General features: G+C 63.7%; 42 protein-coding genes (1 of these 42 running past the window's edge). 26 read left to right on the top strand and 16 right to left on the bottom strand.

Features of this window, described 5'->3' with window-relative positions; all coding sequences use genetic code 11:
• Both QM672_RS23400 and QM672_RS23395 read right to left on the bottom strand, forming a co-directional pair.
• On the bottom strand, positions 1-40 hold the 5' portion of the coding sequence (locus tag QM672_RS23400; RefSeq protein ID WP_415085480.1) for a hypothetical protein. Its footprint begins 899 nt before the window's first position; 40 of the gene's 939 nt are visible here — the first part of the coding sequence; the start codon lies at positions 38-40; the stop codon falls past the left edge of the window.
• A gap of 126 nt (positions 41-166) precedes the next feature.
• Positions 167-5,782 (bottom strand): autotransporter domain-containing protein, encoded by a 5,616-nt coding sequence (locus tag QM672_RS23395; protein ID WP_415085478.1) that lies wholly within the window; start codon positions 5,780-5,782, stop codon positions 167-169.
• A 407-nt stretch (positions 5,783-6,189) separates the two neighbouring features.
• Here QM672_RS23395 and QM672_RS23390 point away from each other — a divergent pair, with 407 nt between their 5' ends.
• Both QM672_RS23390 and QM672_RS23385 read left to right on the top strand, forming a co-directional pair.
• Entirely contained in the window at positions 6,190-7,050 is an 861-nt protein-coding gene (locus QM672_RS23390) for a helix-turn-helix transcriptional regulator (RefSeq protein WP_415085476.1), read from the top strand.
• Between the two features lie 178 nt (positions 7,051-7,228).
• Positions 7,229-7,672, top strand: coding sequence for an SRPBCC family protein (locus QM672_RS23385; RefSeq protein WP_187829496.1), 444 nt, complete (start codon positions 7,229-7,231; stop codon positions 7,670-7,672).
• A 58-nt stretch (positions 7,673-7,730) separates the two neighbouring features.
• On the opposite strand, the gene QM672_RS23380 is transcribed toward QM672_RS23385, so the two are convergent.
• Both QM672_RS23380 and QM672_RS23375 read right to left on the bottom strand, forming a co-directional pair.
• Entirely contained in the window at positions 7,731-9,209 is a 1,479-nt protein-coding gene (locus tag QM672_RS23380) for an aldehyde dehydrogenase (protein WP_415085500.1), read from the bottom strand.
• Positions 9,210-9,481: 272 nt separating this feature from the next.
• Positions 9,482-10,972 carry an APC family permease gene (locus QM672_RS23375; RefSeq protein WP_311943994.1) on the bottom strand — a complete coding sequence of 497 codons (1,491 nt, stop codon included), beginning with the start codon at positions 10,970-10,972 and terminating at the stop codon, positions 9,482-9,484.
• Positions 10,973-11,258: 286 nt separating this feature from the next.
• Here QM672_RS23375 and QM672_RS23370 point away from each other — a divergent pair, with 286 nt between their 5' ends.
• The 11 genes from QM672_RS23370 to hpaH all read left to right on the top strand — a co-directional run bounded on the left by QM672_RS23370 (position 11,259) and on the right by hpaH (position 22,632).
• On the top strand, positions 11,259-12,059 hold the full coding sequence (locus QM672_RS23370) for an IclR family transcriptional regulator (RefSeq protein ID WP_415085473.1): 801 nt from the start codon (positions 11,259-11,261) through the stop codon (positions 12,057-12,059).
• Positions 12,059-13,312, top strand: coding sequence for a Tm-1-like ATP-binding domain-containing protein (locus QM672_RS23365; protein ID WP_415085471.1), 1,254 nt, complete (start codon positions 12,059-12,061; stop codon positions 13,310-13,312). Before QM672_RS23370 ends, QM672_RS23365 begins: the two co-directional genes overlap by 1 nt.
• Positions 13,309-13,959 carry an HAD-IA family hydrolase gene (locus QM672_RS23360; RefSeq protein ID WP_415085469.1) on the top strand — a complete coding sequence of 217 codons (651 nt, stop codon included), beginning with the start codon at positions 13,309-13,311 and terminating at the stop codon, positions 13,957-13,959. Before QM672_RS23365 ends, QM672_RS23360 begins: the two co-directional genes overlap by 4 nt.
• 12 nt (positions 13,960-13,971) lie before the next feature.
• Positions 13,972-15,330 carry an aspartate aminotransferase family protein gene (locus QM672_RS23355; RefSeq protein ID WP_415085467.1) on the top strand — a complete coding sequence of 453 codons (1,359 nt, stop codon included), beginning with the start codon at positions 13,972-13,974 and terminating at the stop codon, positions 15,328-15,330.
• 1 nt (position 15,331) lies between these two features.
• Entirely contained in the window at positions 15,332-16,615 is a 1,284-nt protein-coding gene (locus QM672_RS23350) for an aspartate aminotransferase family protein (RefSeq protein WP_415085465.1), read from the top strand.
• 162 nt (positions 16,616-16,777) lie between these two features.
• Positions 16,778-17,788, top strand: coding sequence for a phosphotransferase enzyme family protein (locus QM672_RS23345; RefSeq protein ID WP_415085463.1), 1,011 nt, complete (start codon positions 16,778-16,780; stop codon positions 17,786-17,788).
• 58 nt (positions 17,789-17,846) lie between these two features.
• Positions 17,847-18,233, top strand: coding sequence for a 5-carboxymethyl-2-hydroxymuconate Delta-isomerase (locus QM672_RS23340; protein ID WP_367626020.1), 387 nt, complete (start codon positions 17,847-17,849; stop codon positions 18,231-18,233).
• A 44-nt stretch (positions 18,234-18,277) separates the two neighbouring features.
• Positions 18,278-19,795: a 5-carboxymethyl-2-hydroxymuconate semialdehyde dehydrogenase gene (gene hpaE / locus QM672_RS23335; protein ID WP_415085461.1), complete on the top strand. Its 1,518-nt coding sequence runs from the start codon at positions 18,278-18,280 to the stop codon at positions 19,793-19,795.
• Positions 19,796-19,881: 86 nt separating this feature from the next.
• On the top strand, positions 19,882-20,862 hold the full coding sequence (hpaD, locus tag QM672_RS23330; RefSeq protein WP_415085459.1) for a 3,4-dihydroxyphenylacetate 2,3-dioxygenase: 981 nt from the start codon (positions 19,882-19,884) through the stop codon (positions 20,860-20,862).
• A gap of 92 nt (positions 20,863-20,954) precedes the next feature.
• Complete coding sequence (locus tag QM672_RS23325; protein WP_415085457.1) at positions 20,955-21,827, top strand: fumarylacetoacetate hydrolase family protein; 873 nt, start codon at positions 20,955-20,957, stop codon at positions 21,825-21,827.
• Position 21,828: 1 nt separating this feature from the next.
• Entirely contained in the window at positions 21,829-22,632 is an 804-nt protein-coding gene (hpaH, locus tag QM672_RS23320; protein ID WP_415085455.1) for a 2-oxo-hept-4-ene-1,7-dioate hydratase, read from the top strand.
• 185 nt (positions 22,633-22,817) lie between these two features.
• On the opposite strand, the gene QM672_RS23315 is transcribed toward hpaH, so the two are convergent.
• Positions 22,818-23,597 (bottom strand): HAD-IIA family hydrolase, encoded by a 780-nt coding sequence (locus QM672_RS23315; protein ID WP_311943977.1) that lies wholly within the window; start codon positions 23,595-23,597, stop codon positions 22,818-22,820.
• 307 nt (positions 23,598-23,904) lie between these two features.
• Here QM672_RS23315 and QM672_RS23310 point away from each other — a divergent pair, with 307 nt between their 5' ends.
• The 4 genes from QM672_RS23310 to QM672_RS23295 all read left to right on the top strand — a co-directional run bounded on the left by QM672_RS23310 (position 23,905) and on the right by QM672_RS23295 (position 29,263).
• Complete coding sequence (locus QM672_RS23310) at positions 23,905-25,467, top strand: ABC transporter substrate-binding protein (RefSeq protein ID WP_415085453.1); 1,563 nt, start codon at positions 23,905-23,907, stop codon at positions 25,465-25,467.
• A 79-nt stretch (positions 25,468-25,546) separates the two neighbouring features.
• Entirely contained in the window at positions 25,547-26,527 is a 981-nt protein-coding gene (locus QM672_RS23305; RefSeq protein ID WP_105860342.1) for an ABC transporter permease, read from the top strand.
• 2 nt (positions 26,528-26,529) lie between these two features.
• A complete protein-coding gene (locus tag QM672_RS23300) occupies positions 26,530-27,438 on the top strand; it encodes an ABC transporter permease (protein ID WP_311943972.1) in 909 nt (302 codons plus the stop codon).
• A 1-nt stretch (position 27,439) separates the two neighbouring features.
• The gene (locus QM672_RS23295; RefSeq protein WP_367626026.1) at positions 27,440-29,263 is read left to right on the top strand and encodes an ABC transporter ATP-binding protein; all 1,824 of its coding nucleotides are present in this window, start codon (positions 27,440-27,442) and stop codon (positions 29,261-29,263) included.
• 206 nt (positions 29,264-29,469) lie between these two features.
• Here the strand turns inward: QM672_RS23295 and QM672_RS23290 are convergent, their stop codons facing one another.
• Positions 29,470-30,696, bottom strand: a complete 1,227-nt coding sequence (locus QM672_RS23290; protein WP_367626027.1) for a Zn-dependent hydrolase — start codon at positions 30,694-30,696, stop codon at positions 29,470-29,472.
• 7 nt (positions 30,697-30,703) lie between these two features.
• Positions 30,704-32,104 (bottom strand): amidase, encoded by a 1,401-nt coding sequence (locus tag QM672_RS23285; protein WP_311943968.1) that lies wholly within the window; start codon positions 32,102-32,104, stop codon positions 30,704-30,706.
• A 321-nt stretch (positions 32,105-32,425) separates the two neighbouring features.
• Here QM672_RS23285 and QM672_RS23280 point away from each other — a divergent pair, with 321 nt between their 5' ends.
• From QM672_RS23280 to QM672_RS23260, 5 genes are all read left to right on the top strand, one after another.
• A complete protein-coding gene (locus QM672_RS23280; RefSeq protein WP_415085449.1) occupies positions 32,426-33,379 on the top strand; it encodes a phosphotransferase in 954 nt (317 codons plus the stop codon).
• Positions 33,379-34,338: a phosphotransferase gene (locus QM672_RS23275; RefSeq protein WP_415085447.1), complete on the top strand. Its 960-nt coding sequence runs from the start codon at positions 33,379-33,381 to the stop codon at positions 34,336-34,338. Before QM672_RS23280 ends, QM672_RS23275 begins: the two co-directional genes overlap by 1 nt.
• Before the next feature lie 85 nt (positions 34,339-34,423).
• Positions 34,424-34,714, top strand: coding sequence for a hypothetical protein (locus QM672_RS23270; RefSeq protein WP_415085445.1), 291 nt, complete (start codon positions 34,424-34,426; stop codon positions 34,712-34,714).
• Positions 34,715-35,783: 1,069 nt separating this feature from the next.
• Positions 35,784-36,905, top strand: a complete 1,122-nt coding sequence (locus tag QM672_RS23265) for an efflux RND transporter periplasmic adaptor subunit (RefSeq protein WP_415085443.1) — start codon at positions 35,784-35,786, stop codon at positions 36,903-36,905.
• 3 nt (positions 36,906-36,908) lie between these two features.
• The gene (locus tag QM672_RS23260; protein WP_415085441.1) at positions 36,909-40,073 is read left to right on the top strand and encodes an efflux RND transporter permease subunit; all 3,165 of its coding nucleotides are present in this window, start codon (positions 36,909-36,911) and stop codon (positions 40,071-40,073) included.
• Positions 40,074-40,332: 259 nt separating this feature from the next.
• Here the strand turns inward: QM672_RS23260 and QM672_RS23255 are convergent, their stop codons facing one another.
• Together QM672_RS23255 and QM672_RS23250 are read right to left on the bottom strand one after the other, a co-directional pair.
• Positions 40,333-41,283 (bottom strand): helix-turn-helix domain-containing protein, encoded by a 951-nt coding sequence (locus tag QM672_RS23255; RefSeq protein ID WP_311943962.1) that lies wholly within the window; start codon positions 41,281-41,283, stop codon positions 40,333-40,335.
• A 111-nt stretch (positions 41,284-41,394) separates the two neighbouring features.
• A complete protein-coding gene (locus QM672_RS23250) occupies positions 41,395-42,264 on the bottom strand; it encodes a DeoR/GlpR family DNA-binding transcription regulator (RefSeq protein ID WP_311943960.1) in 870 nt (289 codons plus the stop codon).
• 351 nt (positions 42,265-42,615) lie between these two features.
• Between QM672_RS23250 and QM672_RS23245 the strand changes: the two genes are divergently transcribed.
• The 3 genes from QM672_RS23245 (at position 42,616) to QM672_RS23235 (ending at position 44,988) form a co-directional block, all read left to right on the top strand.
• Entirely contained in the window at positions 42,616-43,956 is a 1,341-nt protein-coding gene (locus tag QM672_RS23245; protein WP_415085438.1) for an aspartate aminotransferase family protein, read from the top strand.
• Positions 43,957-44,096: 140 nt separating this feature from the next.
• The gene (locus QM672_RS23240; protein ID WP_367626034.1) at positions 44,097-44,621 is read left to right on the top strand and encodes a hypothetical protein; all 525 of its coding nucleotides are present in this window, start codon (positions 44,097-44,099) and stop codon (positions 44,619-44,621) included.
• A 67-nt stretch (positions 44,622-44,688) separates the two neighbouring features.
• Complete coding sequence (locus tag QM672_RS23235; protein WP_415085498.1) at positions 44,689-44,988, top strand: Hpt domain-containing protein; 300 nt, start codon at positions 44,689-44,691, stop codon at positions 44,986-44,988.
• Positions 44,989-45,003: 15 nt separating this feature from the next.
• Here QM672_RS23235 and QM672_RS23230 read toward each other — a convergent pair whose 3' ends face one another.
• The 7 genes from QM672_RS23230 to QM672_RS23200 all read right to left on the bottom strand — a co-directional run bounded on the left by QM672_RS23230 (position 45,004) and on the right by QM672_RS23200 (position 54,070).
• A complete protein-coding gene (locus QM672_RS23230) occupies positions 45,004-46,431 on the bottom strand; it encodes a glycosyltransferase (protein WP_311943955.1) in 1,428 nt (475 codons plus the stop codon).
• Positions 46,428-47,402 (bottom strand): HEAT repeat domain-containing protein, encoded by a 975-nt coding sequence (locus tag QM672_RS23225; protein WP_415085435.1) that lies wholly within the window; start codon positions 47,400-47,402, stop codon positions 46,428-46,430. The genes QM672_RS23230 and QM672_RS23225 overlap by 4 nt, the downstream gene beginning before the upstream one ends.
• 65 nt (positions 47,403-47,467) lie before the next feature.
• Entirely contained in the window at positions 47,468-49,204 is a 1,737-nt protein-coding gene (locus QM672_RS23220; protein ID WP_415085433.1) for a YaiO family outer membrane beta-barrel protein, read from the bottom strand.
• A gap of 23 nt (positions 49,205-49,227) precedes the next feature.
• Complete coding sequence (locus QM672_RS23215) at positions 49,228-49,623, bottom strand: response regulator transcription factor (protein WP_068281395.1); 396 nt, start codon at positions 49,621-49,623, stop codon at positions 49,228-49,230.
• A 22-nt stretch (positions 49,624-49,645) separates the two neighbouring features.
• The gene (locus tag QM672_RS23210) at positions 49,646-51,148 is read right to left on the bottom strand and encodes a hypothetical protein (RefSeq protein ID WP_415085431.1); all 1,503 of its coding nucleotides are present in this window, start codon (positions 51,146-51,148) and stop codon (positions 49,646-49,648) included.
• Between the two features lie 86 nt (positions 51,149-51,234).
• Positions 51,235-51,630, bottom strand: a complete 396-nt coding sequence (locus QM672_RS23205; RefSeq protein WP_311943947.1) for a response regulator — start codon at positions 51,628-51,630, stop codon at positions 51,235-51,237.
• Positions 51,631-51,634: 4 nt separating this feature from the next.
• On the bottom strand, positions 51,635-54,070 hold the full coding sequence (locus QM672_RS23200; protein WP_311943946.1) for an ATP-binding protein: 2,436 nt from the start codon (positions 54,068-54,070) through the stop codon (positions 51,635-51,637).
• Between the two features lie 308 nt (positions 54,071-54,378).
• Between QM672_RS23200 and QM672_RS23195 the strand changes: the two genes are divergently transcribed.
• A complete protein-coding gene (locus QM672_RS23195; protein WP_415085428.1) occupies positions 54,379-57,507 on the top strand; it encodes a LysM peptidoglycan-binding domain-containing protein in 3,129 nt (1,042 codons plus the stop codon).
• The last annotated feature ends 164 nt before the right edge of the window (positions 57,508-57,671 follow it).

The following is a 57,671-nucleotide window of genomic DNA, read 5'->3' as shown; positions in this document are numbered from 1 at the left end:
ACACACCGGAATATTGCAGGAACTGCACGAAACTCGCCATGACGTTCCCCAGCCTCGATCCGCGATGATGCCGCGCCCGGCATGACTATGAGCCATCATTGCTGTCGGGCCTGGTGAACAATATAACGGAAGTCAGCTTTGCGAGGCAATCGACTGGCGCCGGGCGTCAGAACCGCCAGTTGAAATTCGCCTTGAAGGCATGCTGCCGGGCTGAAGCGGCAAGCTGCCCATCATAGGAAAGACCGAGGGTTGCGGCGCGCGAAAGCGCCACGTCGATGCCGGCTTCCACCACTGCCGCATCCCGGGCAATCGGCACGGCCGCCACAGTGAAGGCGTTGCCGACGGAGAAGGCCTGGGTCGAGAGCGGCGTGGTGGTGCCGAAGGCGTGGCGCCAACCGAGCGAGCCGCGCAGCGTGGCGGTAGTGCCGCCGACATCGATATTCGTCGCGGCCCTGAAGCCGAGGGTCGAGTAATAGGTGTCGGTGGCCTGGCCATTGGCATGGAGCGCCGCCGCCCCGCCCTGCTCGGTGAAGGAGCCCGTGTCGAGGCTGACATAAGCGAGATTGGCGAACGGCTCCAGCGATGCATAGGATGTATCCACCCGATAGCCAAGATCGCCGAAGGCCTGGAAGGTGCCGGCGCGATAGTCGCCCTTCAGGCTGTCGACGAGGCCAGGAATGACGACCGAGCGGCTGGTGTCGATGTCGTGCCAAGTGTAAGCGAGGCCGGTGCGCAGGCCGAGCCGACCGCCCGGCACGTTCCAGCTCGTGCCGCCATAGAGGCCAAAATGGTAATTGTCGCTGGTGCCGGAAGAGGCACGATCCCGGGCCTTGAAGTCGCTGCGGCTGTAGCCGGCGAGCACGCCGAAGCGCCAGGCCTCGAAAACCGGCATGTCGGCGCCGACGAAGAAGCCGCCGGTCGAGGTCGAGAGCTTGGCGGCATTGCCGTCGCTGTCGATCCGGCCCCAGGCGCCGAAGCCCTGGCCCCAGACGGCAAGCCGATCGGCGGTGGGCGAAGCCGCCTGCGGACCGCCCGCGCCATAGACGGTGACTGGCAAGGACGAAGCGCCGACATCGCCGAAGGCGGCGCGGATACGGCCGGTGGCGGCATCGCGAATGAAGCGGCTGTCCTCGATCAGCACGCTCTTGGCGGAAGCATGGATCTCCCCGGAAAGCTGGTCGAAAGCCGCGCGGATCAGCGCCTTGTCGTCGGGCAGAAGGGCGATGGCATCGTAGACCGGGTGACCTGCGGCCAGCCCGATGCTCTCGATGCCGCCGGCCGTCGCCCGCTGGTTGCGGGTCTGGCCGACGCTGCTGAAGTCGATGAAATTGCGCTTGAGGTTGAGATCGACGGTGCCCGCCCCATAGTCATAGGCGAGCTCCGGGGTCAGGAAGGCGAAATCGGTGGTGACGCTGTCAAAGCTGCCCGACAAGGTGCCGTCGGCGGACAGGATCGTGTAGCTTGAGCGCAGTTTGTAGGCACCGTCAGCGCCGATATGGGCGACGGAGCCCCCCTTCAGCGTGGCATTGCCGGTGACATGGACGAGATCGGCATCCGTGCCAGCGGGATCGACCTCCACGGCAAGATGCGAGCCCGCGTCGAAGACGAGATTGCCGTTGACGGTGAAAGTACCGATGGAGTTGCCCGGCGCGAGCGTGCCGCCGGAAGCGATGGTGATGACGGAACCGACGCCGGAACCGACAGTGCCATGGCCGCCGAGCAAGGCGCCGTCCTCGACGTTGAGCGAACCGCCGAGCACGGCACTGGCATGGCCGGCGTCCGAGCCGACGATCAGCTCGCCGGCGGTGACGTCCGTCGTCCCGGCGAAGGCCGAACTGTCGCCGTCATAGAGGAGCGTGCCCGAGCCGGCCTTGATGAATTTGCCGTTGCCCAGGAGGGAGCCGCCATAGAAGGCGTTCGCCGTCTGGTCGAAGGTGAGGGAAGCGCCGGTGACGATCTGCGCCCTGCCGCCGAAGCGTTCGGCGGCGCTGGTGAGGTTGCCGGCCTCAATCGCCCAGTCGAGGCTGGAAACACCCGTGAGGGTGAGGCTGCCGGTTCCCCGCTTATCCATGACACCGGAGGTCCCATCGAGGCCGACGATATCGCCGGCAAAGCTGGCATCGGTGGTCTGGTCGAACACGACGATCCCCGCATTGCCGATATTGCCCGAAATCGAGGCGGCATTGCCGATCAGCCCGCCCTCGCGCACCAGGGTGTTGCCATAGGCATTGCCGGCATTGTCGAGACGCAGGATCCCGCCTCCGGTCTTGAGCAGGTCGCCCGGTCCCGAGACGGCGCCGGTCAGGCCCAGCACGGTATGGCCGCCGACATTGAACTCGCCGGCCTGCGCCAGCGTGATGGCGCGAGCCATGTCGAAGGTCTGCGTCGTCGCCAGCTTGCCACCGTTGAAAATCAGGCCGCCGGAAGTCGCGCCGAGATTGGCGTCGGCCGAGATCTGCAGCGTACCGTTTCCGATCTCGGTGCCGCCCGTATAGGTGTTGGTGCCGGCCAGGATGGTCGTACCGCTGCCGGCCTGCCAGAGCCCGCCCGAACCGGAGATCACGCCGGACAGGGTCAAGGTGTTGGAACGGTTGACGGCGAGCAGGCCGTCATTGGCGATATCGCCGAGAACCGAGCCGGTGGTGCCTCCATTGCCGAGTTGCAGCGTGCCGCCCTCGATCCGGGTCCCGCCGCTGTAGCTGTTGTCGGCAGCGAGGATCAACCGGCCATAATCGGTCTTTACCAGCTTGTTGGAGCCGGTGAGCTCGGAGGCGATGGTCGCCGTCATGGCACTCGCCGGATTGCCGTCGCCGACGCGGATGATGCTCTCGCCGCCGGAGGCCGCGAGGGCGATGGCATCGCCCTCGATACGATAGCCGTCCACGGCGAAATTCATGCCGGCGGACGCGATCGCGCCGGCGCTGGCGTCGACGCGGATAGTGCCGGCCGTGCCCTGGAAGACCGCAAAGGTCGGGTTGGGCTGATAGGGGCCATTGATGGAGCCGTCCTTGTCAGTCCAGTTGCGCCCGTCGGCGCGCCAGACGCCGCCGCCACCGTCCACGGCGCCATTGTCGCGCTGGCCGGCATTCTCGCCGTCCCAGAAACCGAGCGCCATACCGGCGGTGGAGATGAGGTTGACCTGACCGGCGACCGAGGTCTGGATGGTCAGGTTGTCCGGGACGACACCGGCCGGCAACGTGCCGATCTCCAGTCCATTATCGGTCAAGCTGCCGCCGTAACCGATGAAGGTGTAGACGCCAGGGCCGAAGCCGCCCTGGTCGGTGACGTTGAGCGTGCCGTCGAGCGTGAGGTTGCCGCCGACCTGGAAGAGCGGTGTCGCCGAGGCCGAACCCAGGGCAACATTGACGTTCGTGCTGGAGGCGAGGTCGAGATTGCCGTCGACGGTCAGAGTCTTGCCGGCCGCTCCCGTCAGAACGCCGCCGGAGAAAACGAGATCGCCTTCGATCGTGCCCCCGCCGGTCACCGTACCAGAGCCGTAGACATCGACCCGACCGCCGAGCACGCCGTCCACGGTGAGGGTCCCGCCCGTGACTGAAGTGGGCGCGCCGAGCTGGCCGGCGATCACGAGATTGCCGCCGACAACACTGGCGCGGCCTGTGAAAGCGCTGCTGTCGCCCGTCAGCCGCGTCGTGCCCTGGCCGCGCTGCAGGATCCCGCCGCTGCCCGACAGGGTGCCATCCAAGGTCAGGTTGTCGGATCGATTGAGAATGAGAGCGCCGTTGACCGCCACATTCCCGACGATCGAGCCACCCGTGCCGCCATTGCCGAGCTGGAGACTCGTGCCGACGGCGATCGTCGTACCGCCTGTGTAGGTGTTGGCACCGGTAAGGATCTGGATACCCTCCCCCTGCACGACGAGGCCGCCCTGGCCGGTGATCCCGCCGCCGAAATCGACCGATGTGGCGGTGTTCAGGATCAGGGAGTTGCTACCCAGGGATACCGCGGTGCCGGAGACACCTGCGAGCGCGCCGATGGCCTGATCACCAGATCCAAGGCTGATATCAAAGGCCGCGCCAGGGCCCGACAGTGTCACGGCGCCATTGGCAGCCAGCCTGCCCGCGCCCGTAAGGGCCAGGGTACCTCCGGCTACGGTGGTGCCGCCGCCATAGGTGTTCTGCCCGGACAGGGTCAGCGTGCCCGCCCCCTGCTTCACGAGCCCCCCGGTACCGGTGATGGCCCCTCCATAGGTCGTGTTGAAGGCAGTGCTCGAGGTCAATGTGTTCGAGCCGAGCATGATCGTGGTGCCCCCATTGCCGGCGAAGGCGCCGATGGTCTGGTTGCCGCCCGAAGTGCTGATATCGAAGCTGCCGCCCGCTCCGGTGATGAACACATTGCCGTTCGCCGCGAGGCTGCCTCCGGCGCCGAGCGCGAGCGTGCCTTTCTCGATGGTGGTCCCGCCGCTATAGGTATTCGCGCCGGTCAGGATGGTGGTGCCGGTGCCCCTCTGCACGAGCGCCCCGCTACCCGAGACGATACCGGACAGCGTCGAGGTGTCAGAACGATTGACGACCAATAGGCCGTTGTCCGTCACGTTCCCCACGATCGAGCCCGAGGTGCCGCCGACGCCGAGCTGCAATGTCCCGGCAGAGATGCTGGTGCCGCCCGTATAGCTGTTGTCGCCTGACAGCACGACCGTGCCGCCGCCTGTAGCCGTGACCTGCCCCGCGCCGGATATCACGCCTGAAATCGAAAGATCGCCGTCGGTCGTGTCGAACGTCACCGAGGAGCCGGTGCCGAGTGTGATCGCATTGCTCACCACCGGCACACCGGCCTCCTGTGCGGTTATTGTCGCAGCAGCGTTGGTGATCAGCTGGATGTCGCCCACCAGCATCGAGGTGGACCACAGTTTCAGCGTGTTGCCTGTCCCGCCGAAGCGAATGGAGGCACCATGGGTCAGGCCATTGGCCTCGAGCCCGCCACTGATCTTCCCATGATTTTGGATGGTGCTGTTGCCATTGGTCATCACACCGATGCCGGCTTCGGCGCCATTGGCAGCCCCACCGACAATATCCGCCCAGTTTATCAGGTTGACGCCGCTGCCGACTAGGTTGACCCCGGCGCCACTGTTGCCTCCGATCGATCCGCCCGTGCCGCTTCCGCCAACGCCCCCGACGATCGTTCCCAGGTTGGCGATGTTCGTACCGTTGCCGAACACCAGCAGACCGTCACCACCGCCACCGCCGCCGCCCGGGTTTCCGCCGCCACCACCATTGCCGCCATTGCCTCCCTGGATCAGCCCTTGGTTGCCGATGACGGTATTCGGCTGAATGGAGACCACGCCCGCACCACCGCCGCCACCGCCACCGCCATTGCTTGCCGAGCCCGACGTTCCGAAACCGCCGGTGCCGCCATTGCCGCCACGGAGAGCCCCAATGCCCGAAACGCTGAGATTCGTTCCGATAATATAGTTGCCGCCGCCGCCACCGCCGCCGGATGAAAAATTGAATCCATTCGATCCCGGCGAGCCGTCGTCGGCTTTGACAGGAGTAGCCACAACCACGCCGTAAATAACCTGGCGCCCGCCGCCGGTTCCTCCCGCGCCTTCCCCTGCCCCACCGGCCCCGCCCTCGCCAGCATCCCCGAGCGTGCCGGGGATTTGCACCGTGGCGCCGCCAGGCTCGAAGGCGGTGGCGTTGCCGCCGCCGCCATTACCGGCCCCGCCGATGCCGCCACGATCATAGCCCGCACCGCCGGCAGCGTCGCAGGCGGTGGAGTCGACTGTACAGGCTCCGGCCCGAGCGGGGGCCGCCAGGCCGGTCACACCGAGCATCATTGCGAGAGGAGAAACCGTGGCCAACGCCCATAGACGGCGTCTGCTCGATGCAATTTTGGAGCGACCGCCACGCCGGCCGCCAGATTGCCCTGCAGCGGAACCCGCCGCCGCGCCTTCCCATATCGTCACCGCAATGCCCCCGGCGGCCGTCGATAGAATATCGAAGGGTCAGGACCGATCACGGCAACGCCGGCCACTGACGAATCCAACGCGCTGCGCCACGGTGGATAGAACAGCAACATTCCCAATAAATCTTCGTCTGACTATTACCCGAAGGGGTATGATTGTGCTGATATGGGTGTCGATCGCGGAGCATTACTGCGGCAGGTAGGTTCTGCAATCGGTGAAACGACGCAAAAACTGAAATCGCACCCCAGATTTTTCCGCAGGATCCCATGGACAGGGACAACAAACTCGATACTGAGATCATTCGCCTCTACGAAGCGGAGCCGGATCTGCAGACGCTTCCCGCTCTTCTATTCGCCGCCATCGGCCGCCTGGTCGATGCGGAAGTGGTAAGCTTCACGGAATTTCACCATCCCAGCCGTGACTTTCGCGCTCTGGTATCCGTCGGCGACGATCCCGGCCGGCGGGCCAACGCCATGCAGGCCTTCGCGCGGCATATGCACTCCCATCCGTTCTGGCAGCATGATCCGTCCTTCTATGGCGATAAGGCCCTGCGCGAGTCGGACTTCTTCAGCGATGAGGAATTCATCGAACTCCCGATCGCAAGGGAGGCATTCCTGCCGTCCGGAGCCCGCCGGATGATCGGGATCGTGATGGAGCACTCAGGTTATGCCGTTTCGATCGTCGGCCATCGCATCGTGGGCCGGCCGGCTTTCAGCGATGATGATCGCGATCGGCTGCAGGCCTTCCGCACTCACATCCTGCGATGCTACCGCCAGGCTCAGGAACGTACCCTGGCCAAGCTCACGCCGGCCCACCGGCTGCGGCTGGCATTTCCCACGCTGACGCCGCGCCAGGTCGAGGTGGCATCCTGGATCGCCCAGGGCAAGTCGAACCAGGAGATCGCGGGTATCCTCGAGATCGGGCTCGACGCCATCAAGGCCCATGTCAAGGCGATCAACCTAAAGGTCGATTCCGACAGCCGGCGCGCGGCGATCGTGATCGCCCATACCACGCCTCCCTTCGCAAAATTGCCGCCGCTGTGGAAGCTCGATCTGGAAAGCTGGAGCGGCGGCGGCGAAGCCAGGCAGATCCGCTTGCCGGAGGGCCTGCCTTCCGGAGGGATGTGAACGCCGCCATCGACCGAGCTGTGCCTCGATGGAATCCCCGCGAGGCCTTGGCCGATGGAGGCGGGTGCCAAAAAATCTGTGCCGCCCTGTCGGACCGGTGGAGCGGTGTTCGTCCTCGGGGCATGGCAAATGCCTTCGCCCATGACTTTCCGCTCTCTCAGTCAAGAGGACAATGACCATGCCCAGCACCATCCGCCTGCACCGCGTTCTCGCCACCAGCCCCGAAAAGGTCTATCGGGCCTTCCTCGAAGCGGATGCCCTTGCAAAATGGCTGCCGCCGAACGGCTTCACCTGCACGGTGCATCATTCCGAGCCGACCGTCGGCGGCACGTTCAAGATGTCGTTCCGCAACTTCACCACGGGTCATAGCCATTCGTTCGGCGGCGAATATCTCGAACTCGTGCCAGGCGAGCGGCTGCGCTATACGGACAAGTTCGACGATCCCAATCTGGCAGGCGAGATCGTGGTGACCGTGGCGCTGAAGAAAGTGTCCTGCGGCACCGAGCTGAACATCGAGCAGGCCGGCATTCCCGACCTCATCCCACCCGAGGCCTGCTATCTCGGCTGGCAGGACTCGCTGCGCAACCTGGCGCGGCTGGTCGAGCCGGAGATCAATCAATAGTTTTGGCCCACCCACCAGGGCGCCAGGCCTGGCGCCCTGGTGATGACCACGCGTTCAGTCAAAGCTGGATCCAGGCCGTCTTGAGATCGCTGTATTTGTCCAAAGCGTGCAGCGACTTGTCATGGCCGTTGCCGGACTGCTTTACGCCGCCGAGAGGCACGGTATTGTCGGCACCACCATAGGTGTTGACATGCACCACACCGGCACGCAGGGCGCGAACCATGCGATGGGCGCGCGAGAGGTCGGCGGTCCAAACAGCGGAAGCGAGGCCGTAATCGCTAGCATTGGCGATAGCGATCGCCTCGGCCTCCGTCTCGAAGGGAATGATCGACAGGATCGGGCCGAAGACTTCCTCCCGCGCGAGCGTCATGCCGGGCGTGACATCGAAGATCGTCGGCTGCATGTAGAAGCCGCCGCTTTCCTGGAGAATCTGCCGGCCGCCCGTGCGCAGGCGCGCGCCCTCGCCGAGGGCCTGCTCGGCATAGGCCAGGTCCTTCTTCAGCTGCGCCTCGCTGGAGACGGCGCCGATCTCGGTTGAGAGCTCCAGCGGATCGCCGACTTTCATGGTGGAAGCGATGGCGGCGAGCTTTTCGGAAAAGGGCTCGTGAATGGAACGATGCACCAGCAGGCGCGAACCGGCGACGCAGACCTGGCCGGCATTGCGGAAGATGCCCTGGGCCGAGAGCTTTGCCGCCCGATCGAGATCGGGCGCGTCGGCGAACACGATGTTGGGGGACTTGCCGCCGAGCTCGAGATAGACACGCTTGAGATTGGAGCGGGCCGAATATTCGAGCAGCCTGCGCCCGACGACGCCCGAACCGGTGAAGGCTATGACGTCGATATCGCCATGCAAGCCGAGCGCCTCGCCTGTCACCGCCCCCCTGCCCGTGACAACGTTGAGTACGCCTTCCGGCAGGCCGGCCTCGGCGCACAGGGCAGCCAGTTTGAGAAGGCTCAGCGAAGCTCCCTCCGCCGGCTTCAGCACCACGCAATTGCCGGCCGCCAGCGCCGGTGCGATCTTCCAGGCCCCGATCATCATCGGGAAGTTCCACGGCACGATGGCGGCGACGACGCCGACCGGCTCGCGATGGATGAGCCCGAGCACGTCGCTGGCCGTGGGCGCGATCTCCCCGTAGACCTTGTCGATCGCTTCGGCGTAGTAGCGGAAGGTCGCCGCCGCACTGCCCGGCTCGGCCTTCAGCGCCATGGCCATTTCCGTACCGTTGTCGCGCACGCCCAGCACGGCAAGATCGAGGGCATCTCGCTCGATCAGTTCAGCGATGCGCAGCAGCACCTTCTTGCGCAGTGAGGGCGCCGCCTTCGACCAGGAGCCTTTCTCGAAAGCGAGGCGGGCGGCGCGCACGGCGCGGTCGACATCGCCAGCCCCGGCATCGCCGATTGTGGTCAGCTTCTGCCCATCGATCGGCGAGATGACGTCGAGGACGGCGCCATCCTGCGGCTCGCTCCAATTGCCGCCGATGAACAGCGATTGCGGGACGACGGGAAGAAGCCGGAGGCGGTCGATCTGGTCCTGCATTTCTGAACTCTCACGGATGGGGACGGTGGGCGTATGTCCACCGTCAGGATTGGAGCGATCGCCCATCTTCAACCCACGACCACAGTCGCTCATTGAGAAAAGCTCCGTTGTTGTCATGCTCGGGCTTTGTCCCGGGCATCCAGTCCTCGCTGTTTCAGGTCACGTTGCCCTCTGGATTGCCGGGACAAAGCCCGGCAATGACAAAGGTCGTGTTTCCCGATCCTTCAGGCAGCCTCTCGCGAAAGGCCAGATTTGCTCTTGCGGCTGTCAGGCTACACCTCCTGGCCGACGCCCAGCCTGGCAAAGGCAGTAGCGTCGGTGGATTTCAGCCGGGCAGCCGCAAGGAAGCCGATGATGCCAGCAATCGGCACCAGGCCCGGCAGCAACACGGCGAGCACGCCATTGGCGCCCGCCAGTGCCCCGAAATTCACCGCGATGAAATAGACCAGGGCCAGCAGGATCAGGCCGGTCACCACCGGCAGGATCTTGGTCACCAGCACATTGCCTTCGAGCCCTGGATTGCGGGTGAAGAAGGCAACGATCGCCAGCGCCGTGAAGGCCATCAGCAGGATGATCGCCAGGGTCGCGACATTGGTGAGCCAGGAGAACAGCGCCAGCACCGGATCCTGGCCGGTGGCGGCAAAGAGCGCGACCACCAGCACGGCGATGACGGTCTGGATCATCGAGCCGACATGGGGGCTCTGGAACAGGGGATGCGTCACGCCGATCGAGCGCGGCAGAAGCCCCTCGCGGCCGGCGACATAGATGTAGCGCGCCACGCCATTGTGGAAGGCGAGCACGCCCGCGAACAGGCTGGTGATGAACAGAAGGCTCATCACCACGGTGATCCAGTGTCCGACATAGCGTTCGGCGAGGCCGAAGAGGAAGGTCGTCGGATCGGCAAGGCCCTGCAGTTGCGGCACGAGCTTGTCGACGCCGGCACCGTTCACCATCAGCCATGAGGTCAGCATGTAGAACACGCCGATGATCAGCACGGAGATGTAGGTCGCCCGCGGCACGGTCCTGTGCGGTTCGCGGGCCTCCTCGCTGTAGATCGTGGTCGCCTCGAAGCCGATGAAAGCGGCGAAGCAGAACAGGATGCCGATGGCAGGCGTGCCGCTCCAGAACGCCGCCGGCGTGAAAGGCGTGAGGGAGAGGCCGGCATCGCCCCCCTTGAAGAAGATCGCCGCATCGATGACCAGCACGACCAGATATTCCAGGGCGACGAGCACAGTGAGGATCCTGGCCGACAGATCGACGCGGCGATAGCCGAAAACAGCCACCGCGGCGATGCCGACATAGGTCCACACCCACCAGGGCAGGTCCAGGCCGAACTGTTCGGCGAAGAAGCCCTTGGTCGCCGCGCCGAACATGCCGAACACGCCGATCTGCATGCAATTATAGGCAAGAATGGCGATGAGGGCCGCCGCGCCGCCCATCAGGCCGCCAAGCCCCTGGGCTGTATAGGCATAGAAGGCGCCGGCGTTGCGGATATGGCGGGCCATGGCGACATAGCCGACGGCAAAGAGCAGCAGGATCAGGGTGACCAGTACGAAGGTCAGCGGGATGCCGGGGCCATTGCCCAGCAACATGGACAGGGGCACACCGCCGGCGACCGCCGTCAGCGGCGCTGCAGCCGAGACCACCAGAAAGGTGATCGCCCCCACGCCGAGGCTGTTCTTGCGGAGCTGGTTGGATGGTTGGCTTTGCGAGTCGTGTCGCGTGTCTTGCCGCGAATCTTGCCGCGAATCTTGCACGGTCATGGGTGTTCGTTCCCCTGGTTGAAGGCGCCGGCATGCATGGGGAAGCCCGCCCGCCGTTTCGTCTGAAACGGCATGAACGATGCTGCCCCTTATTCTTGTTGGCCGTCTGTATTGATGCGCAAACTTCGGTTCAATATTTGAACCGTTACTTCAAATATAGACTTGCAAAGAACCGCGGCAGCTGTCAAGTTATTTCGCATGTTAATTATCTCGGGTCCCGGCAGAAGAACCCGCAAGGCTCCCGGTGCACCGGAAGCCGACACGAACCGACCCCGGTGGAGGAAGAATGAGCACGATCGGCAAGGCCCTTTCATTGCTGGACACCGTGTCGCGCCTTGAGGAGGAGGCGGGGCTGACCGACATCGCCCGGCTCTGCGCCCTCGATAAGGCCACCACACGGCGTTTCCTGGTGGAGCTCACCAAGCATGGCTTCGTCGAGCAGGACCCGGTGACACGCAAATACCGCATCGGGGCGGCGCCGGTGCGCCTCGCCCGCATTCGCGAGGCCCGCTATCCCTTCCTGCGCATCGCCCTGCCCCATATCAAGGCACTGGCGGAGGCCTCGGCCGAGACGGTGCATCTTTCTGAATTTTCGGGCGGCCAGCTCGCCACCATCCACGTCGAGGATTCACCACGGGCTCATCGGGTTATCGTCGATGTCGGGGGTAGCCTGCCCTTCCACGCGACGGCGTCGGGGCTCGCCTTCCTGGCCTTCCGCCCCGCGGCAGAGATCGCGGCTGCCCTGGCATCGCCGCTGGAACGCTTCACCGAGCATACGATCACCGACCCGGCCAGGATTGGCGAATTGCTCGGAGAAACCAGGGCTCGAGGCTTCTCGATCGGCCATCAGGGCTTCGAGATCGGCGTGGTCAGCGTGGCCGCCCCGATCCTTGCACCCAACGGGCAGCCGATCGGATGCATCGCCGTTGCCGCCCCGACGGTACGTGTCGGCAAGACGGCCCTGCAGGCCTTGGGTGCCCAGGCCGTCGCCACTGCCGAGGCCATTTCGGAAAAATATTACGGTCTGGAACGCCCCGCTGAAGCCAAGGCTCGTCTTGGTACCGCTCGTCTTGGGAGGACTGCCTGATGAGCACGGTGGTCTCGGTGCCCAGAATACTCGTCATCGGAACGGGCGACACCAAATCGGACGAATTGCAGTTCATGGCCTCCGTCATCCGGGAAGCGGGCGGACGCCCCGTCATGGTCGATGTCAGCATCCTGGGTGATCCGCCCTATCTCCCCGATCACTCCAGGCACGATGTCGCCGCGGCTGCCCGAACCTCCATCGATGCCATCATCACCAGCGGGGATGAGAACAGCGCGATGGCCCTGATGGCACAGGGCGCGTCGGCCCTCGTCCTCGACCTCTACCGGGCCGGCAAGATGGATGGCATCATCGCGCTCGGCGGTTCGATGGGCACCGACCTCGCCCTCGACGTATCGGCCGTCCTGCCAGTGGGCATCCCCAAATTCGTCGTCTCGACGATCGCTTATTCCCACCTCGTTCCGCCCGAGCGCATCGCGCCCGACCTGATGATGATTCTGTGGGCCGGCGGCCTTTATGGCCTCAGCGGCATTTGCTGCGCCGTGCTGTCGCAGGCCTGCGGTGCCGTGGTGGGTGCAGCCCGGCATAGCCGCAAGCCGGATACAGCCCGCCCCCTAATCGGCATGACTTCCCTTGGCTCCACCTGCCTCAAATATATGAAGCATCTCAAGCCCGAGCTGGAACGGCGGGGCTATGACGTCGCGGTCTTTCATGCCACCGGCATGGGCGGGCGCGCCTTCGAGGCAGTAGCCGAGAAGGGCGGCTTTGCGGCAGTGTTCGATTTCTGCATCCAGGAAGTCAGCAACCACCATTATGGCAGCATCGTCACCTCCGGTCCCGACCGCCTGGAGAATGCCGGACGCGCCGGCGTTCCCCAGATCGTCGCCCCGGGTGCCGTCGATATGGTCGACCTGCCATCCTGGCGCGAGCCGCCGCCCGTTCTGGCGGACCGCCCCTACCACGCCCATAACCGCCTGATCGGCTCGGTGACCGCCTCGCCTGAGGGCCGGCGCGAAATCGCCCGGGTCGTCGCCGCCAAGCTCGGGCGGGCCGCCGGCAAGACCGCCTTCCTGCTGCCGATCGAGGGATTGCAGGAATGGGACAAGCAGGGCGAACCCCTGCACGATCCGGCCGGCCATGCCGCCTTCGTGGACGAGATCCGCAAGTCCCTGCCGCCGAACGTCGCCCTGCGGGAGATCGACGCGCACATCAACGCGCCGCACTTCTCGGACGTCGCGCTCGCGCTCTTCGACACCTGGGTGGCCGAGGGCATCGTCCCGGAGGGACGGCCATGACCGGCGAACGCGCCCTCATCCTCGATTTCGGCGGTGTCGTCACCCGCACCCTGTTCGAAACGCATGACGTCACCGAGCGCACGCTCGGCCTGAAGCCTGATACCCTTACCTGGCGCGGCCCCTTCGCCCCGGAAACCGATCCGCTCTGGGTCTCGATGCAGCGCCAGGAGATCAGCGAGCGCGACTACTGGCTCACCCGGGCCCGCGAGGTCGGCCAGATGGTCGGCGAAGACTGGACGGATATGCAGACCTTCGTGCGCCGGGCCCGCGGCGCTGAACCCGGACTGGTGCTGCGCCCGGAAGCGCGCGATGCCATCCTGCAGGTGAAGGCGGCGGGGCTGAAGCTCGCCATCCTCTCCAACGAACTCGACCTGTTCTACGGCGTCGAATTCCGCCGACGCTTTCCCTTGATCGACCGTTTCGACGTGATCGTCGATGCCACCCATACCGGCATTCTGAAGCCTGACCCGCGCGCCTATGAGCAGGTGCTCGCCGAGCTCGGGATCGCCCGGGAGGCTTGTGTCTTCGTCGACGACCAGTTGAAGAACATCGAGGGCGCCAGAGCGGTGCGCCTGCCCCATGTCCATTTCGACGTCACCCGGCCGTCCCAGGGCTATGCCCAGGCACTGGCCATGCTCGGCCTTTGAGAGGAATGAACGATGCGTGAGACCAATTTCCTGATCGAGAACAATGCCCGCCAGCTCTGGCATCCGATGGCGCATCCGGCCGACATGCAGGCCAATCCGCCGCGCATCATCACCTCCGCCAGGGGCGTCGAGATCACCGACATCCACGGCAAGACAGTGCTGGACGGCGTCGGCGGGTTGTGGAACGTCAATCTGGGCTATTCCTGCGACCCGATCAAACAGGCGATCAAGGACCAGCTCGACGAACTGCCCTATTACTCGACCTTCCGGGGCACAACCAACGCGCCCTCGATCGAGCTCGCCTATGAGCTGGCGGAGTGGTTCAAGCCGGACGGACTCAGCCGCGCCTTCTTCACCTCCGGCGGCTCGGATTCGGTGGAAACCTGCCTGCGGCTGGCGCGCCAATATCACCGGGTCAACGGCCAGCCCGAGCGCACCAAGTTCATCGCCCTGAAGAAGGGCTATCACGGCACCCATTTCGGCGGCGCCTCCGTCAACGGCAACCAGCACTTCCGCCGCAACTACGAGCCCTTGTTGCCGGGCGTCTACCACCTGCCGGCACCCTGGCCTTACCGCAATCCGTTCGGCACCGAGGACGGCGCCGAGATCGCAGCGGCGATTGGTCGGCTTTTCGAGGAGGAAATCGCCTTCCAGGGCGCCGATACCATCGCGGCCCTGATCCTCGAGCCGGTGCTCGGCTCGGGCGGCATCATCGTGCCGCATGAGAGCTTCCTGCCGCTGATGCGCGAGATCTGCGACCGGCACGGCATCCTGCTGATCGCCGACGAGGTGATCACCGCCTTCGGCCGCACCGGCGCCTGGACCGGATCGCGCCTGTGGGGCATCAAGCCCGATCTGATGTCGACGGCCAAGGCAATCACCAACGGCTATTTCCCCTTCGGCGTGGCGATGATCTCGGAGACGATCGCGCAGGCCTTCGAAAGCAACAAGAACACGCTCGCCACCATCAGCCATGGCTACACCTATTCCGGCCATCCCATCGGCGCGGCCGCCGCGATCGCCACGCTGAAGGAAATCCGCCGGCTCGACGTCGCCGCCAACGCCGCCGCCCGCGGCGGCGAGCTCGGCCGGGGCCTCGACGGGCTCAAGGCCCGGCACGAACTCGTCGGCGACGTGCGCGGCATCGGCCTGATGTGGGCGCTCGAACTGGTCGGCGACCGCGCCAAGAAGACTGCGGCCGCCAAGGATGTGATGCAGAAGGTGCAGGACGTCGCCTATGAGGCCGGCGTGCTGGTGCGTACCTCGGGGGCCAATGTCATCATCTCGCCGCCGCTGGTGATTACCGCCGGGGACGTGGCACGCATCGTCGCTGCCCTCGATGCCGGGCTGAGCGCCGCGGGAGGGCGCTGAGATGGCCGGCAACGCCGCTCTGCTCGCCCGCCGCGAAAGGCTGCTCGGGCGCAACATGTCGCTGTTCTACGAGGAGCCGGTACATCTCACCCGCGGCGAAGGCGTCTGGCTCTGGGACGAAGAGGGCCGGCGCTATCTCGACTGCTACAACAACGTGCCGCATGTCGGCCATTGCCACCCGCGCGTGGTCGAGGCGATCACGCGGCAGGCCTCGACGCTCAACACCCATACGCGCTACCTGCATGAGGGCATCCTCGATTATGTCGAGCGCCTGACCGCGACCTTCGACGCCAGCCTGAACGCCGCCATCCTCACCTGCACCGGCAGCGAGGCCAATGACGTCGCCCTGCGCATGGCGCAGGCCATGACCGGACGGACCGGCGTGATCGCCACCGACCACACCTATCACGGCAACACCGCCGCGGTGTCGCAGCTCTCCACCCGGATGCCGCCGGTCGGCGGCTTTGGCGGCCATGTCCGCCATGTGCCGGCGCCGGACAGCTACCGCCCGCTGGGCGGGGTGCCGGGCGATGCCTTCGCGACGGCCTTCGCCGCCAAGGTCGAGGAGGCGATCGCCTCGCTGGAGGCGAGCCCGTACGGCTTTTCTGCCCTGATCATCGATCCCTTCTTCGCCAATGAGGGCTTTCCCGACCTGCCATCGGGCTTTTTGGACCGAACGGTCTCGGCCGTGCACAAGGCCGGCGGCCTCGTCATCGCCGACGAGGTCCAGCCCGGCTTCGGCCGCACCGGCAGCCATATGTGGGGCCACCAGCGCGCCGGCTTCGTTCCCGATATCGTCACGCTGGGCAAGCCGATGGCCAATGGCCATCCGGTCGGCGGCGTGGTCGCCAACATCGATACGCTCAACGCCTTCCGCAAGGCCTTCCGCTATTTCAACACCTTCGGCGGCAATCCGGTCTCCTGCGCCGCGGCGATGGCCGTCCTCGACGTGATCGAGGAAGAGAAGCTGATCGAGAATGCCCGCACCGTCGGCGCCCATGCGCGGGCCGGCTTCGAGCGGCTCTCCGGCAAGCACGCCCTTATCGGCGACATCCGCGGCAGCGGCCTGTTCATGGGCACCGAATTCGTGCTGGACCGGGCAACCAGGGACCCGGCCCCGGATCTGGCCACCCGCATAGTCAACGCCATGCGCGAGCGCGGCGTGCTGATGGGCAAGATCGGCGTGCATCAATGCGCCACCAAGATCCGCCCGCCCATGCCGTTCTCGACCGAGCATGCCGACCTGATGCTCTCGACCCTCGATGACGTGTTGTCCAGCCTATGAGACTTACCCCTCCCCTGGAAGGGGAGGATCGGCCTGAAAGGCCGGGGTGGGGTGAAAAATGCGACGGTTGAGACAATCACCCCACCCCGCCGCTACGCGTCGACCCTCCCCCTCCAGGGGAGGGTAAGAATACCAACCGGCGAGCAGTTTCATGAGGCGACAATGGCCGACAATCTCACGCAAGAGCTGAAGAACGCGTTGCTGGAACGGGCCGGCGAAGCGCTCCGGCATTGGCCGGTACCGGCCCAGCAGCCGCAGTTCCTCAAATACCGGGAGAATGCGGTTTTCCGCATCGTCCTCGCAGACGGTCGACCGGCCGCCCTGCGGCTGCACCGCGCCGGCTATCACGACGAGGCGGCACTGCAGTCCGAGCTTGCCTGGATGACGGCTCTCAAGCGGGGCGGACTGGCCGTGCCGGCGTCCATTCCGGCTGCCGACGGGCGCAGCCTCGTGCCCCTGGCAGGCAATGCCCGCTTTGCTGCCCAGCATGCCGATGTCGTCAGCTGGGTCGAGGGTATGCCGCTCGGCCAGACGGGAACACCCCTGGCGCAGTCGCCGGGCAAACAGACCGAACTCTTCTTCAGGATCGGCCAGGCCATGGCCACCATGCATGATCTCGCCGATGCCTGGCAGCAGCCACCCGGTTTCCACCGGCCGGCCTGGGATGCTGAGGGGCTCGTGGGCGGGCGGCCGCTCTGGGGACGGTTCTGGGAGTGTCCGGGCCTTTCGCCACAAGAAAGCGAAGCGCTTGCCGCGCTCCGAGTCCGGCTCCGCCAGGCCCTCGACAGCCATGCCCCTCGCCTCGACTACGGCCTCATCCATGCCGACCTCGTGCGCGAGAATGTCTTCATCACCAATGGCGGCGTGGCCTTCATCGATTTCGATGATTGCGGCCACGGCTATCGCCTCTTCGATATCGCCACGGCGCTCTTGAAGAACCGGCGCGAGCCTGCCTATCCCGCCATCGAGCGCGCGCTGATCGCCGGCTATCGCAGCCGCCGCGATCTGAGCGATGAAACCCTTGCCGCCCTGCCGCTGTTCCTGACGCTGCGGAGCCTGACCTATATCGGCTGGCTTGCACAAAGGCCCGGGACGCCGGACGCGGCCGGGCGCCTGTCGCGTTATCTGAAGGAAAGCCTCCAGTTCGCCGATGCCCTGCAAATCGAGGCTTGACATCGTCGGTTAAATTATTTAACATGTTAATTAAATAGATCGGGAAACGCTGGGAACCATGCCGCATCTCACCATCGAATATTCCGGCAATCTCGAAGGCCGCGCCGATATCGGCGAACTCTGCGACCGGCTGCACGCCGCAATCCTGGCTACCGGCCTGTTCGAGCTCGGTGCCATCCGCGTCCGGGCCTTGAAGGCGGAGCATTTCGCCATTGCCGACCGATTGCCGGAGAATGCCTTCGTCGACCTCAATTTTCGCATCGGCAAGGGCCGCAGCGCGGACGAAAAGAGGCGGACCGGCGAGGCCCTTTTTGCGGTCGCGGGCGAAGTCCTCGCTCCCCTGTTCGAAACTCCTCACTTCGCGCTTTCGCTGGAAATCCGGGAAATCGATTCCGAATTGAGCTGGAAACGCAACGCCATCCACCCACGCCTCCGCGGACAATAGGGCCTGAGCCCTGGTACCCGCCGCCGATTTGCGAGAGATTTGTCATGTCCAGACTGCAGGAAAACCTAACCAAAGCCGAGGGTTATCTCGACCACTTCAAGCATGGCGTGGTTGCCAACCGCATTGGCGGCGAGGACGTCGCAGCCGCCGATGGCGCGACCTTCGAGACGATCTCGCCGATCGATCTCAAGCCGCTCGCTCGTATCGCACGCGGCACGGCCGCCGATGTCGACCGTGCCGCCAAGGCGGCGAAATCGGCCTTCGCCGAATGGGCGGCCATGCCGGGCGCGACGCGCAAGAAACTCCTGCACAAGATCGCCGATGCCATCGTGGCGCGCGCCGAAGAGATCGCCTTCGTCGAATGCATGGATACCGGCCAGGCCCTGAAGTTCATGGCCAAGGCAGCGCTACGCGGCGCCGAGAATTTCCGCTTCTTCGCCGACCGGGCCCCCGAGGCGCGTGACGGCAAGTCGCTACGCGCCGAGGGCCAGTTCAACGTCACCACGCGCGTGCCGATCGGGCCGGTGGGGATCATCACCCCCTGGAACACGCCCTTCATGCTGTCGACCTGGAAGATCGCCCCGGCCCTCGCCGCCGGCTGCACCGTCGTGCACAAGCCGGCCGAGTTCTCGCCGCTGACGGCAAGGCTGCTGGTCGAGATCGCCGAGGAAGCCGGCCTGCCCAAGGGCGTGTGGAACCTCGTCAACGGCTTTGGCGAGGATGCCGGCCGCGCCCTCACCGAGCACCCCCTGATCAAGGCGATCGGCTTCGTGGGCGAAAGCCGCACCGGCGCGATGATCATGCGGCAGGGCGCCGAGACCCTGAAGCGCGTGCATTTCGAGCTGGGCGGCAAGAACCCCGTGATCGTCTTCGCCGATGCCGATCTCGAACGGGCGGCCGACGCCGCCGTCTTCATGATCTATTCGCTGAACGGCGAGCGCTGCACCTCCTCCTCGCGCCTGCTCGTCGAGGCAAGCATCTATGACAGGTTCACCGCGCTGATCGCCGAGAAGGCCAGCCGGATCAAGGTCGGCCATCCGCTCGATCCGGAAACCGTGGTCGGTCCGCTGATCCACCCCGTGCATGAGAAGAAGGTGCTCGACTATATCGCCATCGGCCAGGCCGAAGGTGCCAAGGTTGCCGCGGGGGGCACCAAGGTCGAGGGGCCGGGCGGGGGCTGCTATGTCGCGCCAACCTTGTTTACGGCTGCCAACAACCGTATGCGCATCGCCCAGGAGGAGATCTTCGGACCGGTGCTGACGGCGATCCCCTTCGCCGACGAGGACGAAGCCCTGGCCCTCGCCAACGACGTCCAATATGGCCTGGCGGGCTATCTGTGGACCTCCGACCTCGGCCGGGCCCTGCGTTTCACCGATGCGCTCGAGGCCGGGATGATCTGGGTCAATTCGGAGAATGTGCGCCACCTGACGACGCCCTTCGGCGGGGTCAAGAATTCCGGCATCGGCCGTGACGGCGGCGACTGGTCCTTCGACTTCTACATGGAGACCAAGAACATCGCCTTCGCCACCAAGCCCCACGCCATCACGAAGCTGGGCGGCTGATTGACCGCTCGAAGGAATAGGCCCCAGGCCTGGCCGCCATAGAAGACAGCCCGCCCCTCATAGGAAGCGGGCGGGAGGAAGATCCGATGCCCCTACCCCAACCCGTTCTCCATCCGCCCTTCAACATCGTCCGGCTCAGCCATGTCGAGCTGGCGGTGACCGACCTTGCCAAGTCGCGTGCCTTCTATGTCGACATTCTCGGCCTGCAGGTGACCGACGAGACCTCGGACACCATCTATCTGAGAGCCATGGAGGAACGCGGCCATCACTGCATCATTCTCAAAAAGGCCGAGACGGCCGAGGCGCGCGACCTCGGCTTCAAGGTCTTTTCGGAGGACGACCTCGACAGGGCCGCGCATTTCTTCAAGGACAAGGACCTTCCGGTGGACTGGATCGAGCGGCCCTACCAAGCCCGCACCTTCCGCACCCGCGATCCGCAGGGCATTCCGCTGGAATTCTATGCCAAGATGGACCGCCTGCCGCCGATCCATCAGAAATATGCGCTCTATCGCGGCGTGAAACCGCTGCGCATCGACCACTTCAACTGCTTTTCGCCCAATGTCGACGCGTCGGTGGCCTTCTACAACGAGATCGGTTTTCGCGTCACCGAATATACCGAGGACGAGGAGACCGGCCGGCTCTGGGCGGCCTGGACTCATCGCAAGGGCGGCGTGCACGACATCGCCTTCACCAATGGCCGCGGGCCGCGCCTGCATCATACCGCCTTCTGGGTGCCGACCCCGCTCAACATCATCGACCTGCTCGACCTGATGGCGACATCGGGCTGGGTCGCCAATATCGAGCGCGGTCCCGGGCGCCACGGCATCTCCAACGCCTTCTTCCTCTATATCCTCGATCCGGACGGGCACCGCATCGAGATCTATTGCTCGGATTACCAGACGGTCGATCCCGACCTCGAGCCGATCAAATGGGACCTAAAGGACCCGCAACGCCAGACGCTGTGGGGCGCTCCCGCCCCCAAATCCTGGTTCGAGCATGGCAGCCAGTTCGCCGGCACACCCGTCATCGACTCCATCCTCAAGGCCCAGCCGATTATCGCTCCCTGATCGCCAGCCTGGACATCGCTGCCCCCGGAAACACCGAAAAGGCGCGTGTTCGGTCCTGAATGCGCCCCGCCCAGATCTTCAAGGAGACGATCGTGACCGACAGGCCCCGTTTTGCCGCCTTCTCCCATCAGGGAACCCTGAAATACGGCCTCGCTGAGGGCGAGAGCATCATCGACCTGTCGAAGCGCCATGGCGAACGCTGGCCAAGCCTGCGCGAGGTGATCGCAGCCGGCGCCCTGGCACGACTCGCCGAGGAAGCGTCATCGCTGCCCCCCGACTATGCCCTGTCGGACATCACCTTCGAAATTCCGATCCCCGCGCCGGAAAAGCTGATCTGCGTGGGCGTGAACTTTCCCGACCGCAACGAGGAATACAAGGACGGCCAGGCGACGCCGGCCAATCCGTCCCTCTTCATCCGCTTCCCCCGTTCCTTCACCGGCCATGGCCAGCCGCTGATCCGCCCGCCTGAAAGCCCGCAGCTCGATTATGAGGGCGAGATCGTCATCGTCATCGGCAAGGGCGGCCGGCGCATTGCCGAGGCCGAGGCGCTCAGCCATATCGCCGCGCTATCGCTGTGCAATGAGGGCACGATCCGAGACTGGGTGCGCCATGCCAAGTTCAACGTCACCCAAGGCAAGAACTTCGACCGCACCGGCTCGATCGGCCCCTGGCTCGTTCCCTATACGGACAGCGCCCAGCTCGCCGACATCGAGCTCACCACCCGCGTCAACGGCGAGCTTCGCCAGCAGGACCGGACCAGCCGGATGATCTTCTCCTTCACCAGGATCATCGCCTATATCTCGACCTTCACCACGCTGGTGCCCGGCGACGTCATCGTCACGGGCACGCCGACCGGCGCCGGCGCGCGCTTCGATCCGCCGATTTGGCTCAAGCCCGGCGATGTCGTCGAGGTCAGCGCCGAGGGCCTCGGCACTCTTCGCAACACCATCGCCGACGAGGCCTGAGATGCTGACACCAGCCGAAATCGAAGCCGCCGCCGCAAGCCTGGACGAGGCCGAGCGCACCCGCATCCAGACCGGTCTTCTCTCCCTCAGGCATCCCGGCATCGCGATGGCCGATGCCTATGCCATCCAGAGCGCCTGGGTGACGAAGAAGATCGGGCGTGGCGCCGTGGTGATCGGCTGGAAGATCGGCCTCACCTCCAAGGCGATGCAATCTGCACTGAACATCGACATTCCCGATTCCGGCGTGCTGTTCGACGACATGGTGTTCGAGGACGGCGCGACCGTGCCTGCGGATCGCTTCATCCAGCCGCGCATCGAGGCCGAACTCGCCTTCGTGATGAAGGCGCCGCTCCGGGGACCACGCGTCGGCGTCTTCGACGTCCTGAACGCTACGGATTATGTCACCCCGGCCCTCGAAATCCTCGATACGCGCATTCTTCGCGTCGATCCGCAGACCAGGAAGACCCGCACCATCTTCGACACCATCGCCGACAACGCCGCCAATGCCGGCATCGTCACGGGTGGCCGGGCGATGCGGCCCGATCAGGTCGATCTGCGCTGGATCGGCGCCATCGTCTCGCGCAACGCAGAGGTCGAGGAAACCGGCCTCGGCGCCGGCGTGCTCAACCAGCCGGCGCGCGGCATCGCCTGGCTCGCCAATCGGCTGGCCGAGTATGGTCAGGGCATCGAGGCCGGGCAGATCGTGCTCGCCGGCTCCTTCATCCGCCCGATCGAGGCGCGGCATGGCGACACGATCCACGCCGATTTCGGTCCCTATGGCTCGGTGAGCATCTACTTCGCCTGAGAGGGGAAAAGGGTTGAGATCGGGGGGCGAGTCCCCGCAACTTGACTCAGAGACCGAGGCCGGGCCGAGAAATGCTCCATTTTGTCATGCCCGGGCTTCGTCTCGGACATCCATTCACCGCAGTTCTATGAGTTCGTGGCTTCTGGATCACCGGGACGAAGCCCGGTGACGACAAAGGTCGAGGTTCAGCTCCCAATCAAATCGAGCAAGCTCGCCACCTCGATATCCGGTGTCACATCCGGCCTGGCGGCAGCCGCCACGCCGGTCGTCACCAGCACGGAACGCAGGCCCGCCCGCTGGCCGGCCAGGATATCGGTGGCAATCTGATCGCCGATCATGATCGTTCCCTCGCGCGGCGTGCCGAGAAAGCCGAGCGCTTCCTCGATCATCAGCGGCTCGGGCTTGCCCACCACGATCGGCCGGCAGGACGGCACCGCCGCCTGGACGGCCGCCATCAGCACGCCGACGCAAGGCTCGTAGCCATTCTCGACGGGCACCAGCAGGTCAGGATTGGTCACCACCACCGCAGCTCCACCGAGGGCGGCGCGCACCGCGGTGCTCAGTTTCGCGTAGTTCAGCTGATAGTCGAAGCCGAGCACCACGACCTCGGCATCGTCCCCCGCCGGGGTGAAGCCGGCCTGTTCAAGCGCCTCGAACAAGGGCTGCTCGCCGATGGCGAAAACACGGGCCCCCTTGGGCCAGCGACGGCGCATCAGGCTTGCCGTGGCCGAGACCGCGCAGAAGACCTGCTCCGGTTCGGCGACAATCCCCATCTGCGTGAGCTTGGCCGCGAAATCCGCAGCCGATTTCGTGGCATTGTTGGTGACGAACGCATAGGGAATGCCGTCCGCACGCCAGCGCCGGAAGGCCTCGACGGCATCGGCAATCGGGCTGTCGCCGCGATAGGCCACTCCGTCGAGATCCGAAACGATCCCCTTCAGATTCATGGATTGGAATGACGGCATTGGCGAGGTTCCCTGACACGATTCGGCTGGGATCATAGGCCGGCCGGGCACGCAGCGCCTATTGCCTGAACTCCTGCATTCCTGTGCCGGCAGCCGCCCGATGCATGGCCCTGTTTCCATGCCTCTTGATTGGGCATGGCGCGAGAAGGGTCAGCAATGGAATCGTGGAGCTGTAGGCATCAGGCTCCGGCGCCATCTGGTCTAGAGTTTCATCACCCGCCAACCACAAGACGGGACGGCTCGGCACTGCGTCGGATCGGAAGGCGAGCCCGAAAAACTTCTGCGCCCCCATTCAGAGGAACGAGAGATGATCAACCGCAGAGACCTAATGCTGGGCGCGCTGGCCGGAGCCGGCACCTTCGGCTTCGGCCGCGTCAACCCCGACTTCCTGGTCAACTCGGCCTTCGCCGCCGAAGGCCGGTCCCTGCGCTTTCTGGGCGCCGAGGCGCTGACAGGCAATTGGGACCCGACCACCCATACCAATCTCGGCCAGCTCATCGTCGAGGGTTTCGTGTTCGGTTATCTGACCCGGGCACCGATGAAGCCCGACAATCCGGAAGAGCTGGTGTTCGAGCTGGCGGAGTCCCTCAAGCCGATCGACACTTACACGCTCGAGGTGAAGCTGCGTAAAGGCGTGAAGTTCCATGACGGCACGCCCTTCACCTCGGCCGACGTCAAGGCCACCTATGAATATGGCTCCCAAGCCGACAGGCCGGCGCAATGGTATCCGGGCCAGGTCAAGGTCGACATCGTCGACGAGCACACCTGCCATATCAACACCAAGGACTATGGCTATCCGGCCGCGCTCTATTATTACCTCTCGTCCTTCCTGCCGATCATGGCGGCCAAGGACGTCGCCAACAAGGCGCAGCTCTCGGCTCGCATGAACGGCACCGGCCCCTTCAAATATGTCGACCAGAAGGGCGACACCACGATCCTGGCCGCCAACACGGATTTCATATTCGGCGCGCCCAAGATCCCCGGCGTCGAATATCATTTCGTCGGCGACACCACCACGCGCACGCTGTCCCTGCTCAACGGCCAAGCCGACATCATCGAGCGGCTGGAGCAGGAGCAGGTCGACACCATTGCCAAGGACGACCGCTTCGCCATCCACAAGGCGGTTTCGGTGGAGAACAAATATCTGTTCTTCCGCTGCTCCAAGAAGCCCTTCGACGATCCGCGCATCCGCCTCGCCGCCTGCCATTCGATCGATCGCAAGCAGGTGCTGGAAGTCCTCGGTGTCTCCGGCACCTTCTCCAAGGCCCATATCTCGCCGGTGAAGTTCGGCTATACCGAAGTCGCCGACTATCCCGAATATGATCCGGACAAGGCCCAGGCCCTGCTGGCCGAGGCGGGCTTCCCCAAGGGCGAGGGCCTGCCGGAACTGACCTATTATTCCTCGGTCGGCTTCTATCCCAAGACCAAGGAATATGCCGAGCTGATCACCGGCATGCTGGAGGAGCAGGGCTTCAAGGTGAACCTGCAGACGCTGGAGGTCGCGGCCTGGGGCAATCTGCTCTACGACAAGCCGGGTGGCGGCGAAGGCAACATGATCGATTGCGGCTGGTGCACGGGCTCGCCCGAGCCGGACCTGGTGATCCGCACCCACTTCCACTCCTCCTCCAAGCGCATCACCGGCATCGTCGACAAGGAGATCGACGCGGTGCTGGACAAGGAGCGCAACGCCGGCTCGATCGAGGAGCGCAAGAAGATCCTGCAGACGGAAACCCTGCCGACCATCGCGCGCAAGGCGCCGGCGCTGGCCCTGTTCACCTCGGTGTTCATCCACGCCTACTCCAAGAAGCTCGACGGTCTCTACATCTATCCCAACGGCATGCAGGACATGAGCAAGGCAAACCTGGCCTGAGCCGCGAGGGACTGGAGCCGGTCCCCCCGGCCGGCTCCACTTTTTTCCAGCGGTTGTTTGGACGCGAGACCGTTTGCCGATGCTGATTGTCGAATTCCTGATCAAGCGGATCGCCCAGGGCCTGCTCATCGTGGCCCTGACGTCGCTGATCATCTTCACCCTGCTGCGCGTGGTCCCCGGCGACCCCGTCCGCCTGATCGTGGGCGGCATGGCGCCGGACAATGTCGTCGAGGAAGTCGCCACCAAGATGGGGCTGCGCGATCCGATCATCGTGCAATATGGCCGCTACATGATGGGCCTGGCCAAGGGTGATCTCGGTCAATCCTATATCAGGCCGCGCAGCGGCGGCGTCGCGGCGGGCGGGCAATATGTCGATCCGACCAAGGCCGAGATGGCGCCGGTGGCCGACCTCATCCTCGAGCGCCTGCCGCTGACCCTGCAGCTGGCCGGCGTCGCCCTGGTCTTCGCTTTGCTGATCTCCTTTCCGATCGGGCTCGCGGGCGGGCTCAACCAGCATGGCTGGCCCAATGCCCTGGCCTTCGGCGTGCAGTCGCTCTTCGTCTCCATCCCGAATTTCTGGCTCGCCATCGTGCTGATCCTGTTCCTGTCGGTGAAGCTCGATTGGTTGCCGGCGCTGGGCTACAAGGGCTTCAGCTATGTGCTGCTGCCGGCCTTCGTGCTGGCGGTCGAGATTTCGCCCTTCATCATTCGCACCCTGACCACCTCCCTGGGCGAGGTGATGCAGGCGCCCTTCATCGACGAAGCCCGCGTGCGCGGCCTGTCGCGCCGGCGCATCGTCTATTCCCACGCTTTGCGCAACGCCTCGGTGCCCCTGGTCAACCTGCTCGGCATCCAGCTCTCCACACTGATCGGCGGCGTGCTGGTGATCGAATACATCTTCGACTATCCGGGCCTGGGCAATCTCACCGTGGTCTCCGTGCTCGGCCGCGACTTTCCGGTGATCCAGGGCATTGCCATCACCACCAGTGCCGTCTTCGTCTTCATCAACATCCTGGTCGATCTCGTGGCCTATCTCATCGACCCCCGCGTGGAGATCTGAGCATGAGCACCGTGACCAGCGACGCCGCGCCCACCCATGAACGGGCCCAGTCGATCAGCCGGCGCATCCTGGCCAGCGCCTGGGCCATGCCGAGCTTTCGCGTCGGCCTGTTCGTCTTCCTGGCGCTGCTCCTCACCTCGGCGATCTATCCGGAGCTCTCCTCGATCTCCGCCACCAAGATGGTGGTGAAGGACAAGTTCCTTCCACCGCTGTTCCTGGGCGAGAAATGGACCTGGCTGCATCCACTCGGCACCGACCAGCTCGGCCGCGACATGCTGCTGCGTTGCCTGATCGGCCTGCGCTATTCGCTGCTGATCGGCGTGGTCACCGTGGCGCTTGTCTTCCTGATCGGCTGCGGACTCGGCCTGCTCGCCGGCTTCAAGGGCGGCTGGTGGGACACCATCATCATGCGCATCACCGACGCGCAGCTCTCGATCCCGATGATCATCCTGGCCATCACCATCCTGGGCGTGACCAAGCCTGAGGTGCACACCATCATCATCGTGCTGGCCCTGTCTGGCTGGCCGCTCTATGCCCGCGTCGCCCGCAGCGCCGCCGTTACCGAGCGCGGCAAGGAATATGTGCGCGGCCTGCGCGTGCTGGGCGCCGGCGACTGGCGCATCCTGCTGCTCTATGCGGCGCCGAACATCCTGCCCCCGATCGCCTTCGTCGCCGTGCTGGACGTCGCCCGCATGATGATCTTCGAGGCGATCCTCGGCTTCCTCGGCCTCGGCATCCAGCCGCCGACGCCGAGCTTCGGCTCGATCATTTCCGACAGCCGCAAATATCTCATCAATGCCTGGTGGATCGCCACCAGCCCCGGCGTGTTCCTGGCCCTGGCGCTGACATCGATCAACCTGATGGGATCCGCCCTCGAAAAGGCGCGCAACAAGATCTATGGAGGCGCCTGAGATGGACAATTCCCCGATCCTGGAAACCCGTCATCTCACCGTCGGCTCGCCGCGCGACGAGGCGCCGGTGCTCGACGACATCGCCCTCACCCTCCATACCGGCGAAATCCTCGGCATCTACGGCGAGAGCGGCGCCGGCAAGACGGTGCTGAGCCGTGCCCTCGCCAACTGGCTGCACGAGAGCCTCACCTATCGCCGGGGCTCCGTGCTGTTCGCCGGCAAGGACATCACCGGAGACGCCGCCGGCGATAATTTCATCGTCGGCCGCGACATCGCCTATATCGGTTCCAAGCCCCAGAGCTCGCTCGACCCGACCCAGCCGGTCGGCGTGCAGATCTGCGAGAAGCTGCGCAGCGTACGCCCGGCCTGGAGCCGGAAGGAATGCGAGGAGCGCGTCATCCAGCTGCTCGGCGAGGTGCGCATTCCCTCCCCCAAAGAGCGCTATTTCGAATATCCGGCCAAATTCTCCGGCGGCATGATGCAGCGCGCCATGATCGTCGACGCCATCTGCGCGGAACCCGCCGTGCTGATCGCCGACAACATCACCCAGCCCCTCGACGTCACCATCGCCGCCCAGATCGTGGCGCTGCTGCATGACCTCTGCCAGCGCCACAACACGGCGACGATCTACCTGTCGTCCTCGCTGGCGACGCTCGGCCAGTTCGGCGGCCGCACCGCCGTGCTGCATCAGGGCCGTCTGGTGGAGGAACAGCCCTTTGCTGCGCTGATGCAGGCCCCCGGTGACGACTATACCCGCCGCGCCATCGCCAGCGTGCCCCGCATCTGGTCGACGCGCGAACGACCACTCTCGCGCCGCAACGACGCCGATGCGCCACTGATGCGGGTGGCCGAGGCCCATCGCACCTATCTTGCCCGCAAGCGCGGCACCTTCAACACCTACCGCCATATCCAGGCGGTGCGCGGCGTCAGCTTCGACATCCTGCCGCGCGAGAATTTCGGCATTGTCGGCGAATCCGGCTGCGGCAAGTCGACCCTGACCCGCCTGCTCGCCTGGTTGGAGGCGCCGGACAAGGGCGACATCATCCTCGGCGGGGTCTCGCTGCGCACGCTCTCCGCCCAGCAATTGCTGGCCAAGCGCGGCGAGTTCCAGCTCCTGCTGCAGGACCCCTACAATGCCCTGCCGCCGCGCACAACGGTGGGGCGGATGATCGAGGAAAGCCTGCTGATCCGCGGCAGCCATTCCGGCAAGGCCCTGCGCGAGCGCGTGATCGCGGCCATGCAGGAGGTCGGCCTGTCGCCACGCCTCTATGATGAATTGCCGAATGCCCTCTCCACCGGCGAGCGCCAGCGCATCTCGATCGCCCGCGCCCTCGTGCTCTCGCCCAAGCTGCTGATCCTCGACGAGACCCTGTCCGCCCTCGACCAGCGCGAACAGGCCAAGCTCATCGAGCTGTTCTCCAGCCTGCAGGAGAAGAACGATCTTACCTATGTCTTCATCTCCCATGACCTCGCCATGGTCCGGAAAGTGTGTACCCGCATCGCGGTGATGTATCTGGGCGAAATGGTCGAGATCGCCGATAATCACGATCTCTTCTTCGAGCCTCAGCATCCCTATACCAAGGCCCTGCTCTCGGCGGCCCCGACGCTGGAAGAAAAGCCCTTCGATCCCAAGGACTACCTGCTCGAAGGCGAGCCGCCGAGCCCGATCGACATCCCACCCGGCTGCAGCTTCGCCTCCCGCTGCCCCAAGGCTTTCGCGCGCTGCCGCACCGAGACGCCCGCCTTAAGGGAACACCGCCCGGGCAGCTTCGCCGCTTGCCATTTGCTCGATGCCGAAGCGGGGGAGAAATCGGCAGCGGCTTGAATAGACTAAGCGGTCCAAAATAAAGCACGAATAACCTTCTCCCCTTGCGGGAGAAGGTGCCCCAACGGGGCGGATGAGGGGTGGCACGAATAGCCTGCAAGGCTGCGTTTCACCCCTCATCCGACCTCGCACGCTCGGCCACCTTCTCCCACAAGGGGAGAAGGCTGATTGCACCTCTCCCGGTCGGGTTTCAAGTACCCCGAACCCTACTCCTCCGTCACCAGCTGCCAGAGCACTTCCGTCAGCACTGCCAGCCCCTTGTCGAGCGCGGCTTCGTCGGTGAATTCGGCGGGGTTGTGGCTGAGGCCGCCTTGGCTCGGCACGAAGATCAGCGACGCCGGCATGCGCTTGTTAAGGGCGAGCGCATCATGGCCTGCGATCGTCTTCATTTCCATAGAAGACAGATCCAGTTCCCGGGCGACCGCCGTGGTCAATGCCGCACCGTGCGGATCGAGGCTCGCCGTGCCGCGCTGCTCATCGACCGCGATCTCGATGTCGACACCCAGAGGCGCCACCGCAGCCTGCGCCTCAGCCAGAAAAGCATCGCCCAGCGCAACGGCCACAGCCGCCTCCTCATGGCGGAACTCGAACCAGACCTGGACCCGGCTCGGCGTCACATTGGGCGAATTGGGATCGACGGTGATGCGGGCCGCCGAAGCATGGGCACCGCTGCCGCTCGCTTCGATCAGCTGATGATGCAGTTCGATCGCCCTGGCAGCGGCTCGCAGCGCATCGCGGCGACGCGCCATGCGCGTCGGGCCGGTATGCGAGGGCTCGCCGTGAAAGACCAGAGACAGCTTGCGCGCAGCCCAGCAGCCGGTGACGACGCCGATCTCGATACCTTCCTCTTCCAGCAGAGGGCCCTGTTCGACATGAAGCTCGACATAGCGCCGGGGCTCCAGGGGCAAGTCTGCCGTACCGCGATAGCCGATGGCGGCCAGCGCCTCGCCCAGGGCAACGCCAGCACCGTCGATAAGGCCGAGCGCAGCGTCGAGCGCCATCATCCCGGCAAAGACCGAGCTGCCGGTCAGGCTCGGCTGGAAGCGGGCGCCCTCCTCGTTGGTCCAGTTGGCGACAACCAGATTGCGCCTGGCCTTGCCCGGCTCCGCCGCCGCGCGTGCGACGACGGCCTCGATGGCCAGCAGGCCCGCCAGCACGCCATAGACGCCGTCGTAGCGCCCGCCGGTCGGCTGGCTGTCGAGATGGGAACCGACGAGCACCGCCTCCTGCGACGATGGGGCAAGGGTGGCGATGCCGAACATGTTGCCGATGGGGTCGACATGCAGGCCGAATTGACGGCTGAGGATCTCGGCGGCGAGCCGCACCCGCGCCCCACCATCCTCAGGCGTTCCGGTCAGCCGACAGACCCCGCCGTCCGGTGTGGCGCCAATCCTTGCAAAGGTCTCCAGGAGGCGGTTCAGTGTCGAAGCCATGCGCGCCTCATGCCCTCGGCTGGAGCGGCCAGTCCATGGTAACAGGCCTGAGGTCCTCCAGTGCCTTGGTCACCTGCAGGACGCCGAGATCGTCACAGCGATGGCCGATGATTTGGATGCCGATCGGCAGATGCCGGTCATCGAAGGCGGTGCAGATGGTGGACGCGGGCTGGCCGGTCTGGTTGAACAGGGCGGTGAACACGGTATGGGCCAGCGGCACCTCCCGCGAGACGCCTGGCTCCTCGGCCGGAAAGTTCACCACCGGCAGGGTCGGGGCGATCACATAGTCCCAGCCTTCGAAGGCAGCGAGCAGGGCCGCCTTCATCCTGGTGATGGCGCCGAGGCTGCGGAAGAGATCCTCACCCGAATGCGAAGCTCCTTGCAGGGCCCAGTCCCGTACATAGGAGTTGATGCCGCTGCCGTCATGCGGCGGCAAATCGCTGTATTCGACGAAGCCGCGGACCTGCAGATAGAGGTCGATGGGCGCATAGGCGTCGTGATCGAGTGGCGAGACGAAGGGCTCGACGACAGCCCCCGCGCCTTCCAGCAGCCGGCCCGCCGCCTCCACGGCCGCGCGCACGGCGGGTTCCGGCTTCGGTCCGAACCCCATATCGGTGAGGACGCCGATGCGCAGCCCCCGAAGATCGCGTTCGAGATGCCGATGATACTGCATGCCGTCGCCCGGAAAACTCCAGGTGTCGCGCTCGTCGGGACGCGTGAGCACGGTCAGCATGCGGGCGATATCCTCGACCCGCCGTCCCATCGGGCCGGCCATGCGCATGGTGTCGGGCGGCAGATGCGGCACCCGACCATGGCTCGGCTTGAGCGAGGCAAGGCCGCAATGGGCCGCCGGCAGGCGCACCGAACCGGCAATGTCGGTGCCGACGGAGAGGAAGCCCATGCCGGCTGCGACCGAAGCGCCGGCACCGGCCGAGGACCCTCCGGTGTTCCAGGACAGGCCCCAGGGGTTGCGCGTGACGCCGTGCAGCGAACTGATGCCGGAGGCCATCAGCCCGCAATCCGGCATGGTCGTCTTGGCAAAGATCGGGGCACCGGTCTCCATCAGGGCGAGGGCGGGTGGCGAGTTGTAGGTGGAGGCCGGCTGATCCCGATTGGCGGCAATGCCGTGGGTATAGGGCCAGCCCACCATGGCGACGCTGTCCTTGACGGTGACCGGGATGCCGTCGAGCACACCGGCCGGCGTGCCGGCCCGGTAGCGGGCTTCGGAGGCGCGGGCCGTGGCGAGCGCTTCCTCCGGGCGCAGGCAAAACAAGGCGTTCACCGCTGCATTGGTCGCCTCGGAATGCTCGATCACCGTCTGCGTGACCTCGACCGGGGAAAGCTCCCCCGCCGCATAGGCGTCGACGATTTCACCGACACTCATGGCGACAAGGCTGGTGATGGACATGAAAGGCTCCCTGTTCCGGCGCGGATAGGGGCGCCGGTGATATCGTCCGACCTAACGGGTTTTGCCGAAGCTCGGGTAGAGGCGCGGTCTGCCGGACAAGAAATCATGGAGCATCAGGCATCCTCACCGCAGCCTTTCGCGGCGAAGATAGGATCGGGGCAATGGCCTGCGCCATCGCCTCCAAAATCACCATCGCTAGGGCAAAATGCGTCAAACGAAACGCTCCGACCCTAGCTCCTTGTTTCGACATGCCTTTGCGATTCCAGAGATGTCGCAAAGGTCTTGACGACTTCGCAGAGGCTCCGGGGGACCGACGACGGAATGAGCATGTTCGAGGAGGAGCGGGCACGGGTCGAGGCCCATGTCCGACAGCTGCCCGGCTGGGCGGCGCGCACGATCACCACGGAACCCGCCATACCGGTGCTTGCCTCACCGAGTTGGCGGGGTGTCGATGGTTCACCCTGGCGGGTACGCGACAAGGCGAGCGGCGACAGCCTGTTCGTCAAGCTCATGCATCCCGACGCCGCCTTCTATATCGACGTCGCCTGCGCCTTCCAGGCGGCGCGGCAGGCCTCCGAACTCGGCATAGGTCCCCATGTCTACCTTGCGGACGAGAGCACGGGTGGCCTGGTGACGGAAGATCTCGACGCCGGCTGGCGCACCGCCACGTTGGAGCGCTTGCTCGAGGAGGATATTGTCGATCGCGTCCTGGCGGCGCGACGACGTTTCCAGGCGAGCCCAGCCCTCCCCCGCACCGCCAGTGTCTTCGACGAGATCGAGCGTTTCCATCGGGATACCCGCGCAGCCAAAGGCCAATTGCCTGCCGATGCCGACTGGCTGCTGGCGGAACTTCGCTATGCCGGCGAGGCGCTGGTGCCGGGGCGGAAGGCCGCGGTTCCCAGCCATGGCGACGGCAACGTCTCCAACATCATGATCAGCGAGGCCGGCGACATTCGCCTGGTCGACTGGGACAGGGCCGGCAATGCCGACCCGCTGGAGGATCTCGGCAGCTTCCTCGCCGAGGCCTTCGACCAGGAACCGGAGGCGCGCGATGCTTTCGCCCGCAGCCAGGGCGGCTTCGACGAGGCCGCCTACAACCGAGCCTGGCTCTATGGCGTGGCAGATGATCTGCGCTGGGGTCTGATCGGCACGCTGGTCGCCGCCCGCTCGCCGCGCAACACCCTGGAATTCCATAAATTCGCCAGCTGGCGCCTGGTGCGCTGCCGCATGGCCGTGCACTCGCCGCGTTTCGGCGAAGCGCTGCGGAGGATCTGATGTCCGTCAAGAAACACCTCGGCGAGGCCGCAAGCGAAGCCGAACACCGCCTGGAACAGGCCGTCGCCAGGGTACCGTCCTGGCAGGGCCGCGGCGTGCACTACACCGCTTTGGTCGGCGGGCTGATGAACCAGAACTGGGTCGCCGAGATCGAGGGCGACACCAGGCGCTATTTCATCAAGGTGCCCGGCGCGGGATCCGAAATGTTCATCGACCGCGTTGCCGCCAATGAAGCCGCGCGCAACGCCCACGCCATCGACGTGGCGCCGGAAGTAGTGTTCTTCGACGCAGCGGATGGGCTGGAGATCAGCGAATTCCTGGATGGCTATCGGGCCTGCACCAATGCCGATTTCTCCGACCCCGCCATCCAGGTCGACGTGCTCGGCATCTATCGCCGCCTGCATGCAAGCCCGGCGCTTTCGCTGACCAAGACCATCTTCGACATGATCGAGGAGCATATGGAGCAGGGCCGCGAGCTCGGCGCGCATTTCCCGCCGGCCATGCCGTGGATCGAGCATCGCTATCGCCAGGCCAAGGCCGCCTTCCTCGCCTCAGGGCTCGATCTCGTGCCCTGTTTCAACGATCCCATGCCCGGCAATTTCCTGATCAGTGCCGATGGTGCCCCCAACTCGCGGCCGATGAAGTTGATCGACTACGAGTTCGCTTCCAACAATGAACGCGCCTATGAGCTCGGCGTGCTGTTCGCCGAGATGTTCTACGACGAGCAGAAGACTCTGGAACTGATCGAGGAATATTGCGGCTCGGTCCGGCCCGACATGGTGGCCCGCGTCATGCTCAACCGGGCGCTGGCCGATGTGAAATGGGCGAGCTGGGCCGTGGTCAACCGCAAGCTCAACAGCTGGGACTTCGATTATCAGAAATATGGCGTGTGGAAATATATGCGCGCGCGCCAGGTCATGTACGATCCGCGCTGGGAAAGCTGGCTGCGGCAGATCTGAAGCTGCCCGCCAGTCGCAGCAACCTCGACATTTTGTCATCACCGGGCTCGTCCCCCGCCGGACGAGGTGTCCGGTGTAGATCCGAGTGCGCGATCTCGACGAGAGGCGCGACCGGGATGCCTGGATCAAGCCCATAGCTGCCCGCTTGTACCATGTCGGCGGGGTTGCGGTGCCACGATCGACTCTGGACGATGCCAACAGGGTCCGGCCGAGTACGGTGTTCTGCGAACCAATCCCTCAGATGGTGGCCCAGACCCAGCACAGCCTATATCGGGCGACGAACGATACCGTCGAGCAGACCGAAATCATCCAATCGCAGGGCACGCCATGCACCACCTGCCGCTTCCAGGCAGGCCTTGGAGGTTTCGACGAATGACGTCCTGCAACCGTTCGCGATCCGGCGTTGGGTCCACGGCGGTCTTCTTCAACCGCACGCGCTCATCCTCGAGCTGCTTTGGCTTCCTCATCTCCGGCGGAAGTGTGCCTGCATATTTTTACAATTAAGGTAGATCAGCCCAGTTGGCGCTCGCTGCTCCGCAAATATCTGCGGGTGAGATACCCTCATTACCCTGCTTCAGTAGAGCCATTTTCTACGCGGCCGAGAACTTCGACGCCTTCATCGTCTTCCGCTCATTTTTCCAATCGGGAAAATTAGGCGAAAAATCCAAACAAAATCGGTCGAGTTTGAAGGATTAAGATCAACTCATCATCCATGAAAAGCTCTAAAAATATATGTGGAAATAGCACCAGTGTTGGTTTAGGTTTTTTAAAAAAATCAGGAGGTTCGCTTTAGATGGCCGAACTGGTGATCTACCTCATATAAGCGGTGCTTGTTACGCCTATGAGGGAGCTAAATTGTGAGATGCTTAGGCGGATTGCTTGCCATCGTTATAGCGCCTGCTTCGTCGCATATCGCCCAAGCCATGCCGGCTGGCGGCGTCGATGGCAGTCAGGCGTTGTTGAATAACGGAACGACTCAAATCGCAGCGCGCCGGGCCATGGCACGCCATCCGCTGGGCAGACCCCATATTCGCCGAGGAGATCGGAGGATCATTCCGGGAAACAGACGGATGGTCCGCAGGGGTACTGTGGTTGGAAGAAAAAATGTGGTTGTTCGAAACTGGCCCAGGGTGCGCCGCCCCTTTGAGTGGCTCACATCATGAAGCTCTATTTTTACGGCGGGACACGCACCGTTGCGAAATTGGAATGAACAACTACTCCGAACACTGAAATGACAATTTTTTTCTACTATAAACCTTCAAAATGAGCGCGAACGAAAGAAACACTCGCCAAAAACCAAATATCTTACTGAAAAGGCCCGAAATTTATCTCTTTCACACGATTGGCATAATGTAAGCTGCAACAGAAAACGCACACTAAGCCTATCTCATGAACTGAAACTCAAGATCTGACACCGTGTAAGAGATTTATGGAAGGAAAAGTCGATGAGCTGGTTAAACGCTGTGCGGCGTGGATGCTATGCTTCAATAATCGGTCTTTCGTTTTCTTTCTCCTTTTCGGCTTTTTCGATTGCCGCGGATGTCCCGGCAGTACCGGTCTCCACCGTCGTTGCCGAGCGTCGCCCTGTCACGCAATCGGTCGACTTCGTTGGCCGTATCGAGGCGCCGGAGCGTGTCGAGATCAGGGCCCGCGTCAAGGGCGTGCTGGATGACGTGTCGTTTCGTGAAGGCGACACCGTTGCTGTGGGAGCCCCCCTCTACAAGATCGAGAAATCGCTGTTTCAGGCCGACGTCGAACAAGCTCAAGGCGCTCTTGAGCGGGTGAAGGCCGAACTGACGCTCGCAACCATCCAGCGCCAACGCGCGGAAGACCTCGTTGCACGCAATGCGGGAACCGTCGTCGCCAGAGACCAGGCCGTTGCCCAGGAGGCCCAAACCAAAGGTGGCGTAACATCGGCGCAAGCAAGCCTTCAAACAGCGATGATCAACCTTGGCTACACCGATATTTACGCGCCGATCGCTGGCCGCATTGGTCGAACTGCCGTGACCAAGGGCAATATTGTTGGGCCAGACAGCGGTGTTCTGGCAACACTTGTCAGTCAAGACCTGATGCATGTGACCTTTCCGGTCAGCCAGCGAGATCTGAGCCAAGCGAGAAAAACCGGCGAGGGCAAAGCTGTCGAAGTCAGGGTCCGCTTCTCCGACGGGACACTCTACGACCAGGTCGGTAAGATAAATTTCGTTGATGTGACAGTCGATCGTCTCACGGACACGGTCATTATCCGGGCCGATATACCGAATCCATCGGGCACCTTGATCGATGGGCAATTGGTCAAGGTCGAGCTTCAGACAGGTAAACCGCAAGAACGCGTGCTCGTGCCCCAGATTGCGCTGATTGCCGATCAAGCCGGCATCTACGTCTTCGTGGTGGAGGATGGCAAGGCTGTCGTCAAACGCATCAAGACAGCGGGCGAAAGTGGCGCTAGCGCAATCATTGCCGATGGATTGTCCGGTGGAGAACAGGTGGTCACGGAGGGTTTCCAAAGCCTTCGCGCGGGAACACCGGTGAGAGCCACACCTGCGACGATCATAGGCGAGGGAAAGTAAGCCATGCTCTCCTCGGTTTTCGTCGATAGGCCGCGCCTGGCAATTGTCATTGCCATCATCACGGTGATAGCCGGTCTGCTCTCCTTGTTTGTCATCCCTATCGCGCAATATCCAGACATTGTCCCGCCGCAGGTTTCGGTCACGACATCCTATCCAGGCGCTTCCGCCGACATTATCGATGCGACGATTGCACAGCCTATCGAGGCGCAAGTCGTGGGTGTCGATAAGCTGATGTATATGAAGAGCGTCAGCGGCAATGATGGCAGCTATTCGCTCATCGGCTCTTTCGAACTTGGAACCGATCCGGACATCAATACCGTCAATATGAATAATCGCGTCCAAACTGCGATTTCCAAGCTTCCCCAAGACGTCCAGAAGCAGGGCGTCACCGTCAAAAAGAAGTCCTCGGCGCTCCTTGGTGTTCTGGCCATATACTCGCCAAAGCACACTTATGATCCTCTGTTTATCTCGAACTACGCCACGATCAATCTCCTCGACGACCTGAAAAGCATACCGGGCGTTGGTGATGCCAGTCTGTGGGGACCGCAGGACTATGCCGTTAGAGCATGGGTGCGCACAGATCGCCTGACAGGACTCAATCTCGCGGTTGGCGACATAATTCGTGCAATCCAGGCGCAGAACGTCCAGGCAGCAGTGGGGCGGATCGGCGCACGCCCGATCTCGGACGATCAGCAGCTGCAGCTGAACTTGCAGACCAAGGGGCGGCTCAGTTCGATCGAGGACTTCCAGAAAATCGTGTTGCGGACCAATCCCGACGGGTCGCTCCTGCATCTGGGAGATGTCGCCCGGCTGGAACTCGGCGCTGCCAATTTGGATCGTGAGACGCTCTTCAATGGCGGTCCTTCGGCGGTGCTCGCGCTCTATCAATCGCCGGGGGCCAACGCCATTACCACCCTCGATGCGGTGCGGGCGCGCATGACCGAGCTTGCCGCAAAATTTCCGGACGACCTTGATTGGAAGGTGACCTATGATCCGACCGTCTTCGTCAAGGATACGATCCATGAGGTCCAGAAGACGCTGATCGAGGCGTTCATTCTTGTCGTCTTCGTCGTTTATCTCTTCCTGGGCAGCGTCCGGGCGACGCTGATCCCGACCTTGGCTGTTCCTGTCAGCTTGATTGGCAGTTTCATCGTTCTGAATGCGATCGGCTACTCGGCCAATACCGTTTCCCTGCTCGCCATCGTGCTGTCCATCGGCATTGTCGTCGATGACGCGATCGTGGTCGTCGAGAACGTCGAACGCATCATGGAAGAGCACCCGGAACTGTCGGCTGCCGATGCCACCAAGAAAGCCATGGCGGAGATCACCGCCCCGATCGTCGCCGTTACCCTCGTCCTCCTGTCGGTGTTCGTTCCGGTTGCATTCATTCCTGGAATTTCCGGTGAATTGTTCCGGCAATTCGCGGTCACGGTCGCCGTTGGCATGCTGCTATCGGCAATCAACGCCCTGACATTGTCCCCGGCACTGTGTGGCATTCTCCTAAAACCGGGATCCCATGGCCCCAAGCGTGGCCCGATCGGCTATGTCATGCGCGCTATCGACCGGATCCGGGACGGGTACGGCGCCGTCGTAGCGCGTTTGGTACGCTTTGCCGTGATCGGCATCGTTGGCGTGGGCGCTGCGATGGGGGGCGTCTTTCTCCTGGGGAAGAAGACACCGACCGGATTCCTTCCCGAGGACGATCAGGGGGCTTTCTTCGTCGTTGTTTCCTTGCCGGGAGGAGCGTCCGTCGCACGCACCAGCGATGTGATACGACAGGCCGAGACGATCTTGAAGAAGGAGAACGCCGTAGCCGATTACACATCGATCATCGGACTGAACTTCATCGACAACTACTCTCAGCCTAACGCCGCCTTCATCGTCGTAACGCTCAAGCCATTTGAAGATCGGAAAGACCGGTCCCTCTCGGCCAGCGCGGTGATTGCCCGGCTGGGGCCAGAGCTTCGGCAAATTCGGGATGGCTCGGTCGTTCCGCTCGCCCCTCCGCCGATCGTCGGCTTGGGGACAGGCGGCGGTTTCACCTATGTGCTGCAAGACTTGCGCAGCAGCGATCCGAAGGCCTTGGCCCAAGTTGTTCGCGGGCTCACTGTGGCGGCCAATCAGGATCCGCAACTGACACGCGTATTCAGCACCTACTCGGCAAACAATCCGTCGCTGTTCCTCGATATCGATCGTGAGAAGGCCCAGATCCTGGGTCTTTCCCTCAGCGATGTTTTCCAGGCCCTTCAGGCCTCGCTCGGCGGCTACTATGTCAACGATATGAACCTGTTCGGGCGGACCTGGCAGGTCCAGGTCCAGGCCGAAGCTGCCGATCGCAAGTCTGTGGAAGACATTTATCGCATCAATGTCCGCAACGCGGACGGCAAGATGGTGCCCCTGCGTTCCTTCGTCGAAGTGCGCGTCGTTGTCGGGCCGCCTTCGCTCATTCGCTACAACAACAAGAGAGCGGTGACGATACAGGGTGCCCCCGCTCCTGACGTGTCATCGGGGCAGGCACTTGCCTCGATGGAACGCGTTGCAGCCGCTACCCTGCCCGACGGGTACAGCGGAGCGTGGACGGACACGGCATTCCAGGAAAAGCGAGCCGAAGGCAAGACCGGATTCATCCTCGCCTTCGCCGTATTGTTCGCCTTCCTCTTTCTGGTGGCCCTCTATGAGAGCTGGACCATCCCGGTTCCCGTCTTGCTATCAGTATCGGTCGGTATTCTCGGCTCTTTTGCCGCGATCACCATCGGCCACCTTACACTCGACCTCTATGGTCAAATTGGCATGATTGTGTTGATCGGCCTTGCCGCCAAGAATGGCATTTTGATCGTTGAGTTCGCAAAGGAGCAGCGCGAGCGGGGGGTGCCTTTGCTCGAGGCCGCAACGGAGGGAGCACGGCTGCGTTTCCGTCCCGTCATGATGACGTCGCTTGCCTTCATTCTCGGACTGTATCCCTTGGTGGTCGCCACCGGCGCCTCTGAGATTGCGCGGCGGAACGTCGGTACACCCGTCTTCGGCGGTATGATACTCGCTTCCTTCATCGGCATCTTTGTGATCCCTCCGCTTTACGTCCTGTTCCAAGGGCTGAGGGAGCGGCTGCGTTCCGGAGCGCGGCCGGCTATTCCCGATGCAAAGGTCCCGCAGGTACCGTCGTCAGAGTAAGACAGGATCGCGCTTTGGAGCTGAACCGCGCCGGATTTTCCGGCGGCTCCAGCTTTCCAAGTGGAATTGAACCGTGACGAAGGCGCCAGGCACTGTCTCGTTGGCGAGGGTATGACGCGGTAGCGTGACGGAGCGTTGAAATCAGGCTGATGTGCCGGTACCGGGCATGACCTCGGCATAGTTCTTTAGTCAGGGCGTCCGAACAGACTCGGAAGCGCCGGGCTTGCCGGTGCAATTGAGCGGGTCCGAAGACCCGCCCTCAGGGCGAAGCCTGCAGGGTATGGGCCGTGAAGCCGCGGCGCGGCAGGCGCTCCTGCGTCTCCACCGCCGGCAGCGGCATCTTCAGCTCCGGCGCCTCCTGCGCAGTGCGGCGGGCATCGCGCGGCGCCATGTTGAACTGGCGGCTGAAGCTGCGCGAAAAATGCGAGACGTTCTTGAAGCCGACCTGGTAGGCGATCTCCGAAACGGTGAGGCGTCCCCCCGGATCGCCCACGAGCAGTTCATAGGCCCGCTGCAGGCGCCTGAGCTGCATGAACTGGCTCACCGTGGTGTCGTCGTCGTTGAACAGGCTGTAGAGATAGCTCAGCGAAATCCTGCTGCTGGCAGCGATCTTGCGGGGCGTCAGTTCCTGGTCGCCGAGGTTTTTCTCGATGAACTCGAAGATACGCCGGCGGAGATGGTAGCGCGCATTGCGGACATCCACGGTCGAACCGCGATCCTCGGCACCGATGGCAAGTGCCACGAAACTGAAGATCTCGGTGGCGAGCGCTTCCGGATTGGGCGGCGGGCAATCGACGAAGACCTCCGCAACACTGCGCAGCAGATCCACCATGAGGCGTGTCATCTGCACATTGGCCCCGAAGCGGCGGCCGATGTGATCATCCACCGATGTCAGCCGCCCCCGCAATTCCAGCACGGGAATGCGCAGGACCATGAGCGCAGTATTGGCCTGGGCAGCGAATTCGTGAAATTCCATCTGGCTGAGCAGCACATATTCCCCCGCCCCGACACTGCCCGTACGGCCGGCCTGCGCATAGTGCAGCCTGCCGCTCAAGGGGACCAGGAGCATGTAGCAGGCCTCGCTGGCGCCTTTGGCCGGCTCGCAATGACAGATCCGTTCCCCCTCGGCCTGCGTGATTTCCAACGTGAGCCGACCGATATGGATCGGCCGTGATGCCGCGGGTCGCGTGCGGATGGCAGGATGATGCATGAGGTGGCCCCGTTCCGTCTGTCTGGATGATGTTCGATCTTGTTATGGCTGGCCGGCAATCTGGTGATGACCGGGCCCGTCAGCGGCTCTGCGGCCACCTGGCGTGAAGGGTTAGCGTGCGCCCTCCCCGGCATTCTCGTTTCGTGGACCGGCCACGATCACCTCGGTGCCGGCCTCCTTGAGGCCGCCGGCGAGCGAGCCTTGCGGCTGCCTGTCGGTAACCAGGCGGTCGATCGCATCCCAGCGCGAGCAGATGGCGACCGCGAGCTGGTCGAATTTGGCATGATCGGCCACCACGATCGCCTCGGCGGCGCGCTGGACCATGGCGGCGTAGACGGCACCGGCCTCCTCGTCGGCATCGTAGATGCCGCGGGCACCCAGGCCCGTGGCCCCGACGATGGCGCGGTTGGCCTCGTAGCCGTTGATGCTGGCGATGGTCTGCGACCCCAACAGATAGCCTTCGCTGGCATGGAGGCGGCCGGCACAGAACAGCACGCGGATGGTCGGGTTGGTGCCGAGCGCCATCGCCGCGGCAAAGTCATGGGTGATGACGGTGATGTCGCGGTTGCGGGCAGCCAGGAAGCGGGCGACGTGATAGGTCGTGGTGCCACCTCCCAGCATCAGCACTTCCTTGGGCAGGATCATGGCCGAGACGGCGGCGGCGATCGCCTCGCGCTCGGCGATCATCACGTGGCGGCGGTCGCTGCGTGACGGTTCATGGGCGAAGGGACGCGAGGCCCCGCCATAGGTGCGATTGATCAGGCCCTGCTCATGCAGTTCGAGCAGGTCACGCCGGATCGTCTCCCCGGAAACGCCGAGGGCTGCGGCCAGTTCCGAGGCACGCAAGGTCGGTGCGGCGGAGAGCTGCGCGATGATGCGCTGCTGGCGCACCTCCTTGGAAAGCCGGTCCCGTTCCTGGTTCGGCTGGACCGAACGGGAATATCTGTCTTCCTTCTCCGCGGACGGCGCATCGTTTGCCATCGAGAACCCCACCAATTGGCGTCACTACCGGAAACGGGACTTGGCGTCCTCTCTCATGATCTTGTGCCGATAAATGTGGAATGTCCACAAAAAATGCGGAACTTTCCTCACATCCACATGCAATCATCCAACCCGGCCGGCTTCACGTATTGACCAAACGGATAAATTTGGCGTCGTTTTTCGCATAGTTTGAGAGATGCGATGACACTCGCTCCTGATATTCTTCAAAGTCTGTGCTGAGGGTGTTTGAAGATTGTGGAACCTCACACACAACTCGATGGTGGTTGCAAAGTTGCTCGTCTCCTCCGGGAGATGCCGTCAGCCATCCCCCGAACCCGCCTGGACCCTGCCATGCAGATCGAGAAGGAAATCCTCGCCCTCAACGCCTATGACCCGCAAGCGGCCAAACCGAGCGACGAGCAGACGCGCCGCGCCGTGGAGCGGCGCCTTGGCACTTTCGGGCAAGGCGCGGTGCTGTTCTATCGGGAGCCCATCGAGGCGGTGAGCGCCGAGGGCGTGTGGATCCAGGGGGCGGATGGCAGGCGCTATCTCGACGTCTACAACAACGTACCCTCCGTCGGGCATTGCCATCCGCGGGTGGTGGAGGCGATCCGGCAGCAGGTCGGCAGGTTGAACATCCATACGCGCTATCTCAATGCCGTCGTCGACGACTATGCCGAGCGCCTGCTGGCGACCCTGCCGGAGGCGATCGGCAATCTGGTCCTCACCTGTACCGGGAGTGAAGCCAACGACCTTGCCCTGCGTGTCGCCCAGGCGGCGACCGGTGGCACCGGCTTCATCGTCAGCGAGATGGCCTATCACGGCAACACGGCGGCCGTGACCGACATTTCGCCGTCGTCGCGCCCCGGCCGCCCGCTCGCACCGCATGTGCGCACCGTCCCGGCGCCCGATTCCTATCGCAAGCCGGACGAACATCCCGGCGAGGTCATGGCCGCCGCCGTGATGGCGGCAATCAAGGAGATGGCGAGCAAGGGCATCCGCTTTGCCGGCATGATCGCCGATACCATCTTCTCGAGCGATGGCGTCCACGCCGACCCGCCCGGCCTGCTGGCCCCGGTCATCGCCGCCGTCCACGTCCAGGGCGGCCTTTTCATCGCCGATGAGGTCCAGCCGGGCTTCGGGCGCACCGGCGATGCGCTCTGGGGCTTCCAGCGCCACGGCATCGTCCCCGACATCGTCACCATGGGCAAGCCTATGGGCAACGGCTTCCCCATGGGTGGCATGGCGCTGAGATCGGACCTGCTCGCCGCCTTCAACGCCCGCGACAAATATTTCAACACCTTCGGCGGCAATCCCGTGGCCGCGGCCGCGGGCCTCGCCGTGCTCGACGTGATCAGGGAAGAGGGTCTCATCGAGAATGCCCGCGATGTCGGCCGTTATCTGCGCGACAGCCTGCGGGAGATCGCCAACCGCCATCTTGCCATCGGCGAAGTGCGTGGCGCCGGGCTGTTCATCGGCCTGGAATTCGTCACGGACCGCGAAAGCAAGACGCCGGCGCCGGAAACGGCCAGCGCCATGATCAACGGGCTGCGCGAGCGCGGTGTCCTGATCGGCGCCGCAGGCGCCTATGGCAACACTCTGAAGATCCGCCCGCCCCTCTGCTTCCGCCGGGAGCACGCCGACGCCTTCGTCGACCATTGCGATGCGGTCCTGGGCCAGATTCGCGGCTAGAAAAGCGACTTCACGGTCGCCTTTGGCAGGCTGTATTGACGCAAAACCATGCTGCGAAGCCTCGCAAGCAGCCTCAGGCCTCACTTACTCCACACCTGGATGATCACATTTGTCCAACCACGGTTGAGTAGGAGCGAGTCATGCATAGTTCGTCTCTCGTCGCGATCTTGTCGTTGTCGCTTGCGGCAGTAACATCGGCATCTGCGCAAATGCTCGGCGAGAAATACACGCGGTATCCCGACCAGCCGGCCTGCACGCTTTTCGTCTCCCTCGATAAAATCAAGTCAGGACGCCCGCTTCCTTCCGATTGCATCAAACTGCGGCAATTCCAGAAAGTGACCTATCAACGCAATGTCGGGGGTTACGAAGTCGTCGATGTCGGTGGCCGTATCTATTTCACCTTCGGAAACTGCAACTACGCCGGCAATACCAGCCCTTCAAAGAGCTGCTTTACCTTCAGGTCCAACGCCGCGGACATGAAGGCTGACGATGTCAAATCCGCCGAACGCAAGGCAGCAGACACCAAGCGGCGCCTGGACAAATGCCTGCAACCACAGGTGCCGGCCCGTCCTGGTGAGCAGAGGGCTGCGCCACGAAACTGCACGTCGCTTGCCGCGACATACAGGAACGACAAGATGAATTTGGATCGCATTCGCGCCCAATAGATTGTGTGCTGCGCGCCGCCCGGCGCTGTAGGATGGGTCCGCTTCGTCCCGAACACAGGAGGCTTCGATTATTGAAGATCCCATTGCGCGCCTGCGGCTGCGGTTTATCGAACGCGCGCATGGCCAGCTCGCTGCCCTGAAGACGCTTGCCGACGACCAAATAGCAGTTCCTTCGGAAAAACACGCAGATCTCGTCAGGATCGCGCATTCGCTGTCGGGTGCCGGCGGCACTTTCGGCTTTCCCGAGGTGAGCCGCTGCGCATTCGAGCTTGAAACGGCCCTTACGGCGCCCGACGGCAAGGATCAGGTCGCCATTCAGCAGCACCTCGCTCGGCTTATCGCAGAACTCGAATCAGCCTTGGCATGATGGGGCGGCAAAGCGCTATTTGCGTGCCCCCGACAGACCCGTCCTGGTCATCTCGCCCCAGTTCTGGTCGGAACGCAGATATTGCCACCACCCTTTGATGCGCCAGAAATTGTTGAGCTGACGGTAGCCGAAATTCTCGACCACGGCAGCCAGGGTCAGGATGGCCAGATCACGCGCTCGCGGGAAGCGCTGCAGTTCCATTTCCTCCAGCACCAGCGACCCGACGCTGACGCACACGCCGTAGACGAAGACCAGCGCGGCAAAGGCCAGCATATAGGGCGTGGACAGGAAGCCGAGGAACCAGCTCACCGGGATCAGGACATAGCCCAGCACCTCGGCGATCGGCCCGAGCACGTCGACCACCAGGATGTGGCCGAGGCCGAGGAAGCCCACGCGGCCATAGCGCGGCCTGAACAGCATCGAGCGATAGCGAAAGAAGCATTCGAGCGCGCCACGTTGCCAGCGTGAACGCTGGCGGCCGAGAACGCCAAGCGTTTCCGGCGCCTCCGTCCAGCATACCGGTTCGGGAATGAACTGGATGCGATAGGGCCGCCCCGCATCGATCATGTGGCGATGAAGCTTGATGACGAGATCGAGATCCTCGCCCATCGAGCCCTTGGTGAAGCCTCCGACGGCGACGACCTCGGCCCGGCGAAACACCCCGAAGGCGCCCGAGACCAGCATCAAGGTATTGATGCGGCTCCAGGCCAGCCGCGCCATCAGGAAGGCGCGCAGATATTCGACGATCTGGAAGAGCGGCAGCCAGCGCCTGGGCAGGTTGACCTCCTGCACCCGGCCGCTTTCGATGCGCGAACCGTTGGCGATGCGAATGGTTCCGCCCACTGCGATCACACGCTCCGGATCCTCGATGAAGGGCTGGACGGCGCGCATCAGCGCATCCGGCTCCAGGATCGAATCCCCGTCGATGACGCAGAAGACAGGCGCCCGGCAGACATTGATGCCGGCATTCTGCGCATCCGCCTTGCCGCCGTTCTCCTTGTCGACCACGAACAGCCTTTCGTTCATGGGCGAGGAGTAGAGGCCACGGATCGGCTTGTGCTTGAGGGCGTCTTCATGCGGCCGCTGGAACTTCACCAGCCGAAAGCCCTCGATCAGACGCTGCAATGTCTGATCCTTGGAGCCGTCATTGACCACCACCACTTCGAAATTGGGATATTCGAGCGCCAGCATCGAATGGACGCTCTCGACGATGTTCATTTCCTCGTTATAGGCAGGCACGATCAGGGCGATCGGCGGCGCGATATCGGCATAGCGATGCCATAGCAGAGCCGAGCGCGTAACAGGCGGCCGCCGCGAAAGCGCATAAGCGGCCACCAAGAGCTGCAGCAGATAGACCAGCGTCTGAATCAGGCCCAGGGCAATGATGAGCCAGGCGAGGATGCCCGCTCCTAGCGTAGCGTAGTGAGCCCAGTCCGACATCATGCAGGTCCTTCCGCGAGAACGAGCGAGGCGATGCGCTGGCGAAGGGAGGTCTCACCCGCGGCGACTTCGCGCAATCTGTCCTCGCCCAATGGCGGGATGCCGCGCATGGCTTTTGCAGCCGTGTAGCTCACCATCCAGATATCGTCGTCCAGCAGCACGAGGAGAGGCGCGACGAAATCCGACAGCCCCAGGCGACCTGCGGCCTCGGCCGCCTCCGCCCGGACGCTCCAGTCACCATGGGCCATGGCTTCGGTGAGAACGGGGACGGCATCGGGATGGCCGAGCAAACCCAGGGCCCGGACTGCCGCTGCCGCGACGTCGGGAATGGCCTCCTTGGCTGCCTGCTGGAAGAGGTCATTGAGCCGATGGTCGCCCGTCCGGGCCAGGGCCTCGATCGCCGCAGACTTGACGAAGGTCGTGGTATCGGGACGGGCAATATGGGCCTTCAATTCATCGAAACGATCGGCCGGCAGACGCCTGAACAAATCGACCAGGCGCCGGGAGCGCTGGCCGGTCAGGCCGATCTGGCGCAAGACGGCATCGAGTGGAGGCAACGCGTCAAGATCGCAAAGAGCGATCGCAGCCGCAAGACGCACCTCCCGAGAGCGGTCACGTTCCAAAGCCGTCTGCAGCGCGGCTGCCGTGTCGTTCGACTTGAACTTGGCCAACATCTCGGCGGCATGAATGCGCGCGGCGGCATTGCCCTTGCGGAGCTGGCGGCCTGCTTCGGCGGGCAGATCACACTCGGCAAAAAGTGCGATGACGGCATCATGCTCGTCTCCCCGCAACAGGGCCAGGAACTCGAAACCCGCATCCAGGGCCACGCGTGGCGGAACGCTGGCGACCACTTGCTTCAGGACCTGACGGTCGCGGTCGTGGGAGAAGGTGATCAATGCCCTGAGCACGGTCTGGCGGGCTTGTGCCTCGGCCGCCTTCCGGCGCTGCTTGAGCAGGCGCCGAAGGATCAGCATGCCCATGACCAGGAGCGACAAGACGCTCAGGACAATCGAAATGGACCATATCAGCCAGAGCATGATCAGAACCGGGCGGTCAGGCCAAGACCGAAGGTATTGCGATCGAAGGCCCGGCGCCTTTCATGGGCGAAGCTGGCCCTCAGCGTCAGGTCGTCGGTAAGGTCATAGGCAGCACCACCGAAGACGGAGCGGGTTGGCACCAGGGAGCCGTCCGAAATCTCGGGAGCATCGGCATAGCCCGCGAACAGCGACAATCGCGGCGTCACCACGACATCGGCCCGAAGCACATAGCCGTCGGCGCGGGTATCAGCATCATCGCGTGCGTGCACCCAGCGGGCCGATAGGCCGAGGCGGCCATCAAAGACATAACCCTGGATCCAGGGCGAAATCGTCGTCACCCGCGTGTCTGCGAAATCGTCATAACGGGCATCGACATTGAGAAACAGCGGGCCGACGCCGTTCGTGCGGGAAACCGCCTGCCAGGAAGCACCGGTGCCGACGGAATAGCGGGCCAGAAAATCCGCGCTCGGTGTCGCAGCGACCAGGGCATAGGCCGAAAATCGCGAGGAGAAAGCGTGGTCGACACGCCCTTCGACCTGCAGGTCCGTCTGGCCGAAACGCGTGGCGAGACGGGTCTTGCCCGAAACGGTGGTGCTGGGCGTCAGGCGGTAGGACAGGCCGACGATGCTATCCGTCCAGTTTCCCTGCCCCGCCGTCAAGGCGCTGACCTCGCTGCCGATGTCGAAACGCCATTTGCGAGGCGGCGGCACGGCCAGTCGCTGCGCGATATCCTGGGAATGGGGCTCGATGGCCAAAGCCTGGCGATAGGCCTGTCGCGCCGCATCGTCATCGCCCTCTGCCCGGCTGATATCGCCAAACCCCACCAGGGCCTCGCTGTTGCGAGGCTCCCGCGCCAGGACCTGTTGGTAGACCCGGGCCGCGCGAGCATGGTCGCCTTCGAGCATGGCGATCCGCCCCGCGAGGACAAGGGCTTCCGAATTGCCGGGTGCGTCGGCCAGGACGGAGTCGATGCGGGTCCTGGCAAGCGCGACATCGCCTTGCCAAAGAGCGAGCCGCACCTTGCCGAGCCTGGCGTCGAGCAAGGAAGGCCTGATCCGAAGAGCGGCATCGAAAAAACGGCCTGCCTCCTCGAACTTCTGCTGGAAGCCCGCGACCAGGCCGAGCGCCACCAGCACGTCCGTATTGCCCGGTGCACGTTTGAGGGCATCGCGATAGACCTGCTCGGCCTCGGCAAAGCGCCCGGCATTTCTGAGCTTCCGGCCCTTCTCCAGCAAGGCCCCAACGGGATCCGGACGAGGCTTGGATGGGTGAGGCTTGGATGGGTGAAAAGCCTTGGCGGGGCCGGGTTTTACAGGCCTCGCGGTCGCCGCCTGCTTCTTCGCTGCCTGCGCCTTGCGGAGATTGGCGAGAAGCTGTGCAAAATCGCCATTGTCGGGATGCTCCTGCGCGAGCGGTTCGACGAGCCCGAGCGCCGCATCCAAATTCCCGGAGCGGAACTCGATCTCCGCCAGCCCGAACTTGGCGTCCGCATAGGCAGGTGCGAGGGCAAGCGTCTTGGCGAAGGATTCGCGGGCAGCCGCAAGATCGTTGCGGCCGAGTTCGACGAAGCCCAATTGCACGAGGGCATCTGTATTGTCGGGCTTTTGTGCCAAGACACGTCTGAACAGATCGGCAGCCTCGTCAAAATGCTGCTGCTGACGGGCCTTGACGCCGGAAGCATAGAGCTCATCGGAGGTCTGGGCCGAAGCAGCCTGCCCGAGCGCCAGAAGAAGCGTCAATGCGACGGCGCCCGCCCGCCCTTTCATCCGCGCCTGCCCTGCCGCCGCGAAACCAGGCGTGCCAGCCGCGCCAGTAATTCCTCGGGAATGAAGGGCTTGACCAGATAGTCGTCCGCCCCCTTCTCCAGAGCGGAAACGATGTCCTTTTCCCCCTTGCGGGCCGTCAGCATCACAACCGGAATCGCAGACAGGTCGGGATCGTTCTTGATGCGGGCCAGAACCTCGAATCCGTCCGATTTCGGCATCATGGCATCGAGTACGACGATATCCGGCCGCTCCCCTCCGACCCGGGAAAGCGCTTCCGCACCATCGACCGCCTTGACGACGTCATAGCCCTTTGCCTGCAGCCGAAACTCCATGAGCTCCAGCAACAAGGGGTCATCGTCGCAGATCAGGACCTTTGTCTTCGCAGCACTCACTTGCACTGTCCTACGTCAACCGTCACTGCCCCGGCCCAAGCAATTCATGGATCAGCAAGCCACCGAACCCAGGCCATGCCGACAATGTCCGCTCAAGCCTTCTTCGAGCCTCTGCCAGGGTCTGGCGAGCATTCATAAAGCTGATTCGCGATGAATTCACCTCAACTTCGTGACTTAGCGAAAAAACAGGTTTAGTTTTTGAATCGGAGATCTGTTCGGTCAGTATTCGTACAGCGCCCCCATCTTCTGAGCGATCAAGCAGAACCTCGCCGCGCCGAGCTCGAACATATGTTCTGTGATATTCGTCAGGAACTGTACCGTTTTCGAGCGCGATGCCAACCGGAATTGCATCAGCGCCCTGCCAATTCAGCCATGGCTGCGCGATTTGCTCGACGATTGCCGGGTCGGTGCGATAGGCCATTACGGCAATTGACCCGATCGATCCACGCACACTTTCCAGAGCCTGCTCGCCCGCCGCATCATCGATCATCCAGAAGGGCAGCACCACTTCGATGGGCTCGCCAAACACCTGCGAAAGCACTTTGACGGTCGTCGCCCACTCACGCCATCCGGCAGCACGATCGGCGGCATATTCGGGCCGGAGATAGGGCTCGATATCATATTGGAACGAACGCAGCCCAGGAGCGGCCTGTTTGAAGCGCTGCAATATCCTGGCCCGGTCGAGTGCATGGGCACGCCCGGCAGACGTGGCCATTGCCGCATCGCCCTCCACCGCATGCACGGCGATATCGGCGCGAGCGAGCACTTCGATCAAACGGACAATCTGGGCAGCGTCCTCGACCTGCCCCCCCTCGATGCGCAATTGCACATAGAGACGATCGACCCCCTCGCGCCGGGCTTCGTCCACCAACCGGCCGGGATCGGCGAGCCAGGGTCGCAGGTCCCAGATCCAGCTCCCGACGCCCCGATGGTCTCCGACACTATCGGGGACCAGGTGCAAAGCCGAGATCGTCACCGTCGCGTCGCCCTGCGGGCAGGTCACGACCAGGTTGCGGACACCGTCGGTGTTGCGCCAGGTTGCCGAAGGGATGGACGAAGGTAGGGCCTGCATGCCGCCGGAGGGGCGCTCGGGCGCATCCTCGCCCGGCGCGGTCAGGGCTAGGCCGAAACCGGTCGAACCTTGCCCCTCGATGCGCAACGCCCCCCGCATGCCGGGCGGGAGCCGGTATCCGGCCGCGCTGAATACCACGCCGGCCGGTCGACGCCCCGGGGAGCATCGGATCACGACCCCCGCTGTATCCGACGACAGTTGGACGCGCTCCTCCACCCCAAAAACGCGATGATCGAGCAGAGGGAGCAAATTGGCCTCGAAGGGAAAGGAGGCCGGCCGTGATGGCCGCTTGCTGTCCTCCTGCCCAGGCCGGACGACCTCGGTCGGCTTGAAAAGTCCATTCTCCTTCACACCGATGACGACGAGCTTTTCGGGTGTGGCCGTAAGACCTGGCATGGGAAAGGACCATTCCTTGCCCTCCGAGGCGAAGGCAACCGACATGAACGGAGACAAGCACATGATCTCAATGGCAGCGAACAGGGCTAGCGAACAAGCCCGATTTTTCCATCCTGTCCGAATGAACCGCACCAGTCAGACCTTCACAAAAGCTGCCGGCCTGATCCACGCTCCTGAAGCAGTCTCTTCACATCCTTCGCCAACGCCATGGGATCAAACGGTTTTGCGATCACGCCGATCGCGCCCATGGCACGATATCGCACGACCTCATGCGTTTGGGTCCGGGCGGTGACGAAGGCGACCGGAATTGCAGCCGTTCGGGCCGATGCAGCCAGCTGGCGCAGCGTTTCCGGTCCGTCCATGCCCGGCATCATGACATCCAGCAAAACCAGATCCGGCTGCCACTCTGCGGCATCGACGAGCGCCCTGCTGCCCGAGGCGGACGAACGCACCTCGAATTGCGGTTCGAGCTCCAGGGAGATCTGGGCAATTTCCCGGATGTCATCCTCGTCGTCGACATAAAGGATCTTGGTCGGCATCGATTCACTCCCCGGGGGTCGTCGCATGGATATGAATATCGAAGGTCGGTAGCAAGTTCTTGACGAGCCTTGCCACATCCAGCTCGGACGTCTTGGTCTTGGTCATGATGGCCCTGACGCGATCGCCGAGATTTTGGTCGAGCTCCACGGCCGAGAACACGATGACCGGCGTCTCGGGCGGCAGATCCTTCAGGAGGTCGAGCCCGGACCCATCCGGCAGCCCGATGTCGAGAATGACCAGATCGAAGCGCTGCAGCGCAATCGCCTCCTGGGCCTGCACCAAGGAGCGGGCCGAGGAAATGCAGACATCCGGCCCCAACCCTTCCGACATCACGGTCAGGACACCCTCGTCATCCTCGACATGCAGGATGTTGGGCCGCCGATCGAGCTTGCGGGTGACGATCTTTTCTAGCGCGGCATGAAGACGATCGGGGTCGACGGGTTTCTCCAGCCAGTCCACGATCCCGATCGCCGATCCGTTGAGGGAGCGCCGGGTTTCGTCGGCGACTGCCGAGATCACGATGACCGGAATGTCGGCATTGGTGGCGGAGGCTCGAATATGGCGGAAGAGCTCGATGCCCGATTCCCCGGCCAGCTTGATGTCCAGCGTCATCGCCACATAGTCGCGTGTGCGCAGAAGGGTCTTGGCCGAGGCGATGTCGGGGGCGACATCACTGGTGAAATTCTCCGCATCGAGAAGCATGGCAAGCACAGCGGAAATGTCGGCCTCGTCTTCGCAGATCAGTACCCTGAGCCGGTTGTCCCGCTTGCGCACGATGACGGCCGGTTCCGGCCTGGGCGGCCGTTCCGCTTCCAGGAGATCGACGTGAAAGGCCGTGCCGGTTCCCTCTCCTGTTTCGAAAGAGAGGCTGCCGCCGAGCTTTTCGACAATCGTCTTGGCAATGCTCAAGCCAAGGCCGGTGCCACCCTTGCTGCGGGTGTTCGAGGCATCGGCCTGGGCAAATTTCTCGAAAATCTGATCCTGGAAAGTGTCCGGAATGCCGCTGCCGCGATCGATCACCGATATGCGCAGCTTTCTGCCCGGCTGGCGCTGCAATCGGAGGATTACCGTCTCGCCGTCGGGTGAGAACTTGATGGCATTCGACAGGAGATTGGCCAGGACCTGATGCAGCCGATCCGGATCGAGAACGGCTTCCGCACGAGGGGCGTCGTCCATCAGGGCGATGCGGATCTGCTTTTCGGACATGTAGTTGGTGCTGCCCGCGATGGCTTGCTCCAGAACCGGGCGCAGCGCCGTCCTGGTGACCTGGAACACCATCTTGCCCGACTCGATCTTTTCCATGTCGAGGATATCGTTGATGAGATGAACCAGCCGCTCGCTGTTGGTGTGGGCGATCTTGACGAGATTGGCGGCCTTTGGAGGCAGTGCGCCCGTGACACCGGCGGCGATGAGGCCGAGAGAGCCGCGGATCGAGGTCAGCGGCGTCCGCAATTCATGGCTGACGGTGGAGATGAATTCGTTCTTGAGCTGGGCCGCACGCCTTTGCTCGGTCACGTCGCGATTATAGGTGATGATGCCGACGATCCGCCCGGCCTCGTCACGGAACGGCGCTTTCAATGTCGCTATCCAGCCCTTCCGCTCGTCCGGAAACACGGCCGGCTGATCGATCCGCACCGTCTCGCCACGCTCCAGGGTCGACACTTCGTCCTGTCGAAACTTCTCCGCCAGATCCGTGGGAAAGAAATCGAAATCCGTCTTGCCGATCAGGGCATCCACCGAACCGGCCCGCATGAATCTGGCCGTTGCGGGATTGGCGGCGATGAAACGGCCCTGACTATCCTTCACATTGAGGCAATCCGGCAGCTCTCGCACCATCGCACTGAAGATCAAATTGGCTTCCGCCAGTTCGCGTCGACGCCATTGCCTGTCGAGCAGGACGCCAATGATGATCTGGCTGACGAAGACGAACGACAACAGCGGCAAACCGGCCTGTTTGAAAATCTCGAGACCCGCATGTGATGGAAACAGCATGAAGCCGATGGCGCTGCCGGCAGCGACCGCAGCACCCAACCCGAGAATATCCACCGACTTCCGGCGCCGGCCGCCTATGGCGTAGTGATAGCCCAGCCCGACGGCTGCCGAGATCAGGATGCCTGTCACACCCGGCCATGCCCCTGCGCCGCCGAGATAGAGCCGGAAGGCGATCGCGCACAGGGTGGCAATGGCAGCCGCTCTCCATCCTCCGAAAAAGGCGGCGGAAGCGATGAAGGCGGACCGCAGATCGACGATGAAGCCGGAGGCGATCGGCATGGCCAACAGCATGGATATTATGGCCCCGCCCGCCATCACCGCACCCAGGAGGAGATCCTGAACTTTCCTGGACGTCCGCCTGGCGAGATCCGAAATGATGTCCCATCCCACCAGAAATATCGAGACGAGTGCAAGGTTTGCCAGGAGTGATTGCCAGATCGTACCCATACCGGCCCCAAATCTTGATCGGACTATTCGCCGTCGACCATCGCAGATGGAAATCTTCCGGCAATCAACTCACCGATATCACAAGTGAGATGCGACGATAGTCCAGCCTTTCCCAATGGGCCAGTCCAGGATCTGACGTGTCCGCCTTCGCCTCGCGGAATCCACCAGGCCCGCGCCGGATGGTCCCGGCGTGTCATCAAACCATCATCCACCCCCGGCCATAGTGCTGCCCACAAACTGGCCGCGCAGCCGTTCGCGGCGGATGCGCCGTCGCCATGGCACGACTGATTCTGGCGGGGTAACGCAGCATGTCTTTTCGTATAGATCCGAACGCACGGTTTCGCTTCGATCCGATCCGGAATGTGAGCTTCGCGCTCCCCCCGCAGCAGCAGAAATTCTTCGAATCGCAGATCGACAAGGCCGTGCGCGAGCGTGCCGATGCCGGCGGGCCCAAGCAGCTCGATCCGAAAACGGAAAAGACGGTTATCGTCGAACAGGGCGACAGCCTGTGGAAGATCGCGGCCGAGAGCAATGTCAAGTTTGCGGACCTTATCGCGGCCAATAAGGGGCATCTCGACGCCAATGGCGAGGTGCTGCATCCCAATGATGTCGTCATCGTCCCTGAAAGCGCGCCCGAGCTGGTTGCCAAGTCCGCAGCCGGTGCCGGCGGCGTGCCGTCCGGAGAAAAGGCGTTCCTCGACGATCTCTATGGCCAGGGCAACAAGCTCGGCTACCAGGACGGAATCTCCCTGGAGGAGCTGAAGGCCGGTGGTGCGGCGATCAAGGCCGATATCGGGACCTATCTCGATGCCCTGCCGCCATCCCAGCGCCAGGCGGCTGCCCTCAGGATCGCTGCCTATGACTGGTCGGATGGCGGCCCGGCCAAGGCCAGCGCCGAAGCGGCCATTCGCGAGCGCGGGCTGGAGACCGATCCGGAGGAGGCTTTCGCGAAAGGCCTCTATGAACGCGGCAACAAGGGCGCCGATTCCGACGATCCGAACTATGATTTCGCGGCCGAGCAGAAACAACTCACTGCCGACACCAAGGCCTATCTGGGCGGCTTGCCGGAAGCCGCGCGGCCGGCCGCGCTGCAGCGCCTGTTCGATCGCGACTGGACGGATGGCGGCCCGGCGCAGAGCGCCATCGAAGCGGCCGGCAAGGATCTCGGCATCGCCCTGCGCCCCTCCGGCCATGCCGGGCCGCAGGTGGAGGCCGCGGCGCGCAAGATCATCGACGACGCCAATGCCGCAGGCAGCCCCGGCAAGGCCTTCGAGAAAATGGCGGAGGGCTACGCCAAGGCGACACCCGAGGTGAAGCGGGCCATCGCCAATTCGCAGGATGCCCTCACCCTCATCCAGGCCGCTGCCGACGAAGCGACCCAGCAGCTGAAGAACTACGATCCCAAGACGGCGGTCAGCGACCAGGGCGATGCCGCGACCGTGATGTACAATCTGCGCGGCCTGGTGGACAAGGCCGACCCTGACCTCGCCGTGAAGCTGATGCAGGCCGCCCTGCCCACCATCGAGGCCGCCAATGCCACGCGTCAGCGCGAGATCGGCACCGATCTGATCGGCATGGAAGGCCTGTCCAACCTGATGGCGATCATCGACAAGATAGGCGACGCACCAGGCGCATCGACCATCGTCACGCGCTTCGCCGAGATCGGAAGCTACGACATCAACTCCATCCCCCAGGCCATCGCCAGCGGCTCGCGCCTAGATTACCCGCTTGCCCTCGGCTACCCGGTCGACGAAACCGTCATTCCCAATGTGCAGCAATTTGCGGCCGGCACCGTGAACAAGGATGTCGATGCCTATCTGGAACACACCAAGGAGCTGCAATATCTGATCGCCAGCAAGGGCCCGCTGATGACGCCCGAGCAGCTCACCCAGGCGATCGCCGACTACAAGACGGGCAAGGGCCCGCAATGGCAGCAGAAGGAGCAGGACCTCGCCGCCCAGATCCGCGAGGACGGCAAGAAGCTCCTGGTCCAGATCGACCAGTTGGGCAATCTGCCGCCCGAGCTCGCCCGGTATCAGAAACAGGCCAACGACGCCGTCGCCAAACTGCTCGCCGACGACAAGACCGCGATGGCGCTCAACATGACGCTGACGCAGGAGCCGACCCTGCTCGGCCTGCCCAAGTTCGACAAGCTGGCAGGCACGCTGCGCCTGACGGACCGCGGCCGCAAGATCGTCGAGGAAGCGGCAACCCAGCTGATCCGCCGCACCGTGATCCCCGGCTTCGCCGATTTCGACCCAAGCAATCCGGCGACGTTCAAGAAGGTCGACGATGCGCTCGTCTCCTTCAAGGACGGCAGCATGGCCAAGATGCTCGGCGTCAAGCAGAGCGAGCTCGACAAGGCCGTCAAGCTGGTCGAGGATTCACTGCCAAAGGCCGGTGACACGCCCGCCGAAGTGGAGCGCAAGATGCGCCAGCTCAATGCAGGGCTGGACGACATCACCGACACCAATGGCATCAAGGCCTTCAAGAACGACACGACGCCGGGCAAGATCCTGCGCATTATCGGCACTGCCGCTACCCTGGCGGGCCTGGTCAATACCGGCGTCAACTTTGCCAATAATCCGACCTGGAAGGGCGGCCTCAAGATGGTGATCGATGCCGCCGGCGTCAGCCAGCGTGCGATCGAGCTCTCGCACGGCTTTGGCCTTCTCTCGGGCGGCAACAAGACGGTGGAGGTGTTCGGATCCAGCAGCAAGCCGGCGGTGAAGGTTCTCGGTGCGGTCGGCGCCATCTTCGATGTCTGGAACGCGGTCGACTATTTCAAGGCGGGCGATCCGACGATGGGCAGCCTCTCCCTGGTCGCCGGCGGCGGCACGGTGATGGCCGCGCTCGGCACCGGCACCGCCTTCGGACCGATCGGGCTGGCCGTCGTCATCGGCGCGGTAATCGCCCAGTTCGTCGTGGCGGGCAATCGCGACAATCACGAATTCGAGACCGCCGACGCGACTGCCTTCCTCAAGCATGCCGGCCTGTCGGAAGAGGCTGCCACCGCCTTGAGGAACCAGAGCCGCGAAGGCTACAGCCCCGTGCCTCTCCTCATCCAATATGGCGAACTCAAGGGCTTCAAGATGAACGACCCCACCAGCCGGCAGGCCTTCATCGACTGGATCAACGCCATGCCCAAGGCGGCGCGCGACACGCTGGTGAGCAATCTGCACCATACGCTCGCGGGCCTTAAAGGCGATGCCACCAAACTTCCGCAGACCGCCTCGTCCGATTCCACCTATACGGATCCCTCGCGCTTCAACGCCCGGGAGGATTTCACGGCGCCCGACGACTATGGTTCGGGCGAAGTCACCGTGCATATCGACAACACCGCCTCCAAGGTTCGCAAGGGCAATGCCGGACCGGCTTCTGTGGCGCAGATCGATGTCGCTCTCGCGGCGCTCGGCATCGCCGTCCCGGTGGCCTGACCGGCGACGATGTCCTGGAGCGTTTTCCAGAAAAGCCGACAGACTTCTCGCTCAAGAAAATTCGTTAAAACAAATAGTTAGAGCAAAAGTGCGTTTCAGCCTGAACGCCCTTTGCTCTAGGAGTTGTGGACACTTATCTGATCCATAGAACTGTAGCGGCAAGG

The sequence above is a fragment of the Labrys sp. (in: a-proteobacteria) genome, from assembly GCF_047605565.1.
GTDB lineage: Bacteria > Pseudomonadota > Alphaproteobacteria > Rhizobiales > Labraceae > Labrys > Labrys neptuniae.
Note: the sequence above shows the minus strand (reverse complement) of the source record. Positions and strands in the feature narration are given on the sequence as shown.

Excerpts from the sequence above, each read along its gene's own strand:
- QM672_RS23275 (WP_415085447.1), top strand. The coding sequence starts at position 33,379 with ATGTCCGTCAAGAAACACCTCGGCGAGGCCGCAAGCGAAGCCGAACAC.
- QM672_RS23265 (WP_415085443.1), top strand. The coding sequence starts at position 35,784 with ATGAGCTGGTTAAACGCTGTGCGGCGTGGATGCTATGCTTCAATAATC.
- QM672_RS23355 (WP_415085467.1), top strand. The coding sequence starts at position 13,972 with ATGCGTGAGACCAATTTCCTGATCGAGAACAATGCCCGCCAGCTCTGG.
- QM672_RS23245 (WP_415085438.1), top strand. The coding sequence starts at position 42,616 with ATGCAGATCGAGAAGGAAATCCTCGCCCTCAACGCCTATGACCCGCAA.
- QM672_RS23365 (WP_415085471.1), top strand. The coding sequence starts at position 12,059 with ATGAGCACGGTGGTCTCGGTGCCCAGAATACTCGTCATCGGAACGGGC.
- QM672_RS23375 (WP_311943994.1), bottom strand. The coding sequence starts at position 10,972 with ATGACCGTGCAAGATTCGCGGCAAGATTCGCGGCAAGACACGCGACAC.
- QM672_RS23340 (WP_367626020.1), top strand. The coding sequence starts at position 17,847 with ATGCCGCATCTCACCATCGAATATTCCGGCAATCTCGAAGGCCGCGCC.
- QM672_RS23305 (WP_105860342.1), top strand. The coding sequence starts at position 25,547 with ATGCTGATTGTCGAATTCCTGATCAAGCGGATCGCCCAGGGCCTGCTC.
- QM672_RS23370 (WP_415085473.1), top strand. The coding sequence starts at position 11,259 with ATGAGCACGATCGGCAAGGCCCTTTCATTGCTGGACACCGTGTCGCGC.
- QM672_RS23350 (WP_415085465.1), top strand. The coding sequence starts at position 15,332 with ATGGCCGGCAACGCCGCTCTGCTCGCCCGCCGCGAAAGGCTGCTCGGG.
- QM672_RS23380 (WP_415085500.1), bottom strand. The coding sequence starts at position 9,209 with ATGCAGGACCAGATCGACCGCCTCCGGCTTCTTCCCGTCGTCCCGCAA.
- QM672_RS23225 (WP_415085435.1), bottom strand. The coding sequence starts at position 47,402 with ATGCTGATCCTTCGGCGCCTGCTCAAGCAGCGCCGGAAGGCGGCCGAG.
- QM672_RS23200 (WP_311943946.1), bottom strand. The coding sequence starts at position 54,070 with ATGGGTACGATCTGGCAATCACTCCTGGCAAACCTTGCACTCGTCTCG.
- QM672_RS23345 (WP_415085463.1), top strand. The coding sequence starts at position 16,778 with ATGGCCGACAATCTCACGCAAGAGCTGAAGAACGCGTTGCTGGAACGG.
- QM672_RS23255 (WP_311943962.1), bottom strand. The coding sequence starts at position 41,283 with ATGCATCATCCTGCCATCCGCACGCGACCCGCGGCATCACGGCCGATC.
- QM672_RS23240 (WP_367626034.1), top strand. The coding sequence starts at position 44,097 with ATGCATAGTTCGTCTCTCGTCGCGATCTTGTCGTTGTCGCTTGCGGCA.
- QM672_RS23285 (WP_311943968.1), bottom strand. The coding sequence starts at position 32,104 with ATGTCCATCACCAGCCTTGTCGCCATGAGTGTCGGTGAAATCGTCGAC.
- QM672_RS23280 (WP_415085449.1), top strand. The coding sequence starts at position 32,426 with ATGAGCATGTTCGAGGAGGAGCGGGCACGGGTCGAGGCCCATGTCCGA.
- QM672_RS23295 (WP_367626026.1), top strand. The coding sequence starts at position 27,440 with ATGGACAATTCCCCGATCCTGGAAACCCGTCATCTCACCGTCGGCTCG.
- QM672_RS23385 (WP_187829496.1), top strand. The coding sequence starts at position 7,229 with ATGCCCAGCACCATCCGCCTGCACCGCGTTCTCGCCACCAGCCCCGAA.
- QM672_RS23195 (WP_415085428.1), top strand. The coding sequence starts at position 54,379 with ATGTCTTTTCGTATAGATCCGAACGCACGGTTTCGCTTCGATCCGATC.
- hpaH (WP_415085455.1), top strand. The coding sequence starts at position 21,829 with ATGCTGACACCAGCCGAAATCGAAGCCGCCGCCGCAAGCCTGGACGAG.
- QM672_RS23360 (WP_415085469.1), top strand. The coding sequence starts at position 13,309 with ATGACCGGCGAACGCGCCCTCATCCTCGATTTCGGCGGTGTCGTCACC.
- QM672_RS23300 (WP_311943972.1), top strand. The coding sequence starts at position 26,530 with ATGAGCACCGTGACCAGCGACGCCGCGCCCACCCATGAACGGGCCCAG.
- QM672_RS23290 (WP_367626027.1), bottom strand. The coding sequence starts at position 30,696 with ATGGCTTCGACACTGAACCGCCTCCTGGAGACCTTTGCAAGGATTGGC.
- QM672_RS23310 (WP_415085453.1), top strand. The coding sequence starts at position 23,905 with ATGATCAACCGCAGAGACCTAATGCTGGGCGCGCTGGCCGGAGCCGGC.
- QM672_RS23260 (WP_415085441.1), top strand. The coding sequence starts at position 36,909 with ATGCTCTCCTCGGTTTTCGTCGATAGGCCGCGCCTGGCAATTGTCATT.
- QM672_RS23205 (WP_311943947.1), bottom strand. The coding sequence starts at position 51,630 with ATGCCGACCAAGATCCTTTATGTCGACGACGAGGATGACATCCGGGAA.
- hpaD (WP_415085459.1), top strand. The coding sequence starts at position 19,882 with ATGCCCCTACCCCAACCCGTTCTCCATCCGCCCTTCAACATCGTCCGG.
- QM672_RS23250 (WP_311943960.1), bottom strand. The coding sequence starts at position 42,264 with ATGGCAAACGATGCGCCGTCCGCGGAGAAGGAAGACAGATATTCCCGT.
- QM672_RS23390 (WP_415085476.1), top strand. The coding sequence starts at position 6,190 with ATGGACAGGGACAACAAACTCGATACTGAGATCATTCGCCTCTACGAA.
- QM672_RS23230 (WP_311943955.1), bottom strand. The coding sequence starts at position 46,431 with ATGATGTCGGACTGGGCTCACTACGCTACGCTAGGAGCGGGCATCCTC.
- QM672_RS23315 (WP_311943977.1), bottom strand. The coding sequence starts at position 23,597 with ATGCCGTCATTCCAATCCATGAATCTGAAGGGGATCGTTTCGGATCTC.
- hpaE (WP_415085461.1), top strand. The coding sequence starts at position 18,278 with ATGTCCAGACTGCAGGAAAACCTAACCAAAGCCGAGGGTTATCTCGAC.